The organism is Streptomyces sp. NPDC001816, assembly GCF_042892235.1.
In the GTDB taxonomy this organism is placed as follows: Bacteria; Actinomycetota; Actinomycetes; order Streptomycetales; family Streptomycetaceae; genus Streptomyces.
Genome location: NZ_JBIATY010000016.1, coordinates 168,723 through 223,507 on the forward strand (window position 1 = coordinate 168,723; position 54,785 = coordinate 223,507).

Sequence of the window (54,785 nt, forward strand, 5' to 3'; positions counted from 1 at the left end):
CTGCTGTGGTCGGTCCGGCTGGACCGGGAACTGGCCGAGACCGCGCTCGGCAAGATCGAGGCCGAGGTGGGGCAGGTCTACGCGGCCGTCGACCAGGACGGCGTGGACGGGCTCACCCTGATCGAACCCGGGTATCTGATGCCGCACCCGACCCTGCCCGCCGTGCGGGTCGGCCGCCGCGACGACCTGTGGTGCGAGCCCATCAGCAAGGTGCTGCTGCGCCACCACACGCTGTCCGACGACGAGTTGGCGGCGATCGCACGCTCGGCGGTGGGCTCGCTGGCGACGGTCACGATGTCGGGGCCCGGGACCGTGGAACTGCAGCCGTCCGGGGTCACGAAGGCGACGGGGCTGGCGCTGGCCGCCGAGTACCTGGGGATCGCCGCCGGCCGGGCCCTCGCGTTCGGCGACATGCCCAACGACATCCCCATGTTCGACTGGGCCGGACGCGGCGTCGCCATGGCCAACGCCCACCCCGAACTCAAGGCCGTCGCCGATGAGATCACCACGTCGAACGAGGACGACGGCATCGCCGTCGTCCTCGAAAGACTGTTCCCGACCGACTGACCGGGATATCAGTAGTGGCCCGCCGCGGGCGCCGGTCAGTAGGCGCCGAAGACGTTGTCGATCGACCCGTAGCGCTTGGCCGCGTAGTTGCAGGCGGCCGTGATGTTCGCGACCGGGTCGTAGATGTCGAAGGACGTTCCGGCCACGTGGTACGCGTTGAACGTCGGGTCGATGACCTGGAGCAGGCCCTTGGACGGGATGCCCTTGGCCGCGTTGGAGTCCCAGAGGTTGATGGCCGCCGGGTTGCCCGACGACTCACGGATGACATTGCGGTAGATGCCGTTGTACGTCCCCGGGATGCCCTTCTCGCGCATGATCGCGAGCGACTCGCGGATCCAGCCGTCGAGGTTGTTCGGGTACCCGGCGAGCGTGGTGGCCGGCGTGCTGGCCGTGGGGGTGGCCGCGGAGGCGCTGGTCGCGCCGATGACGGGAAGGGCGAGCACGGCGGCGCCGGTGCCGATGACGGCGAGCTTGCGGACGAGGCGGTTGGTGCGGGTGCGGCGGGGCTGAGCGGCAGCAAGCATGGGGACGTTCCTCTCCGTCGCCTACGAGGTGAGCTGTCGGGTTCGGGCGGGGAGGTGCCCGGCCGTACCTCTGGGGGGAGGCACGACTTCACCCCTAGCTGTCCCGGCGCGACGTGCGTCGTCCGGTCCGGCGGCTTACCTGGGTCCCCCGCTCCTGCCGTACGAATGAGTTCGTCGATGGGTGGTGTCAGACGCGGCAGGATTCGGCGTTCGTCTGACTGGCCCGGAAGCTATGCGACAGCACATGTCGGGAACAAGTACTGAATTCACCCAATGAGGCAGTTGACCTTGATCTATTCCAAATGGGGCACTTGATCCTTTGCGGTTGCCAACGCTCAACTGCCCGATGTGGAAAGGGGAGAACGAGGGTGGCGCCCCTTGGCCGATTCCCGGGCCCGCGTGACCCAACTCACGAAATGGCAAAGGGTACCAAATCAGACATGGGGGATTCGGGAGATTTGCTGGGTGTGGTGCAAAAGGAGTACTCCGCCCGCCGTGCGGTTCGCGACAAATCGGGCGAGATCCTGTTAAGTCGTTGTGTACCCACACTTATCAGATGATCAAAAACATACCGGCCCTGATCCGATACCGCCCGGGCTGGACCGGTGGGCGCTATCGGTGATCGAAACAGGACCGGATACGCTGACTTGAGTGATGGCAACGACCTATCGACAAACCGTGTAATCGCCAGCAGACACCAGCAGACAGGAGACCCCTCGTGACCGTCGTCGGGCCGTTCGGGCTGAGCGTGCGGGACCAGGCTCTGGAAGCCGATGTCCAGGCCGGATTGGCGGCTGTCGAGGAAGGCTTGCTCGAAGCCACCAAGAGCGAGGTCCCGTTCATCACGGAGGCCGCGCAGCACCTCGTACGGGCCGGTGGGAAGCGGTTCAGGCCGCTGCTCGTCATGCTCGCGGCGCAGTTCGGCGATCCGTACGCGCCGGGCGTCGTGCCGTCGGCCGTCGTCGTGGAGCTGACCCACCTGGCCACGCTGTACCACGACGACGTCATGGACGAGGCGTCCGTGCGGCGCGGCGTGGACAGCGCCAACACCCGCTGGGGCAACTCGGTCGCGGTCCTCACCGGCGACTTCCTCTTCGCCCGCGCCTCTCAGATCCTCGCCGACCTCGGCCCCGAGGCGGTCCGGGTCCAGGCCCTCGCGTTCGAGCGGCTGGTCACCGGGCAGATCCTGGAGACCGCGGGACCCTCGGACGGCCGCGACCCGGTCGACCACTACCTGGACGTGCTCGGCGGCAAGACGGGCTCCCTGGTGGCCGTGTCGTGCCGGTTCGGCGCCATGATGTCCGGCGCCGACGAGACGGTCGTCGACGTGCTCACGCAGTACGGCGAACGGCTCGGGGTCGCCTTCCAGCTCGCGGACGACGTCCTGGACATCGCCTCCGACTCGCACGAGTCCGGCAAGACCCCGGGCACCGACCTGCGCGAGGGCATCCCGACGCTGCCCGTGCTCCGGCTGCGCGAGCGGGCCGCCCGCCTCGGCCTGGCCGAGGACATCGCGCTGTGCGAGCTGCTCGACTCCGACCTCAGCGACGACGCCCGGCACGCCGAGGCGCTGACCGCGCTGCGCGCGCACCCCGCGCTGGAGCAGGCCCGCCGGGACACCGTCCGGTACGCGGAGGAGGCGCGGGCGGCGCTCGCCCCGCTGCCGGAGTGCGACGCCAAGGCGGCGCTGCTCGAACTGTGCGACGCGGTGGTGCACCGGGCCGGCTGACCCGTCCCGCACCTGTCCTGAGGGCGGTGTCTCCCGCACGACCCCTACGGGTCGGGGGAGGCGCCGCCCTCGCGTGTCATACCGCAGGCGTACACGGAGTTGGCTCCGTGGTCTGACGCTTCCTCACGGCTGATTTGGTCAGATGGAAACCACGGAAATCACCACTCCTCACCGATTCGGGTGAGAATGGCGGCTCAGGTGGACCAGTGTGGGGACAGCCGCCGCCGACGACGGAGGTAAGGCACAGATGGCACCGTACGAATCCGACGAGGCAACGGGCGCCGGGCAGGGCGAGGACCTGCCCACGGGGCGCCGCAAAGCCGCCCGGTACGTGGTTCCGGTCGCGGTGGTGGGGGTGGCGGCGGCCACGATCGGGCTGGTCCCGGCTCTCGCCGACTCCGGTTCCCCCGATCTGCCGAAGATCACCGCACAGCAGCTCATCGAGAAGATCGCCAAGTCCGACGTGCAGCAGCTGTCCGGCACGGTGAAGGTCAGCACCGACCTCGGCCTGCCGGACCTCGGCGGCCTGGAGAGCAGCCTGGCGTCCGGGGCGGCCCAGGGCGGCGACGGCTCCTCCGCCGACCCGACGTCCAAGCTCACCGAGCTGGTCTCCGGCACGCACACCCTGCGCGTGGCGACCGACGGCCCGGACCGGCAGAAGCTCTCGCTGCTGGAGAGCGGCTCCGAGTACAGCCTCATCCACGACGGCAAGGACGTCTGGGGCTACGACAGCAAGAGCAACGAGGTCTTCCACGGCACCGCCGCCTCGTCCGGCAAGGAGCACCGGGCCGAGGCGCCGGCCACGCCCAAGGACTTCGCCGACGAGGCCCTGAAGTCGGTCGACGACACCACGTCCGTGACCGTCGACGGCACCGCGCAGGTCGCCGGCCGCGACGCCTACAAGCTGCAGATCAAGCCCAAGCAGTCCGGCACCACGGTCGGCGCGATCAGCATCGCCGTCGACGCGAAGACGGGCATGCCGCTCAAGTTCACGCTCACCCCGAAGAGTGGCGGCGCCGCCGTGCTCGACGCGGGCTTCACCCAGGTCTCCTTCGCCAAGCCGGCCGACTCCACCTTCGACTTCACCCCGCCCAAGGGTGCGAAGGTCACCGAGGAGAAGAAAGAGTCCAAGGCGCCCGAGCACGCCCCGAAGTCCGGCGACGACTTCGCCCAGGGCCTGGAGGGGGCCAACGTGCTCGGCAAGGGCTGGACGTCCATCGCCACCTTCGACACCGGCGCCAAGGGCGGCATGCCGTCCGGCTCCGAGGGCGGCGCCTTCGGCGGCTTCCTCGGCTCGCTCGGCGACCACGTCTCCGGGAAGTTCGGCAAGGGCACGGTCTTCTCCACCCGCCTGGTCAACGCCCTGATCACCGACGACGGCAAGGTGTACGCCGGAGCGGTCACCAAGGACACGCTGGTCAAGGCGGCCAACGAAGGGAAGTAACCCTTCCGGGGTACGGCACACGACGAATCGAGGGAGCCGATGGACGAACCGTCCGCCACGGAGCAGGACTCGGGGGACGCGCCGGCGCACGTCATCGCCACGCGCGGCCTCACCAAGCGCTACCGCGGCGGACAGCTCGCCGTCGACGGTCTCGACCTGACCGTCCCGGCGGGCAGCGTCTTCGGCTTCCTCGGCCCCAACGGCTCGGGCAAGACCACCACCATCCGCATGCTGATGGGCCTGATCGAGCCGACCTCGGGCACGGCCCGCGTCCTGGGCCGCCCCATGCCGCGGGCCGGCCGCGCCGTCCTCCCGCAGGTCGGCGCGCTGATCGAGGGCCCCGCCCTGTACGGCTTCCTCTCCGGCCGGGACAACCTGCTGCGCTACGACGCCGCCGACCCGACCGCCGACCCGCGCACCCGGCGGACCCGGGTCGCGGCCGCCCTGGACCGGGTGGGCCTCACGGCCGCCGCGGGCAAGAAGGCCAGGGCGTACTCGCTCGGCATGAAGCAGCGCCTGGGCCTGGCCGCGGCCCTGCTCCAGCCGCGCAAGCTGCTCGTCCTGGACGAGCCCACCAACGGCCTCGACCCACAGGGCATGCGCGAAATCCGCGCCCTGATCCGGGAGTTGGCCTCCGACGGCACGACCGTCTTCCTCTCCTCCCATCTCCTCGACGAGATCGAGCAGGTCTGCACGCACGCGGCGGTGATGGCACAGGGCCGCCTGATCACGCAGGGCGCGGTGGCCGACCTGGCGGCCGGGGCGCGCGGCCGGCTGGTGGTGACGACACCGGACGCGGGCGAGGCGGCCCGGCTGCTGAAGGAGCAGGGCGTCGGGGACGTGACCGTGGACGGCGACCGGGTGACCGGCGAGCCGCCCGAGCGGGACCTCGCCGAGGTCAACGCCGCACTGGTCACGGCGGGCGTCCGGGTCCGGGGTTTCACACTCGAACGGGCCTCCCTGGAGGACGCGTTCGTGGCACTGACGGGAGAGGGATTCGATGTCGCGGGCTGAGGCCGAGGCACTCAAGGCACCGGCCACCGCGGCCGGCCCCGGCCGTCCGAACCCCCTGTGGACCTTCGGGCTGCTGCGCAGTGAGCTGGTCACCACCGTCCGCCGCTGGCGCACCCTCGCGCTGCTCGGGGTGCTGGCGGCGGTGCCGGTGCTGGTCGGGATCGCGGTGCGGATCGAGACGCGGGGCGGCTCGACGGCGGGCCCGAGCGGCGGCGAAGGGCCGGCGTTCATCGCACAGATCACCAACAACGGCCTGTTCCTGGTGTTCACGTCACTGGCCGCGACCCTGCCGTTCTTCCTGCCGATGGCGGTCGGCGTGGTCGCGGGCGACGCGATCGCCGGCGAGGCGGGCGGCGGCACCCTGCGCTATCTGCTGGTCGCCCCGGCCGGCCGCACCCGCCTGCTGCTCACCAAGTACACGACGGTCATGGCCTTCTGTGTGCTGGCCACCCTGGTCGTGGCCGTCTCCGCACTGATCGTCGGCGCGCTGCTGTTCCCGCTCGGCGACCTCACCACCATCTCCGGCACCCGGATCAGCTTCGCCGAGGGCCTCGGCCGGGCGCTGCTGATAGCCCTGGTCGTCGCCGCCTCACTGGTCGGCGTCGCGGCCCTCGGCCTGTTCGTGTCGACGCTGACCAACAGCGGCATCGCGGCGATGGCGACCACCGTGGGCCTGCTCATCACCGTCCAGATCCTCGACCAGATACCCCAGCTGCACGCGCTGCAGCCGTACTTCTTCTCCCACTACTGGCTGTCCTTCGCCGACCTGATGCGCGACCCCGTCTACTGGGACGACCTGGTCACAAACCTCGGCCTCCAGGCGCTGTACGCGGCCGTGTTCGGCTCGGCGGCCTGGGCGCGGTTCACGACGAAGGACATCAACACGTAGGGTGCGGCGAGCCGCGCGGGACGGCTCAGGCGTCCTGGTGCGGGAAGCGGGCGAGGGGCGCCTCCTGCGCGAAGAACGTCTTGGCGCGCGTCAGCGCGTCGGTGTCCTTCCGCACGTCCCCGGGCGCGCTGCCGTTGCCGAGCAGCACCCCGCCGAAGCGCATCTTCAGATACGCGGCCGAGTTGTTGAGGGTGCCGACGAGGGGTTCGGCGACCGACGGCTCCCGTTCGGCGAGCGCCGCGACACCCCACAGCGTGCGCCCGGCCATCGTCGCCCTGAAGTCGATGCCCGGGGTACGCAGCCAGCCCGCCCAGTAGTCCAGGTAGCGCTTGGTGAGGCCGGAGACCGAGTACCAGTACAGCGGCGAGGCGATCACGATGTCCGTGGCCGCGAGCGTGGCGTCCAGCAGCAGGCCGGTCTCGGTGTCCGAGGTCGGTCGTACGCGGTCGCTGTCGTGCCGCACGTCCACGAAGTCGGGCAGCGGGTGCTCGGCCAGGCGGATCCACCGCTGCTCGACCTCTCCGGGCAGTTGCGCGGCGGCCTCGCGGGCCAGCAGTTCGGTGTTGCCGTCGAGGCGGGCACTGCCCAGGACGAACAGGAAACGGCGGCTCATGGGTCCCCCAAAGCGATCGATGTCATTCCGCGAATACCGGCGCATGCATTTTATGCATACGCAAGCAGTGGGGTTCAAGAGGCGTCAGGGGTGCGGCTGGTGCGAGGCTGTGACGTCGCGGTGACGCGGGAACCGAGCCGAGCCGACAGACTGGTTGGTAGGACGCGTACGACCGGGGTGCGACGCCGGGGGAGTGAGGGAACCGATGTCTCGACTCAGCTTCGAGAAGAAGCGGGTGCAGCAGCCCGTGACACACCCTGCGGTGGTGCAGGTCCGGGTGTCCGGCGCGGGCAGTGCCTCGGTGGGCGGGACGTCGGTCGTCGCGGCTCCGGGCGAGGAGATCCAGCACGCCGTGCTGAACCACCTCCAGCGCCTGGCCATCAGCCTGGGCACCCCCATACGAGCCACGATCCACGACGACCGCGCCGGCTGCGTGGTCCCCCTCGAGGTCTCGGCGGACGGCTCCAGCAGGGTGGCGGGAGACCCCGTCCGGGTCGCTCCGCGCGGCCCGCAGCCGACTTCAGCGCGGCCGGCCTCCCCGGTCGCGTCGGGCACGGTCCAGGCACCCAACGGGCAGTTCGGCCCGCCACCGGTGATGGACGCGCCCTCGGTCCGCGTCACCGTGCCGGACGCCGTGGATGCGTCCCCCGCCCGGGCCGCCGTTCCTGACACTGTGGATGCGTCCCTCGCCCGGGCCGCCGTACCGGACACCGTGGACGCACCCCCCGCCTCCGCCGCCGTACCCGAGAGCGCCTCCGCTCCGAAGGCCGACCTCGTGTCCGCCCCCGCCCCGAACCCCGACCTCGTGTCCGCCTCCGCTCCGAAGGCCGACTTCGTGTCCGCCCCCGCCCTGAAGCCCGCCCCCGTGTCCGCGTCCGCCCCGGCCGCCGTCCCCCTGCTCGATCCCGAGCCCGCGCCGGTCGCGTCGCCGACCCCCACCCCCGCCCGTGGCTTCGACGCCGTGGCCGAAGAGGTGCTCGGGGACGAGCCCGTGACCGAGACCGCGGAGGGGGCCGAGTTGCTGACCGAGCCGATGGCGCGGATCAACGAGGCTGTCCGGAGCGGCCGTATCGAGGTCGCGGCCGAACTCGCCGACCGCACGGTCGTCGAGGCGTCCGGGGTGCTGGGCCCCCGCCACCCCGAGGTGCTGCACCTGCGCGAACTGACCGCCTACATCGCCTACCTGGCGGGTGACCCGGTCCGCTCCTTCGGCCTCTCCCTGGAGCTCGCCCGGATGCGCCGGCAGGCCGCGGACGCCGAGGGCGCCTACGGCAACGTCCGGAGCGCGGCCACCGCCTGGCGGGCCGTGCGCGACCCGGAGGAGGGCCTGCGGATGGGCCGCGACCTGATCGACCTGTGGACGGACCTCACGGCGGAGCCGGGACCCGCGGCCGAGGACCCGCAGCCCCTGGAGTCGGCCCGCGCCCGCATGGTCCGCCTGACCGACCGCGCGGCCAAGGCGGCGCAGGCGCAGGCGCAGGCGTAACCGGCCGGCAAGCCCCCGTTCGCAAGGCCCCGTTCGCACGCCCCGGGCTACTGCACGCAGAACTCGTTGCCCTCCGGGTCCGCCATCACCGTCCACGCGCCGGCGGGCTCCTTCACCTCGCGCAGGACCCGTGCGCCGAGGGCCGTCAGTCGCGCCACCTCGTCCGCGCGCCGCTCGGCGCCGGGGTGCAGGTCGAGGTGGAGCCGGTTCTTGCCGGACTTCGCCTCCGGGACCCGCTGGAACAGCAGCCGCCGCCCCAGCCCCGTGCCGGAGTCCGGGTCGTAGGGGTCGTCGGGGTGCCGTACGGCGATCAGGTCACGGAAGGCGGCGCGGCCGTGGTGCTCGACCGTGGCCTCCTCGGGCAGCGCGCCGAGCGACAGCAGCCGTGCGACGAGCGCGCTGTTGTCCTCGGTCGTGTAGTGCAGCGCGGCGGCCCAGAAGTCGGCCTGTGCGTGCGGGTCGGCCGAGTCGATGACGAGCTTCCAGTGCAGTGGTGCGGGTGTCTGCGTCGACATGGGAACCACGTATAGCGCCCGCCACTGACAGCCGGCCCCTGCGTCAGGCGTCCACCGCGGCTGAGCTGGGCGTCTCGGTGCGGGGCGGCACGACCATCGCCCGCGGCCTCCGTGCGGCACGCAGCGCGTCCGTGGTGAGCAGGATCAGCGCCAGCCAGACCAGCGCGAAGCCGGCCCAGCGCGCGGCGGGCATCTCCTCGTGGAAGTAGAGGACGCCGAGCAGGAACTGGAAGACGGGGGCCAGGTACTGCAGCAGCCCCAGCGTGGACAGGGGCACGCGGATCGCCGCCGCGCCGAAGCAGACCAGCGGCAGCGCGGTGACGATGCCGGTCGAGGCGAGCAGGGCCGTGTGCCCCGCGCCCTCGGTCGCGAAGGTGGACCGGCCGTGCGCGGTCAGCCAGAGCAGGAAGGCGAGCGCGGGCAGGAACTGGATCGCGGTTTCTGCGGCCAGCGACTCGATGCCGCCGAGGGCGACCTTCTTCTTCACCAGCCCGTAGGTGGCGAACGAGAAGGCGAGGCAGAGGGAGATCCACGGCGGACGGCCGTAGCCGACGGTCAGCACGACCACGGCGGCGACGCCCACCCCGACCGCGGCCCACTGCACGGGCCGCAGCCGTTCCTTGAGGATCAGCACGCCCATGGCTATGGTCACCAGCGGGTTGATGAAGTACCCGAGGGACGTCTCGACCACATGGCCGGCGTTCACGGCCCAGATGTAGACGCCCCAGTTCACGGTGATGACGGCTGCGGCGAGCGCGATGAGGCCGAGCCGCCGCGGCTGCCGCAGCAGTTCCCCGGCCCAGGCCCAGCGCCGCATGACGAGCAGGGCGACGGCGACGAAGACGAGGGACCACACCATCCGGTGGGCCAGGATCTCCAGGGCTCCGGCGGGCTTCATCAGCGGCCAGAACAGCGGGACCAGTCCCCACATGCCGTACGCGGCGAAGCCGTTCAGCAGGCCTGTCCTGTGTTCTCTTTTGGACGTCCCGGCCACGGGCCCCTCCTTCTCGCTTCACTCACGCACGCGAGAACGAAGGTAGCGCCGAGCACCCCCGCCTGTCATGCCCGTATCGCCATACGGTCATGACAGGCGGTCGTGGCAGGCGGGGGTGCAGGTCAACCCTTGGGCTGTCAGCCCTTCAGCGCGGCGGCGACCGCCTCGGCGAGCGGGGTGCTCGGGCGGCCGGCCAGGCGGGACAGGTCGCCGGTGGAGACGACGAGTTCGCCCTTCTCGATGGACGCGTCGACGCCGACGAGGATCTCGGCGAACGGCGCGGGCACGCCGGCGCCCGCCAGGATGCCCTTGAGGACCTCACCGGTGACGGCGTTGTAGGCGATCTCCTTGCCGGTCTGCCGGCTCAGCTCGGCCGCGTACTCGGCGAAGCTCCACGCCACGTCGCCGCCCAGCTCGTACGTCGTGTTCTCGTGACCCTCGCCGGTCAGCACGGCGACCGCGGCGGCCGCGTAGTCGGCGCGCGAGGCCGAGGAGACCCGGCCCTCGCCGGCCGCCGCGACGACCGCGTCGTGCTCCAGCACCGGGGCCAGGTTCTCGGTGTAGTTCTCGTGGTACCAGCCGTTGCGCAGCAGGCTGTAGGGCAGGCCGGAGGCGAGCAGCGCCGCCTCGGTGGCCCGGTGGTCGTCGGCGAGCGCGGCCTTGAGGCTGCCCGGGGCGCTGGTGTACGCGAGCAGCGCCACGCCGGCCGCCTTGGCGGCGTCGATGACGACCTGGTGCTGCTGGACCCGGCCCTTGTCGAACTCGTTGCCGGAGATCAGCAGGACCTTGTCACCGGCCGCGAACAGGCCGTCGAAGGTCTCGGGCGCGTTGTAGTCGGCGATCGCGAGCTTCACCCCGCGGGCCGTGAAGTCGGCGGCCTTCGCCTCGTCGCGGACGACGGCGGTGATCTGCTCCGCCGGAACCTTCTCCAGCAGCTGTTCCACGACGTGGCGGCCGAGGTGTCCGGTCGCTCCGGTGATGACGATGCTCATGGTTCGCAAACTCCTTGTGGGGTGGCTATGGCACTCACCCTAGGAGGTGCACTAACCATGCGAAAGTACCCACTTTGAAGTAAGGTACTGGCATGGCAGTAAGTAACGCGCGTGCGCGCACCGGAGCCGAGGCCGAGGCCATGTGCCCCTACCGGCTCGTCCTGGAGCACGTCACCAGCCGCTGGGGCGTGCTCGTCCTGATCGAGCTGATGGAGGGCTCGCGGCGGTTCAGCGAGCTGCGGCGGGCGATCGACCAGGTGGGCCGCATCAGCGAGAAGATGCTCACCCAGACCCTGCAGACCCTGGAGCGCGACGGCCTGGTCCACCGGGACGCCAAGCCGGTCATCCCGCCCCGCGTCGACTACTCGCTCACCGACCTCGGCCGGGAGGCGGCGGAGCAGGTGCGGTCCCTGGCGCAGTGGACGCGCGACCGCATGGGCGAGGTGGAGAAGTCCCGCCGGACGTACGACGAGGCCCGGGAACTCCGCTCCCGGGCCTCGTGATCGCAGAGCGGCGGGATCAGCCGACGACCGTCCAGGTGTCCCCGCCGGCCAGCAGCGCGGCCAGATCGCCCTTGCCGTGCTGCTCGATGGCCGTGTCCAGCTGCTCGGACATCTGGACGTCGTACACCGGCCGCTCGACGGAGCGGAACACACCGATCGGGGTGTGGTGCAGCGTGTCGGGGTCGGCCAGCCGGGAGAGGGCGAAGGCGGTGGTGGGGGATGCGGACTTCGCGTCGTGCACCAGGATGTCCGCCTCGTTCTCCGGGGTCACCGTCACCACCTTCAGGTCGCCGGTCTGCCGGTCCCGTACGACACCGTGCGCCCCGTCGGCGCCGAACCGGATCGGCTGCCCGTGCTCCAGCCGGATCAGCGTCTCCTCGGCCTGCTGCTTGTCCTTCAGGGCGTCGAAGGCGCCGTCGTTGAAGATGTTGCAGTTCTGGTAGATCTCGATCAGGGCCGTGCCCGGGTGGTCGGCGGCCGCGCGCAGCACCTCGGTCAGGTGCTTGCGGTCGGAGTCGATCGTGCGCGCGACGAAGGACGCCTCCGCGCCGATCGCCAGCGACACCGGGTTGAACGGCGCGTCCAGCGAGCCCATCGGGGTCGACTTGGTGATCTTGCCGACCTCGGAGGTCGGGCTGTACTGGCCCTTGGTCAGGCCGTAGATCCGGTTGTTGAACAGCAGGATCTTGAGGTTGACGTTGCGGCGCAGGGCATGGATCAGATGGTTGCCGCCGATGGACAGGGCGTCGCCGTCACCGGTGACCACCCACACGCTCAGGTCCCGGCGGGAGGAAGCCAGGCCCGTCGCGATGGCCGGGGCGCGGCCGTGGATGGAGTGCATCCCGTAGGTGTTCATGTAGTACGGGAAACGGGAGGAGCAGCCGATGCCGGAGACGAAGACGATGTTCTCCTTCGCCAGGCCCAGCTCCGGCATGAACCCCTGGACGGCGGCCAGGATCGCGTAGTCACCGCAGCCCGGGCACCAGCGCACCTCCTGGTCGGACTTGAAGTCCTTCATGGACTGCTTGGCCTCGGCCTTGGGAACCAGCTGCAGCAGCGAGTGGGTGGCGTCAGTCATCGATGGCCTCCTTCAGCGCGGCGGCGAGCTGTTCCGCCTTGAACGGCATGCCGTTGACCTGGTTGTACGAGTGGGCGTCGACCAGGTACTTCGCCCGGATCAGGGTGGCGAGCTGCCCGAGGTTCATCTCGGGGATCACCACCTTGTCGTACGAGGTGACCACCGCTCCGAGATTGCGCGGGAACGGGTTGAGGTGGCGCAGATGCGCCTGTGCGATCGACTCGCCGGCCTTGCGCAGCCGCCGTACCGCGGCCGTGATCGGCCCGTACGTCGAGCCCCAGCCCAGGACCAGCGTCTTCGCCCCGTGCGGGTCGTCGACCTCGATGTCCGGCACGTCGATGCCGTCGATCTTGGCCTGGCGGATGCGGACCATGAAGTCGTGGTTGGCCGGGTCGTAGGAGATGTTGCCCGTGCCGTCCTGCTTCTCGATGCCGCCGATGCGGTGCTCCAGGCCCGGCGTGCCCGGGATCGCCCACGGGCGGGCCAGGGTCTGCGAGTCCCGCTTGTACGGCCAGAAGACCTCGGTGCCGTCCTCCAGCGTGTGGTTCGGGCCGGACGCGAACTGCACGCGCAGGTCCGGCAGCTCGTCCGGGTCCGGGATCCGCCACGGCTCGGATCCGTTGGCCAGATAGCCGTCGGAGAGCAGGAACACCGGGGTGCGGTACGTCAGCGCGATCCGGGCGGCCTCCAGGGCCGCGTCGAAGCAGTCGCCCGGGGTCTTCGGGGCGATGACCGGGACCGGGGCCTCGCCGTTGCGGCCGTACATCGCCTGCAGCAGGTCAGCCTGCTCGGTCTTGGTGGGCAGACCGGTCGAGGGGCCACCGCGCTGGATGTCCAGGACGAGCAGCGGCAGCTCCAGGGAGACCGCCAGGCCGATCGTCTCGCTCTTGAGCGACACACCGGGCCCGCTCGTCGTCGTCACCGCGAGCGAGCCGCCGAAGGCCGCCCCCAGCGACGCGCCGATGCCGGCGATCTCGTCCTCCGCCTGGAAGGTCCGCACGCCGAAGTTCTTGTGCTTGCTCAGCTCGTGCAGGATGTCCGAGGCCGGCGTGATCGGGTACGAGCCCAGGAACAGCGGCAGATCCGCCTGCTGCGACGCGGTGATCAGGCCGTAGGCGAGGGCGAGATTGCCGGTGATGTTGCGGTAGGTGCCGACCGGGAAGGTCTCGGTGGCCGGGGCGACCTCGTAGGAGACCGCGAAGTCCTCGGTCGTCTCGCCGAAGTTCACGCCCGCCCGGAACGCGGCGATGTTCGCCGCCATGATCTCCGGCTTCTTCGCGAACTTCGACTTCAGGAACTTCTCGGTGCCCTCGGTCGGCCGGTGGTACATCCAGCTCAGCAGGCCCAGCGCGAACATGTTCTTGCTGCGCTCGGCCTCCTTGCGGGAGAGGTCGAACTCCTTCAGCGCCTCGACGGTGAGGGTGGTCAGCGGCACGGGGTGCAGGCTGTAGCCGTCGAGCGAGCCGTCCTCCAGCGGGGAGGCGGTGTAGCCGACCTTCTGCAGGGCACGCTTGGTGAACTCGTCCGTGTTGACGATGATCTCGGCGCCGCGCGGCAGGTCGCCGATGTTGGCCTTCAGGGCGGCCGGGTTCATCGCGACCAGCACGTTCGGCGCGTCGCCCGGGGTGAGGATGTCGTGGTCGGCGAAGTGGAGCTGGAACGAGGAGACGCCGGGCAGGGTGCCGGCGGGGGCGCGGATCTCGGCGGGGAAGTTCGGCAGGGTGGAGAGGTCGTTGCCGAAGGACGCGGTCTCCGAGGTGAACCGGTCACCGGTGAGCTGCATGCCGTCACCCGAGTCCCCCGCGAACCGGATGATCACCCGATCCAGGCGCCGCACATCCTTGGCTCCGCCCGGTTTGCGCTGCTCTCCCACGACGGTTCCGTCGGCCTGCTCCGCTGGGCTGCTGACCTGACTGGTCACTGAACTGGACCTCCTTCGAGGCGGCTGTCCGGAGATGGTCGTCCCAGAGACCATCCCGATATCAACCCTACGTCGGTTAGGGTCGCCTTCCCGTGGCCATCCGCGGACGGGTGGCTTTTCGGGACGGCTGGTCGCGCTGACTGCTCATGCTTTCCCGTATCGCTGGAGCATCGATCAAGGCGCTCCCCGCGTGTTTCCCGGTTGTCTCCTGCTGTCTCCTGCGGCCTCCCACCCGGACGTCCGGTCTCCACAGAAGCCGGACGGACTGACACACTGCTGACACAGTGTCAGCCCGTTACGAGTTCAGGTACGTGAGCACGGCCAGAACACGCCGATGATCGCCGTCGCTCTGGGAGAGCCCGAGCTTCAGGAAGATGTTGCTGACGTGCTTCTCCACGGCCCCGTCGCTGACCACCAGCTGCCGGGCGATCGCCGAGTTCGTCCGGCCCTCCGCCATCAGCCCCAGCACCTCGCGCTCACGCGGGGTGAGCCCCGCCAGCACGTCCTGCTTGCGGCTGCGCCCGAGCAGCTGCGCGACCACCTCGGGGTCCAGCGCCGTACCGCCCTCGGCCACCCGCACCACGGCGTCCACGAACTCCCGCACCTCGGCGACCCGGTCCTTGAGCAGATAGCCCACGCCCCGGCTGGAACCGGCCAGCAGCTCGGTGGCGTAGCGCTCCTCCACGTACTGCGACAGCACCAGCACCCCGAGCCCGGGGTGCGCCTTGCGCAGCCGTACGGCCGCCCGCACGCCCTCGTCGGTGTGCGTCGGCGGCATCCGTACGTCCGCCACCACCACGTCGGGCAGCGTGCCCTGCGCGTCCAGGTCGGCGATGGTCTTGATCAGCGCCTCCGCGTCCCCGACGCCCGCCACGACATCGTGCCCGCGGTCGGTCAGCAACCGGGTCAGGCCCTCCCTGAGCAGCACCGAGTCCTCGGCGATGACGACCCGCACCCTGTCCTCCACGATCTCCCGGCCCCCCACAGCCCGACCTTCCGACGGTGTCCTGTACGAAGGTCCAGCATTCCAGCATTCGGGCCGTCGTGCGCAGGAGCCGGGGAATCACAGGGGGATGTCGCAGGAGGCCGTACCGCGGTCGACGCACGCCCTCAGGCCCGCCAGGGCAGCTCGGCGATCACCCGGGTGGGGCCGCCGGCCGGTGAGTCCACCACCAGGACTCCGTCCACGGCGTCCAGACGGCCGGCCAGGCCCGCCAGGCCCGAGCCGCGGGTCGCGTCCGCGCCGCCCACGCCGTCGTCCATGACCTGGAGCATCAGCCGGTCCTCCGCATGCCACACGTCGACCGAGGCGGAGCGCGCCCGGCTGTGCTTGCTGATGTTCTGCAGCAGCTCGGAGACGGTGAAGTAGGCGATGCCCTCGATGGCCGGGGCCGGCCGGGCCGGCAGGTCGACCTCCACCCGCACCGGGACCGTGCAGCGGGAGGCGACCGAGGAGAGGGCCGCGTCCAGGCCCCGGTCGGTCAGCACGGCCGGATGGATCCCGCGCGCGAGGTCGCGCAGCTCCTGCAGGGCCGTCTTCACCTCGCCGTGGGCCTCCTCCACCATCCGGGCCGCCGCCTGCGGGTCCTCCCGCAGCTTCTCCTTGGCCAGGCCCAGATCCATGGCCAGGCTCACCAGCCGGGCCTGCGCCCCGTCGTGCAGGTCCCGCTCGATGCGGCGCAGATCGGCGGCCGCGGTGTCCACCACGATCCCGCGGTCCGACTCCAGCTCCACGACCCGCGCCGACAGGCGCGACGGCCCGAGCAGGCCGCGCACCAGCAGCCCGTCCACCGTGGTCAGGCCCCGCACGATCCAGGGCGTGGCCAGCGTGAACAGCAGGCCGACCAGCGCGGTCACGGTGATCTCGAACGGGTTGTCGAGATAGACGCTGTGCTGCGCGTCGCCGTACAGCTGCAGGCCGCCCTGGCCGCCGTACATCGGGAACACCCAGAACCACAGCGGGTACGTCAGCAGCGCCCAGCCGTACGCCCAGAAGTTCACCGCCACGACGAACGAGAACAGCGCCCAGGGGAACTGCAGCAGCGCGTACAGCAGGTGCCGCCACGACGTGCCGCTCTTCAGCACCGCGCCCATCCACCCGAACGCGCCCGCCCGGCGCGCCCGCAGCGGCTCCGGGTCGGCCACCTCCAGGCGCAGCAGCGCACGCGCGCGCGTGCGCTCCAGCGCGCCGAAGCCGCGGCAGCCCGCGAGCGCCGCCGCCAGCACGGGGATCCCGAGGAAGGTCACCAGCAGGCCCGCGCCGAGCGCCACCATGGTGACCGTCCAGCTGAACAGCACGACAGCGATCGGCAGACTCAGCAGCACATAGCCGAACTCGCGCCAACTGCGCGCCTCGAACGGCGCCCGCAGCGCGGCGGGCAGCAGCTGGCGCCGCTCCCCGTCGGGGGCGGGGAAGCCGGATCCGGCCGGGTGCCCGTGTCCCCGCCCGTACTCCTGTCCGTACTCCGTGGCCATCGGCGTCGTCCCGTTCTCCTCGTCCTGGCGGCGTGCTGCCGTGTCTCCCAGCCTGGTGCGCGGCGACTTCCCGGGCCATGGAGGCCGTCGGCCTCTTGGTCCGGGGGTTTTCCCCACCCTCCGAGGGCGTGCGGGGGTGCGCCGGGGGTGCGGCTACTCCTGGCGGTCCCGCCAGGGCAGCTCCGCCGTGACCACCGTCGGGCCGCCGACCGGCGAGTCGACCACGAACAGGCCGTCCACCGCGCCCAGCCGCTCAGCCAGCCCACGCATCCCGCTGCCGCCCTCCAGGCTGGCGCCGCCACGGCCGTCGTCCCGGACCTGGATGAGCAGCCGGTCGTCCGAGCGCCACACCTCCACCGAGGCCGAGCGCGCCTGGCTGTGCTTGCTGATGTTCTGCAGCAGCTCGGAGACGGTGAAGTAGGCGATGCCCTCGATGGCCGCGGCCGGCCGGGCCGGCAGGTCCGCCGTCACCTGCACCGGGACCGTGCAGCGGGAGGCGACCGAGGAGAGGGCTGCGTCCAGGCCCCGGTCGGTCAGCACGGCCGGATGGATGCCCCGGGCGAGATCCCGCAGCTCCTGCAGCGCGAGCTTCACCTCGCCGTGCGCCTCGGCCACCATCGTGGCGACGTGCTCGTCGGCCTGGCCCTCCCGCAGCTTCTCCTTGGCCAGGCCGAGGCCCATCGCCAGGTTCACCAGCCGGGCCTGCGCCCCGTCGTGCAGGTCCCGCTCGATGCGGCGCAGATCTGCGGCCGCCGTGTCGACCACGATCCCGCGGTCCGACTCCAGCTCGGCGATACGGCGTTCCAGCTCGTCGGAGGGCGACAGCAGCCCGCGCACCATCGCCCGGTCCACGTTGGCCAGTCCCCGCGTGATGAACGGCAGCACCGGCCACAGCACGAACAGCGAGGTCAGCACGAGGGTGAAGGTGAGGATCCCCCAGGGCAGCCGGATGAAGTCGTACAGCAGCGTCCGCCAGCCCACCGGGTCCTTCAGCGCCAGCCACAGCCGCTGCATCGGACCCCCGCCCCGGGCGATCGGCAGCGGCGTCGGTTCCTCGACCCGCACCCCGAGCAGCGCCCGGGACCGGATCCGCTCCAGCTTGCCCAGCTGCCGGGCGCCCAGCAGACAGACGGCCAGCAGCGGGAGCCCGATCACCGTGAGGGTGAGGATTCCGCTGACGAACACCACGGTGAACACGTAGGTGAAGCCGAGCAGCGCCACCGGCAGGTTCAGCAGGAGATGCGCGATCTCCTTCCAGGTGTGCACGTCGAGGGCGAACCGGGCCGGAGGCGGACGGTCGGAGCCGTCGGTCCGGCCGGCGGCGGAGGCGGGAGCGGTCATACCGGCCAGCCTGCCGTCCCCAACACCCCTTGCGCCATGCGGTCCACCGCCCCTGTTCCCTGGGGAAAACCCCACCCTCCGCACGCTCCCCACTTCTCACGGTGTGACGGGCTGCTTACCGTGTCTTTATCAGGGCCTAGACTCCCGTGCGTACAGATCCTCGAATCACGTTGCATCACAGGGTTCACCAAGTCACGAGGTCAGGGAGCGAGGGCGGACGGTGCGGGAGACGTTGGGACACTCGACGATCGCCGCGGCGGACGTCGCGGCCGGGTACTTCCAGTCCTACTCGGTCGTGGGACTGCTCGCCCTCATCGGCGTGCTCTTCGTCGCGGTCGCGTTCGGCGCGGGCCGGCTGCTGCGCCCGGTCGTGCCCACCCCCGAGAAACTCCTGACCTACGAGTGCGGCGTCGACCCCGTCGGCGAGGGCTGGGCCCACACCCAGGTCCGCTACTACGTCTACGCCTTCCTCTACGTGATCTTCGCGGTCGACTCGATCTTCCTGTTCCCCTGGGCGACGGTCTTCGCCGCCCCCGGCTACGGCGCGACGACCCTGGTGGAGATGTTCATCTTCCTCGGCTTCCTCGCCGTGGGCCTGCTGTACGCCTACAAGAAGGGGGTCCTGACATGGGCGTGAACCCGTCCGCCGACGCGAACCCGTCCGGTGCGGAGCCTCTCCTGCTTCCCGAGCCGAAGCGGCTGGGCGCCCTCGCCCGGCTCGCACCCGAGCCAATGAAGGTGGTCCTGAACTGGGGCCGCCGCTACTCGCTGTGGGTGTTCAACTTCGGCCTGGCCTGCTGCGCGATCGAGTTCATCGCCGCGTCGATGGCCCGCCACGACTTCATCCGCCTCGGCGTCATCCCCTTCGCGCCGGGCCCCCGTCAGGCCGACCTGATGGTCGTCTCCGGCACGGTCACGGACAAGATGGCCCCGGCCGTGAAGCGCCTGTACGAGCAGATGCCGGAACCCAAGTACGTCATCTCCTTCGGCGCCTGCTCCAACTGCGGCGGCCCGTACTGGGACTCCTACTCCGTCACCAAGGGCGTCGACCAGATCATCCCGGTCGACGTGTACGTCCCCGGCTGCCCGCCGCGGCCCGAGGCGCTGCTCCAGGGCATCCTCAAGCTCCAGGAGAAGATCGCCCGCGAGTCGCTGGAGGAGCGGTACGCCTCCCACCGGCCGTCCGCCGCCGCCCTGCAGAGCGGTCTGGTGAAGCCTCCAGTGCCTGCCTCGGCTTCGGCTTCGGCCTCGTCTGAGGAGGGCGCGCGATGAGCACGGCCGGCTGGCTGCCCGCCCCCGCCGAGGAACTCTTCGGTCCGCAGGCCACGGCCGAGGAGTCGTACGAGGTCCTGACGGTGGACGTCCCGCCGTCCTCCTGGCTCAGCGCCCTGGAGACGGCCCGTACCACCCTGTCCTGCACCTACTTCGACTGGCTGAGCGCCGTCGACGAACCGGGCACGGGCTTCCGCGTCACCGCCCACGTCGTCGCCCTCGCGCCGGTCCGCCGCCTGCTCCTGCGGACGACGGTCCCGCACGAGGCGCCGAAGCTGCCGTCCGCCGTCGGCGTCTACGCGGGCGCGGCCTGGCACGAGCGCGAGACCCACGAGATGTTCGGGGTCGACTTCGAGGGCCACCCGGGCCTGGATCACCTCCTCCTCCCGGAGACCTTCGAGGGCCACCCCCTGCGCAAGGACTTCGTCCTCGCCGCCCGCGTGGCCAAGGCCTGGCCCGGCGCCAAGGAGCCGGGCGAATCCGAGCACGGCGGCCCCAAGCGCCGCCAGATGCTCCCGCCGGGTGTCCCGGACCCGAACGAGTGGGGCCCGCTGAAGGGCCAGCTGCCGCCTGCCCCGGCCCGCCCGGCCCGTCCCGCCCGCGCGGCGGGGGAGCGGCCGACGCGTGCGGCCGGGGAGCGCGCCGCGACCGGCGAGCGTCCGGTACGGCGGACGCGTACGGCGGCGGAGGGCTCGGCCAGCCAGACGACCGGCCAGGCCGAAGCCGAAGAGACTGCGGCTGGAGCGGCTGGAGCGGCTGGAGCGGCCGGGACCGGCGGTGCTGCCGCGCGGCCGCGTCGGATGAGGAGCGCGAGCGAGGGCTCGGTGAGCCAGGCGGCAGCCGAGGGTGCGGCGGAGGCACCCGCAGGTCCGCGCCGCGCGCGCAGCGCCTCGGAAGGCTCGGCCTCCCAGCGCGCCCCGCGCAGCTCGGACGCCCCCTGGCACCACGCGCGCCCGGCATTCGAGGAGCAGCAGAAGCCGGAGCAGGCACCGGAGCGAGGGCAGGCACCCGAGGAGAACCGGGTGCCCGAGCCGCAACCCGAAGCACCTGAGGCACCCAAGGCGCCTGAAGCACCCCAGGCACCTGAAGCACCCCAGGCCCCCGAAGCCTCCAAGGCCCCTGAAGCTCCCAAGGCCCCCGAAGACCAGAGCACCTCCGGCAGCCCTGACACCCCCGAGACTCTCGAGACCCCTGACACCCCCGACGACCCCACAGGAGGCCCGCAGTGAACGACGCGCTGGACGTCGCCCTGCGACTCGTGGCCGTGTTCGTCGTCTTCCTGACCTTCCCCCTCATCGTCGGCCAGACCGAGCACAAGGTGATGGCCCACATGCAGGGCCGCCTCGGCCCGATGTACGCGGGCGGCTTCCACGGCTGGGCGCAGCTCATCGCCGATGGTGTGAAGTTCGCGCAGAAGGAGGACGTGGTCCCGGCTGGCGCCGACCGCCGCGTCTTCCAGCTGGCCCCCGCCGTGGCCCTGCTGCCATATCTGCTCGTGCTGCTCGCCATCCCGATCGGGCCGAGCGAGGGAGCGGTCGGCCAGGTCCTGGACGCGGGCGTCTTCTTCGTGCTCGCGGTGATGGGCGTGGGCGTCCTCGGCTCGCTCATGGCCGGCTGGGCCAGCGCGAACAAGTTCTCCCTGCTCGGCGGCCTGCGCACGGCTGCCCAGCTGCTCGCCTACGAACTCCCGATGCTGCTCGCCGCGGCCTCCGTGGCCATGGCGGCCGGCACCGTCTCCCTGCCGGGCATCCTGCACGCCTTCCACTGGTGGTGGCTGCCCTGGCAGATCGTGGGCGCCGTCGTGTTCTTCGTGGCCGGCCTCGCCGAACTGCAGCGCCCGCCCTTCGACATGCCCGTCGCCGACTCGGAGATCATCTTCGGCGCGTACACCGAGTACACCGGCCTGCGCTTCGCGCTGTTCCTGCTCGCCGAGTACGCCGGAATCATCGTCCTGTGCGGTCTGACCACCGTCCTCTTCCTGGGCGGCTGGCACGGCCCCTGGGGTGCCGACGGCCTGGGCTGGCTGTGGACCCTGCTGAAGACCGCGATCCTCGCCTTCGTCGTCATCTGGCTCCGCGTCACGTACCCCCGCCTGCGCGAGGACCAGCTCCAGAAGCTCTCCTGGACCCTCCTCGTCCCCCTCTCCCTCGCCCAGATCGCCCTCACCGGCATCGTCAAGGTGGTGATCTCCTAGTGGCCCCCTTCCCCGGCTCAGGCCTCGCCAAGGGCCTGGCCGTCACCCTGCGCACGATGACGAGGAAGCACGTCACCGAGCAGTACCCGGACGCCCAGCCCGAACTGCCGCCCCGCACCCGTGGTGTGATCGGCCTGTTCGAGGAGAACTGCACGGTCTGCATGCTGTGCGCCCGCGAGTGCCCGGACTGGTGCATCTACATCGACTCCCACAAGGAGACGGTCCCGCCGGCCGCCCCCGGTGGCCGCGAGCGCAGCCGCAACGTCCTCGACCGGTTCGCCATCGACTTCTCCCTGTGCATGTACTGCGGCATCTGCATCGAGGTCTGTCCTTTCGACGCGCTGTTCTGGTCCCCGGAGTTCGAGTACGCCGAGACCGACATCCGCGAACTCACCCACGAGCGCGACAAGCTCCGCGAGTGGATGTGGACCGTCCCGGCCCCGCCCGCCCTGGACGCCGGCGCGGAGGAGCCGAAGGAGATCGCCGCCGCCCGCAAGACCGCCGAGAAGCTGGCCGCCGCGCAGGCCGAACCGCAGGAGGGGGAGTCGTGAGCCTCGCCGCAGCCCAGCACGGCTTCCTGTCCCCGACCGGTGTCGAGATCGCCTTCCTGCTCGTCGGCCTGGTCACCTTCGGCGCGGCCCTCGTCACCGTCACCACCCGGCAGCTGGTGCACGCCGCCCTGTGGCTGGTGGTCACGCTCGGCGGCCTCGCCGTCGAGTACCTCCTGCTCACCGCCGAGTTCATCGCCTGGGTGCAGGTCCTCATCTACGTCGGCTCCGTCGTCGTCCTCCTCCTGTTCGGGCTGATGCTCACCAAGGCCCCCATCGGCCGCTCCCCGGACGCCGACTCCGGCAACCGCTGGATCGCCCTTGCCGTCGCGGTGGCCGCCGCCGGCGCCCTGGTGTGGGTGGTCGTCGATGCGTTCCGCACGACCTGGATGGACCTGACCGGCCCGGCCGCCGGCAGCACCCGGGTCACCGGCGAGAGCCTCTTCCAGAACTGGGTCCTGCCCTTCGAGGCTCTCTCCGTCCTCCTGCTCGCGGCCCTGGTCGGCGCGATCGTCCTGTCCCGCAAGGCGAAGGCGGACACGGCCTCCGGCACCCCGGACAAGGCCTCCGGTACCCCGGCCACCCCCGCGACCGTCCCCGGCGAGAAGGAAGGCGCCCGCTGATGCACCTCGCCTACCCCGCCGTCCTCTCCGCCCTCCTCTTCTGCACCGGCCTGTACGGCGTCCTCGCCCGCCGCAACGCGATCCTGGTCCTGATGTCGGTCGAGCTGATGCTCAACGCCGTCAACCTCAACCTGGTCGCCTTCGACGTCTGGCTCAGCCGGGCCGCCGAGGAGACCCTGCACTCCGGTCAGGCGCTGACCCTGTTCATCATCGCCATCGCCGCCGCCGAGATCGGCATCGGCCTGGCGATCGTGCTCGCCGTGTACCGCAACCGCGGCACCTCCGACATCGACAAGCTCCGCGACACCGCCGAGGGCCCCGAGACCGAAGGCCCTGACACTTCCGCGGCCGAGAAGGCTGAGGCCACCACGTGACCACGACCACCCTCGCCGTCCTCGTCCCCCTCCTGCCGTTCCTGGGCGCCGCTGCCGGCCTGCTGCTGGGCCGCACCGCCCCCGGTTTCGTCCGCCCGCTCGCCGTGCTGCCGGCCCTGGCCGCGCTCGTGCTGGCCGCGCTGGTCGCCGTACGCCAGGGCGGCGGCCGGCCCATCGTGGCCCACACCGAGCTGACCCCGACCGGTTCGGTGCCGATCGAGCTGTCCCTGGACATCGACGGCTTCGCCGCGCTCGTCGCCGTCCTGGTCGCCTTCGTCGCGACGTGCGTGCAGATCTACTCCACGGGCTACCTGCGCGACGACCCGCGCTACCCCTCGTACGCGGCCCTCGTCTCCCTGTTCACCTCCGCGATGCTCCTGGTCGTCTACTCCGGCGACCTGATCGTGCTGCTGGTCGGCTGGGAAGTCATGGGCATCTGCTCCTACTTCCTGGTCGGGCACTACTGGGAGACCCCCGAGGCCCGCGCCGCGTCCCTGAAGGCCTTCCTGGTCACCAAGCTCGGTGACGTGCCGTTCCTCATCGGCCTGTTCGCCCTGGGCACGGACGCCGGCTCGTTCCAGATCACCCGCGTCCTGGGGGCCGCGGCGAGCGGTGGCATCGACCACCCGACCCTGGTCGCCCTGCTGCTGCTCGCGGGCGTGGCCGGCAAGTCGGCCCAGTTCCCGCTGCACACCTGGCTTCCCGACGCGATGGCGGGCCCGACGCCCGTCTCGGCGCTGATCCACGCCGCGACGATGGTCGCCGCCGGTGTCTACTTCGTCGCCCGTCTCCTTCCGGTGTTCGAGGCGTCCCAGGCAGCGATGGTGGTCCTCGCCGTCATGGCCGCCGTCACGATGACCGGCTCCGGCCTCGCCGCGCTCGCCCAGGACGACATCAAGCGCGTCCTCGCCTACTCGACGATCGGCCAGCTCGGCTACATGACCGGCGCCCTCGCCGTCGGCGACCGCGGCGCCGCCGTCTTCCACCTCCTGTCGCACGGCGCCTTCAAGGCGCTGCTGTTCCTCGCGGCCGGCGTGATCATCCACGCCGCGGGCACCAACTCGCTGGCCGCCATGTCCCGCATGAGCCACCTGCGCGACCGCGTCCCGGACGCCTACTGGACGATGACCGTGGCGCTCCTCGCGCTGGCCGCCGTCCCTCCCTTCAGTGGCTTCTTCTCCAAGGAGTCCGTGCTGGGCGCCGCCGAGCACGTGGCCACCGGCCACACCGACCACGCCCCCGGCGCGGCGGGCTGGATCGTCCTCGCCGCCGGTCTGCTCACGGCCCTGCTCACCGCCGCCTACGCCACGCGCCTGTGGCTGCTGGCCTTCCGCGGCAAGGGCGCCGAAGCTCCCGACCACGGCCGCCAGCCGCTCACGATGACTGTCGTGCTGTGGGTTCTCGCCGTGCCGTCCCTGGCCTTCGGCGGGCTCGCCTACCGCTCGCTGCCCGCCTGGTTCGACAGCCGCGACCTGACCCCGACGCTCCTCACCTCCGTCCTCGGCACCGGCCTCGCGCTGGTCGGCGGGCTCCTCACCTACGGCACCTGGCAGCGCACCCGCGCGCTCGCCGCCCGCGTCCCGGCAGCGCCGGCACCCTCCTTCGAGTGGGAGAGCCTCCAGGGCGAGGCCGCCGCCCACCCGGAGGGCGACGCAAGCCTGGTCGAGGCCCATGCCCTCGCCGACCACGGGCCGGCCTACGGCGACCTCGCCCACGCGCCCGACCCCGGGCGGCTGCTGCTCGGCCCGCTGTACCGGCACGCGGCCGTCGGCTTCCACCTGGACGCCGTCTACTCGGCGCTGTTCGTCCGCCCCGTGCAGGCCGGAGCGAGCCTCGTGCGGTTCCTCGACAGCGCGGTCGTCGAGACCTACGTCAGCGGCGCGGCCGCGCTGCCCCGGCTGCTCGGGGCCGCGGTGCGGCGCGCGCAGACCGGCAATGTGCAGACCTATGTGAGCGCGCTGCTCGCCGGTGCCGTCGTCCTGACGGTGACCGTCGTCCTCGTCGCCACGGGAGCGTGAGCAGGCGTGATCGATATCAACGAGTCCGTGATGCAGTTCCTTCTGGCATTCGTCGTCGTCGGCCCGCTCCTCGGCGCGGTCGCCGCTCTCCTGCCGGCGCCGCCCGGGCTGAAGGGGAAATCACCCGAGCAGGCCGTGCTGCGGCACGGTGTGACCGTGACCGGCGCGATCCTCATCGCGGCGATCGTCCTCGCGCTCGGCTTCGACCACGACCAGCCGTCGAAGATGCAGGCCACGACCGACATCAGCTGGATCCCCGCACTCGACGTGCGGATCCACCTCGGCATCGACGGCATCTCCCTCCCCCTTCTGGTCCTGACCGCGCTGCTGACCTTCCTCTGCGCGCTCTACTCGTACTTCAAGCCGCCGGCGGGCCCGTCCCCGAAGGCGTTCGTCGCGCTGGTGCTCCTGCTCGAGTCCGGCACCCTCGCGACCTTCGCCGTCCTCGACCTGCTGCTGTTCTTCCTCGCGTTCGAGATGGTGCTCATCCCGATGTACTTCCTCATCGCCCGCTGGGGCGGCGAGGGCCGGACCCGGGCCGCGTGGAAGTTCATCCTGTTCACGCTGCTCGGCTCCGTCGTCATGCTGCTCGGCCTGCTCCTGATCGGAATCAAGGCGGGCACGTTCGACATGGTGGCACTCGCCACTGACAACGGCCGGTCGCTGACCACATCCGTGCAGGTCATCGCCGTTCTGACGATCGGGCTCGGGCTCGCGGTCAAGACGCCGATGTGGCCGCTGCACAGCTGGCTGCCCGACGCCCACACCGCCGCCCCGACCGTCGGCTCGGTCCTGCTGGCCGGCGTGCTGCTGAAGATGGGTACGTACGGGTTCGTCCGGATCCTGCTGCCGATCGCGCCGGACGGCTTCCGCACCTTCGCGCCCTACCTCGCGGCGTTCGCGGTCGTCGGCATCATCTACGGGTCCCTGGCCTGCCTGGCCCTCGCCAAGCAGGGCGCGAAGGGCGACCTGAAGCGGCTGATCGCCTACTCCTCCGTCGGCCACATGGGCTTCGTCCTGCTGGGCATCGCCACCATGACCCCGACCGGCGTGAACGGCGCCCTCTTCGCCAACATCGCCCACGGCCTCATCACCGGCCTCCTGTTCTTCCTGGTCGGCGCGCTGAAGGACCGCACCGGCAGCACCGACCTCGACACCCTTGCCGAGGAGACGGGGGCAGCCCTGTACGGCAAGGCCCCGCGCCTCGGCGGACTGCTCGCCTTCGGCGCCGTGGCCTCGCTCGGCCTGCCCGGACTCGCCGGGTTCTGGGGCGAGATGCTGGCCCTGTTCGGCTCGTTCAACCCCGCCGCCGACCTCAGCCGGCCCGCGTTTCTCACCTTCATGGCGATCGGCGCGTTCGGCACCCTGCTGACGGCCGCGTACCTGCTCATCGTGGTCCGCCGGGTCTGCATGGGCGCCGTACCGCAGGACATGCCGAAGCTCGCGGACGTCCACGGCTACGAGTTCGCGGCCTGGACCCCGCTCGTCGCCCTCACCGTCGTCGCCGGACTGTGGCCGAGGGTCCTGCTCGGCCTGACCGACCCGGCCGTGCAGCAGCTCCTGGCAGGAGGCACCCGATGAGCGCCCTGGCCCAGCCGCTGGCCCAGTCCGTGGTCCAGTCCGTCGACTGGCTCGCGATCGCGCCGCCCACCATCGCCGCGGTGGTCGGGCTCGCCGTCCTCGTCGCAGACCTGTTCGTCCCCGAGGCGCGCAAGCCCCTCCTCGGCTGGATCTCCGTCGCGGGCCTCGCCGCCGCCACGCTGATGCTGCTGCCGCTGCTGGACGGCGACCGCAGCACCTTCTGCCTGCCCGGCGACGCGAGCGTGTGCAGCTACACCGCCGACCACTTCACCCTCGTCATCCAGTTCCTCGCCCTCGGCGGCGCCCTGCTGGCCGCCCTGATGTCGGTGACGAACCTCAGGGACGGTCACCAGCGTGTCCCGGCCGGGGAGTTCTGGTTCCTGCTGCTGTCCTCCGCGGCCGGCGCCGCCCTGTTGCCCGCCTCCCGTGATCTGGCCACGCTGATCGTCGCCCTGGAGGTCGCCTCCCTGCCCGCCTTCGCCCTCGTCGGCATCCGGCACGGTGACAAGCGGTCCTCCGAGGCGGCCCTGAAGTTCTTCCTGTCCTCGGTCACCGCCACCGCGGTCAGCCTGATGGGCATCAGCTTCGTCTACGCCTCCACCGGCACCCTCTACCTCACCCAGATCGCCCAGCGGATCCAGCACGTCGACGGCCGGCTCGACACCCTCGCCCAGACCGGCGTCGTCCTCACCCTCGTCGGCTTCGCCTTCAAGACGGCCGCCGTCCCGTTCCACTTCTGGGTGCCCGACACCTACGTGGGCGCGCCGCTGCCCGTCGCCGCCTATCTGTCGGTCGTCGGCAAGGCCGTCGGCTTCTCCGGCCTGATCCTCGTCACCGTCGTCGCCCTCCCGTCCTACGCCGACGTCTGGGGGCCCGCGCTCGCCGCGCTGGCCGCCCTCACCATGACCGTCGGCAACGTCGGCGCCCTGTGCCAGCAGGCCACGCGCGCGTACAGCGCCGTACGACTGCTCGCCTGGTCCTCGGTCGGCCAGGCCGGCTACCTCCTGGTGCCGATCGCCGCCGCCGCGTACGTCAAGGACGGCCAGAAGGCGATCGGTTCCACGGTCGCGTACGCCCTCATGTACGGCGCCGTGAACCTCGGCGCCTTCGCGGTGGCCGCCCTGGTGGGCCGTACGAAGTCCCTGAACCGGATCAGCGACTACCGGGGCCTGTACGCGTCCAACCCGGCCGCCGCCCTTCTCCTGGCGTTCTTCCTGCTCTGCCTCGCCGGGCTGCCGCCCGGCGTCATCGGCCTGTTCGCGAAGGTCACCGTGTTCGCGTCGGCCGTCGACGCGGGCCTGGGCTGGCTCGCCGTGGTCATGGCCGTCAACGTGGTGATTGCCCTCTTCTACTACCTCCAGTGGACGGCCCTGCTGTTCCGCGCCCCCGAGGGTGCCCCCGCGCGGCACCGGGTCCCGGCCCCCCTCACCGCCGCGCTCGCCCTCACCGGAGTCCTCGGCGTGGTCCTCTCCGGCGCACCCCAGCTGGTCCTGCGCTTCGCGGCCACCGGACTGTTCTGAGGGCACGCCGGCGCCCGCGTGGGGCACCCGTGATCCCACGCGCGCGGCGAGGCGCAAGAGGCGCGCGGAAGGACGTAAGAGCACGTCACCCGTACGGCCGACGTGCGCCGACGCCTGCTCAAGGGAACTTGCCGCCGCCGCCTGGCGTTGACCAGAGCGGGAGGGTCCACTGGACCAAAGGGTTCCCCTGCTGCACGACTTGGAGGGCGTACCGTGCACCGCCGGCACAACGGGCTCAGGACCGCCGTACTCCTCGGGGGGCTGTCCGCACTCATCATCGTCATCGGCAGCTTCTTCGGCCGTACGGGACTGATCGTGGCGGTCCTGGTCGCGCTGGGCACGAACGCCTACGCGTACTGGAACAGCGACAAGCTGGCGCTCCGCGCGATGCGTGCCCGCCCGGTGAGCGAATTCGAGGCCCCCGCGCTGTACCGAATGGTCCGCGAGCTGTCCACGCAGGCCCGCCAGCCCATGCCCCGCCTGTACATCTCCCCGACGGAGGCACCCAACGCCTTCGCGACCGGCCGCAACCCGCGCAACGCGGCCGTGTGCTGCACCGAGGGCATCCTGCGCCTGCTCGACGAACGAGAGCTGCGTGGGGTCATCGGCCACGAGCTGAGCCACGTCTACAACCGCGACATCCTGATCTCCTCCGTGGCCGGCGCCCTCGCCTCGGTGATCATGTTCCTGGTCAACTTCGCCTGGCTGATCCCGGTCGGCCGCTCGGACGACGACGACGGCCCGGGCCTGCTCGGCCTGCTGCTGATCATGATCCTGGGCCCCATCGCCGCCTCCCTCATCCAGCTGGCCATCAGCCGCTCCAGGGAGTACGAGGCGGACGCCTCGGGCGCCCAGATCACCGGCGACCCGCTGGCCCTCGCCAGCGCCCTGCGCAAGCTGGAGGTCGGCACGCAGCAGCTCCCGCTGCCCCCTGAGCCCCGCATCGAGACCGCGAGCCACATGATGATCGCGAACCCCTTCCGGGCGGGCCAGGGACTGTCCAAGATGTTCTCCACGCACCCGCCGATGGCGGAACGCATCGCCCGGCTCGAGAAGATGGCAGGTCGCTACCAGTGAAGACCATCCTGAACGTCATTTGGCTCGTCCTGAGCGGCTTCTGGCTGTTCCTCGCCTACCTGCTCGCCGGCGTGCTGCTGTGCATCACGATCATCGGCATCCCGTTCGGCGTCGCCGCGTTCCGCATCGGCGTCTACGCCCTGTGGCCCTTCGGGTACACCACGGTCGAGCGCCGGGACGCGGGCGCGCCCTCGTGCATCGGCAACGTGCTGTGGCTGATCCTGGCCGGCTGGTGGCTGGCCCTCGCCCACATCACCACCGGCATCGCCCTGTGCCTGACGATCATCGGCATCCCGTTCGGCATCGCCAACTTCAAGATGATCCCGGTCTCCCTGCTGCCGCTGGGCCGCGAGATCGTCCCGACGGACCAGCCGTTCGCGACCCGCTGACCTACCGCCCCGAAGCCTCGTCCGCCACATCGGCCGTATCGGCCGTGCCTGAATGGCGCCCCGCCCACCACCGCCGTACGCCGTAGGCCACCACGCCCACGGCCAGCACGCCCGCCCCGACGGCGACCGAGGTCGCCGGGAGGGCGAACGCCAGCGTCGCGCAGCCCAGCAGCCCCACGGCCGGCAGGAGACGTGCCGACAGGGCCGGACTCAGCGTCCAGGCAGAGGCGTTGGCCACGGCGTAGTAGGCCAGCACGCCGAACGAGGAGAAGCCGATCGCGCCGCGCACGTCCACCGTCGCGGCCAGCACGGCGACCACCGCGCCCACGGCCAGCTCCGCCCGGTGCGGGACCTGGAACCGCGGATGTACGGCGGCCAGCGCCCGGGGCAGATGGCGGTCGCGGGCCATGGCGAGCGTGGTCCGGGACACCCCGAGGATCAGCGCGAGCAGCGACCCCAGCGCGGCCACCGCGGCCCCCACCCGGACCACGGGTGCGAGCCCCGGCGCCCCGGCCGCCCGCACCGCTTCGGCCAGCGGCGCCGCCGCGTGCCCCAGCCGGTCCGCGCCTAGGACGGCGAGCACCGCCACCGCCACGGCCACGTACACGACCAGCGCGATCCCGAGCGCCAGCGGGATGGCGCGCGGAATGGTGCGCGCGGGATCCCGCACCTCCTCGCCCAGGGTCGCGATGCGCGCGTACCCGGCGAACGCGAAGAACAGCAGTCCGGCCGCCTGCAGCACCCCGCCCACACCCGACGACACCCCGAGACCGAGGCGCCCGGCATCGGCCTGTGCGGAGGTCAGGCACACGACCACCACACACGCGAGGACGGCCAGCACCACGGCCACGATCACCCGCGTCAGCCACGCCGACTTCTGGATGCCCCCGTAGTTCACCGCGGTCAGAGCCACCACGGCGGCCACCGCCACCGCGTGCGCCTGTCCCGGCCACACGTACGCCCCCACGGTGAGCGCCATGGCCGCGCAGGAGGCCGTCTTGCCGACCACGAACGCCCAGCCGGCGAGATACCCCCAGAACGCGCCCAGCCGCTCCCTGCCGTACACGTACGTGCCACCGGAGGCCGGATAGAGAGCGGCCAGGCGGGCCGAGGACATGGCGTTGCAGTAGGCCACCACGGCCGCGACGGCCAGCCCGACCAGCAGCCCCGGCCCGGCGGCGCGCGCGGCCGGGCCCAGGGCGGAGAAGATGCCGGCCCCGACCATCGAGCCGAGGCCGACGATCACGGCGTCCCGCACGCCCAGGGTGCGGCGCAGGCCGGTGTCGGAGGGTGCCATGAGCCGCACCCTACTGATCGCCGCAACCGCGTGGTGGACCGGTGACGTCCTCTTCATCGACACGGCACGAACACGCGCGCGACGGACAGCCGATCCTCACCGGATTCTCAAGGGCCGGGCAGTGCGGACACAGCGCGGGAGGGCAGGTTCACGGCATGAGCATCATCGGTTGGATCATCCTGGGGCTTCTGGCCGGAGCCATCGCCAAGGTCCTGCTGCCGGGCCGCGACCCGGGCGGCTTCATCGGCACGACCGTCATCGGCGTTGCGGGCGCGTTCATCGGCGGCTGGATATCGGCGCGCTGGCTGGACCACCCGATCAGCAAGCACTTCTACGACGGCGCGACCTGGGCCGCAGCGATCGGCGGCTCGCTCGTGCTCCTGATCCTCTACCGCATCCTGTTCGGCAACTCGCGCGACTGACGGACGCACACCGCGTGCGAGGAAGGGTGGGCACCGCATGGTGCCCACCCTTCCTGCTCGTCTCCCGCCGGTGTCCTACCGGTAGTTCACGAACTGCAGCGCGAAGTCGAAGTCCTTGCCCTTGAGCAGCGCGATCACGGCCTGCAGGTCGTCGCGGCTCTTGGAGGTGACCCGCAGCTCGTCGCCCTGGACCTGGGCCTTGATGCCCTTCGGGCCCTCGTCGCGGATGATCTTCGCCACCTTCTTCGCGTTCTCCTGGGAGATGCCCTCCTGGATGGACGCGAAGATCTTGTATTCCTTGCCGGAGAGCTGGGGCTCGCCCGCGTCCAGCGCCTTGAGCGAGATGCCGCGCTTGATCAGCTTGGACTGGAAGACGTCGAGGACAGCGTTGACCCGGTCCTCGGAGTTCGCCTCCATGAGGATCTTGTCACCGGACCACGAGATCGAGGCACCCACGCCCTTGAAGTCGTAGCGCTGCGAGATCTCCTTGGCGGCCTGGTTGAGGGCGTTGTCGACCTCCTGCCGCTCGACCTTCGAGACGATGTCGAAACTGGAGTCGGCCATGTCCTGTGGCTCCTTGTATCGGGTGCGAATCGGGTGCGTGGCGGCGGCCGCCTAGCCCGGTGTGACACCGGGCCGCATCCGCACCAGCCTAGCCACCCCGCGACCTCAGGGGCGCAGATGAATCGAGTGGCGAAGCACCCCTCGGCATCGGGTATTGTTTACGTCGTTGCCAGGGAGCACCGCCGAAAAGCGGTTCGAACGGCAGCAACCCCGGCGGTGTGCCCGAGCGGCCAAAGGGAGCAGACTGTAAATCTGCCGGCTCAGCCTTCCCAGGTTCGAATCCTGGCGCCGCCACACTGGGGATGACCCCCTCCACTCTGCGGAAACGCAAAGCGGAGGGGGTCTCTTCGTTGTGTGACGGGCACACTGGCGGCATGGCCTCCCGTCGTAGAACCTGTCCTGTGTGCCGTCGCGAGATCGCCGTCGTCGCCGGGCGCTTCGCGCGGCACGACCCGCCCGGGGCGCGGGAGGGCGGGGAACTCGTCTCGTGTTCCGGATCCCGGCGGCAGGCCCAACTCGGGGCGGTCCAGCCGGCGTTGGACGGGTACGCCGTGCCGGACTTTCCCGGGCAGCTACCTCTCTTCTGATGGTCTGACGGTCTGACGGGTGAACGGCCGGCGGCCGCCTCATTCCCCCGCGACCGACTTCACCGCGACCGACACCGGCGTCGACCCGCCGATCAGCTCCAGCGTCAGGCCGGCCGTCGCCGAGGTGTCCACCAGCTCCGCCAGCACGGCTGCCACGTCGTCCCGGGGGATCGCGCCGCGCCCGGTGTGGGCCTCCAGGCGGACCTGGCCGGTGCCCGCGTCGTTCGTCAGCGCACCAGGGCGCAGGATCGTCCAGTCGAGGGCGTCCTGACGGGTGACGTACGCGTCGGCCATGCCCTTGGCGCGCAGGTACACGTCGAACACGTCGTCGCCCTCGTGCGCGGGGTCCGCGCCCATCGAGGAGACCACCACGAAACGGCGTACGCCCGCGCGTACCGCCGCGTCCGCGAACAGCACCGCCGCACCCTTGTCCACCGTGTCCTTGCGGGCCGTACCGCTGCCCGGGCCCGCGCCCGCCGCGAACACCGCCGCGTCCGCGCCCTGCAGATGCGCCGCGACCTCCTCGACCGAGGCGGACTCCAGGTCGAGCAGGACCGGTTCGGCGCCGGCCGCCCGCAGATCGTCGCCCTGCTCCGCGTTGCGGATGATCCCCGCGACCTCATCCCCGCGCGCGGAGAGCACTCGCTCCAGCCGCAGCGCGATCTGACCATGACCACCAGCGATGACAATGCGCATGATTCAGACCGTACGCCCGAAGAAGCGCGTCCGCCGCACGGGTTCACACCAGGGCGCGCTGTGGCTCGGGGGCGCGCCGGAGCATGGTCAGGGGCGTACGGCGGCTTGAGAGCGCCTGGGGGCGCGATTCGGGCGTGCAGCCCGGAATGCGCGCCCCCTCGATGCGAACATGCGCCCCCGAGTCGTACGGACGACCCGGACGCCGACGAGTGCACCGCCGCAATCAGTGCCACCTCACGACAACTCCTTGCGCCCCTGCCGTGGCAACCCGAGTTCCGCCGCAGCCGCCGAGTTGCAGTACTCGCGCACCGCGCTCGTGCGCGCCACCACCCGCCCCCGGTGCACCACGATCCGGCTGTAGGCGAGGGAGAGGGCACCGGACAGGCGGTCGCCGCGCACGGCGAGGAGTTCGGCGGGGAAGCCGGCCTCCACGCGGACCTCGGGCAGGCCCAGGACCGCGCGCGCCGAGGTGCTCACCGCGTCGTAGGCGTCCTTGGGGCGCAGGCCGTGGGCGGAGGCGAGGAGGTAGGCGGCCTCCAGGGGGTCGCCGCGGCCGACGGGGTTCGAGACGTCCCGCAGGGCGCCGCTGCCGGCCGCCACCCGCACCCCGGCCGCGCGCAACAGCCGTACCGGGGCCGTGCCCCGCCGGTCCACGCCCCCGCAACCGCCCTGGGGCAGGCACACCACCGTCACACCGGCCGCCGCGAGCTGGTCCGCGAGCCGGGAGGCGGCCTCGGTGTTCAGGCGCGCGAGACCGGCGCACGGGCCGATCGTCACGCCGGGGCGCAGCCCACCCGCCATGGCCGCGAGCCGGGACAGCCGGGCCGGGTCCGCCGCGTCCGTGTGCAGATCCACCGGGCAGCCGTGCTCCGAGGCCACCTCCAGCACGGCCTCCACGTAGCCCGTGGGATCCGGGTCCAGGTCCGGGCAGCCGCCCACCACGGAGGCGCCCATCTTCAGTGCGTCCCGCAGCATCGCGAGCCCGTCGGCCCCGGCCGCCCCGGTCAGCAGGCGCGGCATCGCCACCGTGGTCAGTTCCGCGAGCCCCCGCAGCGAGCGCCGTGCCTGCAGTACGGCGCCGAGCGAGCCCAGGCCCTGGACGTCGCCCACGCGCACGTGTGCGCGCAACGCGGTCGCTCCGTGGCCGAGTTGGAGCAAGGCCGCCTCCGTGGCCCGGCGCTGGACGTCCTCGGGGGCGTACGAGACCGGTCCCGGCTGCTCGGCGGAGAGCGCGGTGTCGCCGTGGGCGTGCGGTTCGGCCGGGGCCGCGAGGAGCAGGTAGCCGCCGAGGTCCACGCGCGCGGCGCCCTTCCGGGCCGGCCCCAGGGTCAGGCTGCCGGCCGTGCCGACCGCCTCGATGCGCCCGCCACCCAGCCGCACGTCCACGGTCCGGCCGTCGGTGAGCCGAGCCCCGCACAGCAGCAGGGCGGCCGGGTCGGGCTGCCCGGAGGACCCGGACGGGTTCGACGACGACGAGGGTGGCTGCGGCTGACTGTCGGGCATCGGACTCCAGGGGTCGGGCCGGGGGCTCGGGGCAGGGCCGCGACGGACCCAAGATCACGCAGAGTGAGTCGAGCCTAGGGTGGCGAACGGTGCGCGGCGCGGAGGAGCGCAATAGTCGTACCGGCGTGGTCCGCCGCTGGCGGTACGTGCTTCGCCCGCCGGTGTGACCAGCGCTCATGCATGCGCGCGCCGCGCTTCGCGGCCGTTCGTGACCTGTGTTTCACGCGCGCGTGCCCGCGCCGCCAGGGGACTCGCGAGGTTTCCGGGAGGCCCGGGAACGGCACGCGAACGAGCCTGTGGCGGACGGCCGGATACGGATTTGGGTGAACGGCGGCGGACCGTGTAATGTCTTCATCGCTCGCCCCAATAGCTCAGTCGGCAGAGCGTCTCCATGGTAAGGAGAAGGTCAACGGTTCGATTCCGTTTTGGGGCTCTGGTGTGAGAGGTTCCCGTCGCAAGGCGGGGCTGATCTCATCAAAGCGGTGTAGCTCAGTCGGTAGAGCAAGCGGCTCATAATCGCTGTGTCACCGGTTCAAGTCCGGTCACCGCTACTGACAGTAGCCGATTGCGGGGTCGGTCCTTCGATCGGCTACTCTTTATGCGTTAGTTCAGTCCATCCGTTCGTCAAGGAGCACTCACGTGGCTGCCACCGACGTCCGCCCGAAGATCACGCTGGCCTGCGTGGAGTGCAAGGAGCGGAACTACATCACCAAGAAGAACCGGCGTAACAACCCGGACCGTCTTGAGATGAAGAAGCACTGCCCGCGTTGCAACGCGCACACCGCGCACCGCGAGACGCGATAAATCAGGCTCGTACGTAAGGCCGCCCCCGCAAGCATGGGGGGCGGCCTTACGTCGTTTCACACGCTGCCGAGACCAGGAGGTGCCGGGCCATGGCGCTCGACCAGTCCTTCGTGGGGCGGACCTATCCGCCCACCGAGCCCTACGAGGTGGGCCGGGAGAAGATCCGCGAGTTCGCCGAGGCGGTCGGGGAGGCCAACCCCGTGTACACGGACCAGGAGGCCGCCAAGGCGTTCGGGCACCCCGATGTGATCGCGCCGCCGACGTTCGTGTTCGCCATCACCTACCGGGCGGCCGGGTCGGTCATCCAGGACCCGCAGCTCGGACTCGACTACAGCCGCGTGGTGCACGGCAGCCAGAAGTTCGCCTACACCCGCCCGGTGCGCGTCGGCGACCGGCTCACGGTCACCTCCACCATCGAGGCGATCAAGTCCCTCGCGGGCAACGACGTGCTGGACATCCGCGGTGAGGTGCACGACGAGGCAGGCGAGCACGTGGTGACCGCCTGGACCAAGCTCGTGGCCCGTGCGGCCGAGGAGGCGTGAGACAGCGATGACGGCGAAGATCGCGTACGACGACGTCGAGGTCGGCACCGAACTGCCGGCGCAGACCTTCTCCGTGGACCGGGCCACGCTGGTGCGGTACGCGGGTGCCTCCGGGGACTTCAACCCCATCCACTGGAACGAGAAGTTCGCCAAGGAGGTGGGCCTGCCGGACGTCATCGCGCACGGCATGTTCACCATGGCCGAGGCAATCCGCGTGGTCACCGACTGGACCGGCGACCCGGGCGCGGTCGTGGAGTACGGTGTCCGCTTCACCAAGCCGGTCGTCGTTCCGAACGACGACAAGGGCGCGGTGATCGAGGTCAGCGGCAAGGTCGCGGCCAAGCTGGACGACAACACGGTCCGCGTGGACCTGACCGCGACCAGCGGGGGCGAGAAGGTGCTGGGCATGTCCCGGGCGGTCGTACGACTGGCCTGACGGCAGATCCGGGTAAGGGGCGCTGACCATGGGTGGGCGCCCCTTACGCATGGGCCTGGGCAGCCCGCTTGACTAGTTAGTGATTGAGTACTAACTTTCTCGCATGGTCAGGATGAGCGCAGAAGAGCGACGCGAGAGCGTCATCCGCGCGGCGATCGCGGAGTTCGCGCAGAGGGGCTACTTCGGCACCTCCACCGAGGCGATCGCCCAGCGGGTCGGCGTCTCGCAGCCGTACCTCTTCCGGCTCTTCCCGGGCAAGAAGGCGATCTTCGCCGCCGCATCCCTCCGCTGCATCGAGGACACCTGCCGGATCCTTGAGGATGCCGCCGAGGGGCTGGAGGGTGACGAAGCCCGGCATGCCATGGCGAACGCCTATGTGCGCCTGCTCACGGAGCACCCCGAGACGCTCCAGATGCAGATGCAGACGTACATCACGGTGGCAGCCGCCGAGGCGGAGGGCGACCACGCGTTCGGCGAGGCCGTGCGGGCGGGCTGGATGAAGCTCTGGGGCACCGTGCATCTGCCGCTCGGGGCGGACGTGAGTGACACCACGACCTTCCTGGCGTACGGAATGCTCATCAACACCCTTACCGCCATGGGCTTTCCGGCGGAACATCAGGTCTGGCAGGGGATGTACCCGTCGGCCCGGATCACCGGGCGGCTGGAGAAGTAGCGCAACGGAGAGCGAAGTCCGGCCCGTTCTTCATGGGCTCCAAAGTTAGTCAGCAATAACTAATCAACGGCAGTGATCACCCGCTGGGGGAGAGATGTCACAGCAGACCGCACGTCGCGGGGGCGCCGTCTGGGCCCTCGTCATCACCAGCGTCGCCGGGTTCATGGCGGCCCTCGACAACCTCGTCGTCACCACCGCCCTGCCCTCCATCCGCAAGGACCTCGGCGGCGCGCTGGACGATCTGGAATGGACGGTGAGCGCCTACACGCTCACCTTCGCCGTCCTGCTGATGTTCGGAGCCGCGCTCGGCGACCGCTTCGGGCGCCGCCGGCTCTTCCTCGCCGGACTCACCGTCTTCACCGGCGCCTCCGCCGCCGCGGCCATGGCCCCCGGCATCGGCTCCCTCATCGCCGCCCGCGCGGTCCAGGGCGTCGGCGCGGCCGTGATGATGCCGCTCACACTGACCCTGCTGACCGCGGCCGTGCCCGTCGCCAAGCGCGGTATGGCGTACGGCATCTGGGGGGCCGTCAACGGACTCGCCGTCGCCTCCGGGCCGCTCATCGGGGGCAGCCTCACCGAGCACATCTCCTGGCACTGGATCTTCTGGCTGAACGTCCCGCTCGGCGTGGCCCTGCTGCCGCTCGCCCGCCTGCGCCTCGCCGAGTCCTACGGCGCCGGCGCCCGGCTCGACCTCCCCGGCACCCTGCTGGTCAGCGGCGGGCTCTTCGGGATCGTGTACGGACTGGTCCGCGGCCCGGTCGACGGCTGGACCGGCTCCCTCGTGCTGACCGGCCTGATCGCGGGCGCCGCGCTGCTCGCCGGCTTCGTGTACCACGGCAGCCACAACAAGCACCCCATGCTGCCGATGCGGCTGTTCCGCTCCCGCGCCTTCTCCGGGATCAACGCCGCGAGCCTGCTGATGTTCCTCGGGATGTTCGGCTCGATCTTCCTGCTCAGCCAGTACATGCAGGGCGTGCTCGGCTACTCGCCCACCGAGGCGGGCCTCAGGATGCTGCCGTGGACCGGCATGCCGATGCTCGTGGCACCGATCGCCGGCATCCTCTCCGACCGCATCGGCGGCCGCCCGGTCGTCGCCACCGGCCTGTTCCTGCAGGCCGCAGGGCTCGGCTACCTGGCCTCCGTGGCCACCGCGGACGTCTCCTACGCCGCCCAGCTGCCCGGCCTGATCATCAGCGGCATCGGCATGGCCCTGTTCTTCGCGCCCGCCTCCAACCTGGTCATGTCCAGCGTCCTGCCCGCGGAGCAGGGCATCGCCTCCGGCGCCAACAACGCCCTGCGCGAGGTGGGCGGCGCGCTCGGCATCGCGGTCATGTCGTCGATCTTCTCGGCCCAGGGCGGCTACGAGAGCGCCCAGGCCTTCGTCGACGGACTGCGGCCCGCGCTGGTCGTCGGTGCCGCCGTGGTCGCCCTCGCCGGGGTCGCGGCCCTGCTGATCCCCACCCGGCGCCGCACGGTCCTCGCCACCGGCACGACCGAGCCCGCGTCGGTCCTGGAGACCACCGCCCACTGAGCGCACGCCGCCCGGCGCCGGCAGCCCGGCTCGGTGCACGAACACCGCCCGGCACGCGCCCGCCGCCCGGCACGCGCCCGGTGTCCGGCACGCGCCCGGTGTCCGGCACGCGCCTCCGCTGTCCGGCACGCGCACGGCCCCGTCCTCGCCGACGGGGCCGTACGCGTGCGCGTGCGCGTGCCGGGCCGGAGGGACGGTCCCGGTCGGGCCGAGTCCGTGCCGCCTCGCGGCGCTGTCCGTGCCGTCTCGTAGTCTTGGGCGCGTGCAGGAACTCCACGACGCCCCCCTCGCCCCGCTGACCACCTTCCGGCTGGGCGGCCCCGCCACCCGACTGGTCACCGCGACGACCGACGCCGAGGTGATCGCCGCCGTCCGCGAGGCCGACGACACCGGGACGCCACTGCTGGTCATCGGCGGCGGATCCAACCTGGTCATCGGCGACAAGGGCTTCGACGGCACCGCCCTGCGCATCGCCACGACCGGCTTCGAACTGCGCGGCACCACGCTGGAGCTGGCGGCCGGCGAGATCTGGACCGACGCCGTCGCCCGCGCCGTCGAGGCCGGGCTCGCCGGCATCGAGTGCCTGGCCGGGATCCCGGGCTCCGCGGGCGCCACCCCGATCCAGAACGTGGGCGCCTACGGCCAGGAGGTCTCCTCGACGATCACCGAGGTGATCGCGTACGACCGCCGGGCCGGCCGGACCGTCACGCTGACGAACGAGGAGTGCGCCTTCTCGTACCGGCACAGCCGCTTCAAGGCCGACCCCGAGCGCTATGTAGTGCTGCGCGTCCGCTTCGAGCTGGAGGACGCGGACGGGCTGTCGGCGCCCCTCAGGTACGCCGAGACGGCCCGGGCACTCGGTGTGGAGCCGGGGGAGCGGGTGCCGCTCGCCGCGGCCCGCGAGACCGTGCTGAAGCTGCGCGCCGGCAAGGGCATGGTCCTCGACCCCGAGGACCACGACACCTGGTCCGCCGGGTCCTTCTTCACCAACCCGATCCTCACCGACGAGCAGTTCGCCGCGTTCCACGCGCGCGTGCGGGAGCGGCTGGGCGAGGGCGTCGAGCCGCCCGCCTACCCGTCGGGTGAGGGCCGTACCAAGACCTCGGCCGCCTGGCTGATCGACAAGGCGGGCTTCACCAAGGGCTACGGCAGCGGACCGGCCCGTATCTCCACCAAGCACACGCTCGCCCTCACCAACCGTGGCGCCGCCACCACCGAGGACCTGCTGGCCCTGGCCCGCGAGGTCGTCGCCGGGGTCCACGAGGCCTTCGGGATCACACTGGTCAACGAGCCGGTGACCGTCGGCGTGAGCCTGTAGCCGGGTTCAGTATGCGACCCCCACCCCCTGCTTCACCGTCCCCATGTCGTCGATCATCGACAGCATCGCGTGGGCGACGTCCGCGCGCGCGATGAAGCGGCCCCTGGGCGGGAAGCCGCCGACGACCGTGCGGTAGCGGCCGCTGCGCGGCTTGTCCTGCAGGCGCGGCGGCCGCACGGACGTCCAGTCCGTGCCGCTGCGCGCCAGCTCGGCCTCCATCTCGCGCAGGTCGGCGTAGACGTCCTTCAGGATCGCCGAGACCAGTCCCCGCATCCCGCGGTCGAGGAAGCCGTCGTTCTCCGGCGCCGGTCCGACCGGGCCGGCGCTGACCACCAGCAGCCGCCGTACCCCCTCGGCCTCCATGGCCCCGAGCACCGTACGGGTGAGCCGGGCGGCCACCCCCGCGTCCTTGCGGCTGCGTGCGCCCAGGCCCGACAGGACCGCGTCCCGGCCGGCGACAGCAGCGCGCAGCTCCTGCGGGTCGGTGAGGTCCGCGCGGAACACCTCCAGGGCGTCCCCGGTGACGTCCAGCCGGGCCGGATCGCGGACGACGGCGGTCACCTGGTGACCTGCGCCCAGCGCCTGACGGACGATCTCCCGGCCGATGCCGCCGGTGGCGCCGAAAACGGTGAGTTTCATGGGGACTCAAGCCCTCCCGAGAGGTGGGTGAGCGTTCACTCACCCTGGTTTCTCCTAGGGTGGGTAAGCACTCACCCACCCGTCAACCCCGATTGGACGTCCCATGGAGACGAAGCCGGCGCGTGTCCGCATCCTCGACGCCGCTCACGAGCTGATGCTCACCGTCGGACTCGCCCGCGCCACCACCAAGGAGATCGCCAGGGCGGCCGGCTGCTCCGAGGCGGCGCTCTACAAGTACTTCGACAGCAAGGAGGAGCTGTTCGTCCGGGTGCTCGCCGAGCGCCTGCCACGGCTCACCCCGCTGCTGAGCAGTCTCGCGGCCGAGCCGGGCCGGGGCACCCTGGAGGAGAACCTCACCGAGATCGCCCGCCAGGCGGCCCTCTTCTACGAGCAGAGCTTCCCGATCGCCGCCTCCCTGTACGCCGAGACGCAGCTCAAGCGGCGGCACTACGAGGCGCTGCGGAAGATCGGCTCCGGCCCGCACACGCCGATCGAGAGCCTGGACGCCTATCTGCGCGCCGAGCAGGCCGCCGGCCGCGTCCGCGCCGACGCCGACACCTTCTCGGCCGCCTCGCTCCTCCTCGGCGCCTGCGCCCAGCGCGCGTTCGCCTACGACGCCACGGAGAGCGGCGAAGGACCGCCCGTGGACGCGTTCGCCGCAGGGCTGGCCCGGACCCTGCTGGGCGGCGTGGCCGCGTAAAACCCCGTTGCGCGGGACGGCGGCCGGTCGCCACGCTGATGCCATGAGGCATCGCACATGCGGCTGAGGCTGCGAGAGTTCCGGTTCAGGACGGGGCCGCACGAGCATCGTGTCGTCCAGCCCCGGTGGCCCCTGCGCCATACCTCACTGACCGCTCCTGACCCCATCGGCATGCTGCGCGGCGACCACGACGGCCTGAACCGGCTGGCGGGTCTGTTCTCCTTCGCCGCGTATTCCCGGCACACGATCGTCCACATTCCGCTGCGCGACGGGGTCCCGCCCGACGAGGGCTGGGGCGAGCGCGTCGACCTCGTCCTGGCCCACCACACGCTCGGCCTGCGCCCCAGCCAGTGGCCCGAACTGCGCCGGAAACTGCGCAACAGCAGCCCGCTGACCGTCCGCACCGACGAGGCGCGCACCGCGCGGGACGCCGTCTCCTGGCGCGGGCGCAGGGAACGGGCGGACGTACGGGACGAGCTGCGCCACATCACGCATGCCCGCACGTTCTTCCTGTTCGGCAACCGGGACGTGTTCGCCGAGACCGCCACCGACTTCGCCCACGCGGCAGGCTGGGGGCCGCGTCAGAAGGGCGTCGTCAAGGGGCACTCGGTGCTGATGGCGGGGCTGCCGCTGGTCCAGCCGCCCGGCGGTGGGCACCCCGTCGAGGTGCTGATCTGCTTCAAGCCCTATCCGCCCTACGCCCACTTCAGACGGCCGGGCGAGTCAGCCACTCGTCCACGCCGGCCAGCAGCCGCGCCCTGACGTCCTCCGGCGCCGCCGAACCCCGCACCGACTGCCGGGCCAGCTCCGCCAGCTCCGCGTCCGTGAAGCCGTGGTGCTGGCGGGCGATCTCGTACTGGGCGGCCAGCCGGGAGCCGAAGAGCAGCGGGTCGTCGGCGCCCAGGGCGAGTGGGACGCCCGCCTCGAAGAGCGTGCGCAGCGGCACGTCCTCCGGCTTCTCGTAGACACCGAGCGCCACGTTCGACGCCGGGCAGACCTCGCAGGTCACGCCACGGTCGGCGAGCCGCTTCAGCAGCCGCGGGTCCTCCGCCGCGCGCACGCCGTGCCCGATCCGCGAGGCGTGCAGGTCGTCCAGACAGTCGCGCACCGACGCCGGGCCGGTCAGCTCGCCGCCGTGCGGGGCCGACAGCAGGCCGCCGTCGCGTGCGATGGCGAAGGCGCGGTCGAAGTCCCGCGCCATGCCCCGCCGTTCGTCGTTCGACAGCCCGAAGCCGACCACGCCCCGGTCGGCGTACCGCACCGCGAGCCGGGCCAGCGTGCGCGCGTCCAGCGGGTGCTTCATGCGGTTCGCCGCCACCAGGACCCGCATCCCGAGCCCGGTCTCCCGCACCGTCGTGTCCACCGCGTCCAGGATGATCTCCAGGGCCGGGATCAGACCGCCCAGCCGGGGCGCGTACGACGTCGGGTCCACCTGGATCTCCAGCCAGCCCGAGCCGTCCTTCAGGTCCTCCTCGGCGGCCTCCCGGACCAGCCGCTGGATGTCCTCCGGCTCCCGGAGGCAGGAGCGCGCCGCGTCGTACAGCCGCTGGAAGCGGAACCAGCCGCGCTCGTCGGTCGCGCGCAGCTTCGGGGGCTCGCCGCTGGTCAGTGCCTCGGTCAGGGCCTCGGGCAGGCGCACGCCGTACTTGTCGGCCAGCTCCAGGACGGTCCCCGGCCGCATCGAGCCGGTGAAGTGCAGGTGCAGATGGGCTTTCGGCAGCTCAGAGAGATCACGTACACGCTCCATCCCAGGATCCTGCCGCACGTCCCGGTCACGCGGGTAGCTCTTTCCCCGAACGTGGTCTTGCTCGCACATGCGAACGGGGGCTGCTCCCGAAAAAGGGAAGCAGCCCCCGTGTGCGGAGCGGACCTCAGTCCCGCGCCTCCGCGAGCAGCTTCTGCATCCGGCTCACGCCCTCGACGAGGTCCTCGTCACCGAGCGCGTACGACAGCCGCAGGTAGCCCGGCGTGCCGAAGGCCTCACCCGGGACGACCGCGACCTCGGCCTCCTCCAGGATCAGCGCGGCCAGCTCGACGGTGTCCTGCGGGCGCTTGCCGCGGATCTCCTTGCCGAGCAGGCCCTTGACCGACGGGTAGGCGTAGAACGCGCCCTCGGGCTCGGGGCACAGCACGCCGTCGATCTCGTTGAGCATCCGCACGATGGTCTTGCGGCGCCGGTCGAAGGCCTCACGCATCTTCGCCACGGCCTCCAGGTCGCCGGAGACGGCGGCCAGGGCGGCCACCTGGGCCACGTTGGAGACGTTCGAGGTGGCGTGCGACTGCAGGTTCGTCGCGGCCTTGACGACGTCCTTCGGACCGATGACCCAGCCCACGCGCCAGCCGGTCATGGCGTACGTCTTCGCCACACCGTTGACCACGATGCACTTGTCGCGCAGCTCGGGCAGGAGCGCCGGCAGGGACACGGAGGCCGCGTCGCCGTAGACGAGGTGCTCGTAGATCTCGTCGGTGAGCACCCACAGGCCGTGCTCGGCGGCCCAGCGGCCGATGGCCTCGGTCTCGGCCTCGGAGTACACCGCGCCGGTCGGGTTGGACGGGGAGACGAAGAGCACGACCTTCGTCTTCTCCGTGCGCGCCGCCTCCAGCTGCTCGACGGAGACGCGGTAGCCGGTCGTCTCGTCGGCGACGACCTCCACCGGGACACCGCCGGCCAGGCGGATCGACTCCGGGTACGTCGTCCAGTACGGCGCCGGGACGATGACCTCGTCGCCCGGGTCGAGGATCGCGGCGAAGGCCTCGTAGATGGCCTGCTTGCCGCCGTTGGTGACGAGGATCTGGGAGACGTCGGGCTCCCAGCCGGAGTCGCGCAGCGTCTTCGCGGCGATCGCGGCCTTCAGCTCGGGCAGGCCGCCGGCCGGCGTGTAGCGGTGGTACTTCGGGTTCTTGCAGGCCTCGACGGCCGCCTCGACGATGTAGTCCGGCGTCGGGAAGTCGGGCTCACCGGCGCCGAAGCCGATCACCGGACGCCCGGCGGCCTTCAGGGCCTTGGCCTTGGCGTCCACGGCGAGGGTGGCGGACTCGGAGATCGCGCCGACTCGGGCGGAGACCCGGCGCTCGGTGGGAGGGGTTGCAGCGCTCATGGGCCCCATCGTTTCAGACCGGAAACGCCCCCGGCACGCGGGTTTCACGGACTGAACAGCAAGGGGTCGAGACGTGAACAGGGATCCGAATCCGGCCCCCGGCCAGGACGATCTTCGGTCCGGTGACTCCGTACAGGCACTTTCTGTTCGACGCCGGGCCGCGGACCACGTACACTCTCACCTCGTTGGCCTTCAGCAGCCGCTCCACAACCGGTGCACACCGAGCACCCGTCCGGATGCGGTACGTTGGGGGACACGCAAAGGGTCGTAGCTCAATTGGTAGAGCACCGGTCTCCAAAACCGGCGGTTGGGGGTTCAAGTCCCTCCGGCCCTGCTACACACACCGCAAAGATGTGTGCACATGTACGTACAGCGATGCACCGCCGTGCGGCTCAGACCGGGCGCGGCACGGCCACGACCCGGAATCAGGTGAGGACGAATGACGGACGCCGTGGGCTCCATCGACACGCCTGATGCCCAGGATGAGGCGCTGGAGACCAAGAAGAAGGCCCGCAAGGGTGGTAAGCGCGCCAAGAAGGGCCCGCTGAAGCGCCTCGCCATCTTCTACCGACAGGTCATCGCGGAACTCCGCAAGGTCGTCTGGCCGACGCGCAATCAGCTGACGTCGTACACCACCGTGGTGATCTTCTTCGTCACCATCATGATCGCCCTGGTGACCGTGATTGACTATGGGCTCAACCACGCGGCCAAGTACGTCTTCGGCTGAGCCAAGAGCGAAGGGCGCCGTGGTACCGGCGCCCGTTTTCGCATGTTCTACCCCTATGTATCCAGGAAGAAGCAGCCATCGTGTCTGACCCGAACCTGAACGACGCCATCGAGCCGGACGAGACGGTGGACGACGAGCTCGACATCGTCGAGGGCGCGGACGAGCAGGACGAGTTCGAGGCTGCCGAGGCCGAGGCGGGCGAGCCGGCCGAGGAGGCCGCCGTGCACGTCGAGGACGAGGACGAGGCCGAGGAAACGGTCGAGACCGAGGAAGAGGTCGAGGCGGAGGCCGCCGCCCCGGTCGACCCGGTCGAGGCTCTGCGCGCGGAGCTGCGGTCCCTGCCCGGCGAGTGGTACGTCATCCACACGTACGCCGGCTACGAGAACCGCGTGAAGACGAACCTGGAGCAGCGTGCCGTCTCGCTGAACGTCGAGGACTACATCTTCCAGGCCGAGGTGCCGCAGGAAGAGGTCGTCCAGATCAAGAACGGCGACCGCAAGACGATCAAGCAGAACAAGCTGCCGGGTTACGTCCTGGTCCGCATGGACCTGACCAACGAGTCCTGGGGCGTCGTCCGCAACACCCCCGGCGTCACCGGCTTCGTGGGCAACGCCTACGACCCCTACCCGCTGACCCTGGACGAGATCGTCAAGATGCTCGCCCCGGAGGCGGAGGAGAAGGCCGCCCGCGAGGCCGCCGAGGCCGAGGGCAAGCCCGCCCCGCAGCGCAAGGTCGAGGTCCAGGTGCTGGACTTCGAGGTCGGCGACTCGGTCACCGTCACCGACGGCCCGTTCGCCACGCTCCAGGCGACCATCAACGAGATCAACCCCGACTCGAAGAAGGTCAAGGGCCTGGTGGAGATCTTCGGCCGCGAGACGCCGGTCGAGCTCTCCTTCGACCAGATCCAGAAGAACTAGCTCCTTCTGGAGCAATTGCTTCCGCGCAGGTCAGGCAGGCTCTCGCTGGGGGTACCCCCGCTTGCGGGGGACAGTCTGACCTGCACGGTTTTTGGCCGCACATCCATACCCGTTATCGTTGTGCGGTATGCCTGCGTCCGGGTGGCCCCCGGATGCCGGCAGGACCCGAATCGAAAGGACCCGGAGAGCTATGCCTCCCAAGAAGAAGAAGGTCACGGGGCTCATCAAGCTCCAGATCAACGCCGGTGCGGCGAACCCGGCCCCGCCGGTCGGCCCCGCGCTCGGCCAGCACGGCGTCAACATCATGGAGTTCTGCAAGGCCTACAACGCCGCGACCGAGTCGCAGCGTGGCTGGGTGATCCCGGTGGAGATCACGGTCTACGAGGACCGCTCCTTCACCTTCGTCACCAAGACTCCGCCGGCCGCGAAGATGATCCTCAAGGCCGCTGGTGTCGAGAAGGGCTCCGGCGAGCCGCACAAGACCAAGGTCGCCAAGATCACCGAGGCGCAGGTCCGCGAGATCGCCCAGACCAAGCTTCCCGACCTGAACGCCAACGACCTGGACGCCGCGTCCAAGATCATCGCCGGCACCGCCCGCTCCATGGGCATCACGGTCGAGGGCTGAAGCCCACCTTCGTAGAACCACCGTGGTAGGGCCTGCTCGGCCCGTACACCACGACTCCTCTCAGAACACACAGGAGCAGTTGTGAGCAAGCGCAGCAAGGCTCTCCGCGCTGCGGACGCCAAGGTCGACCGGGAGAAGCTGTACGCCCCGCTCGAGGCCGTCCGTCTCGCCAAGGAGACCTCCACGACCAAGTTCGACGGCACCGTCGAGGTCGCCTTCCGTCTGGGTGTCGACCCGCGTAAGGCCGACCAGATGGTCCGTGGCACCGTGAACCTCCCGCACGGCACCGGTAAGACCGCCCGGGTCCTGGTCTTCGCGACCGGTGACCGTGCCGAGGCCGCGCGTGCCGCGGGCGCCGACATCGTCGGCGCCGACGAGCTGATCGACGAGGTCTCGAAGGGCCGCCTGGACTTCGACTCCGTCGTCGCCACCCCGGACCTCATGGGCAAGGTCGGCCGCCTCGGCCGCGTGCTCGGTCCGCGTGGTCTGATGCCGAACCCGAAGACCGGCACCGTCACCCCCGACGTGGCCAAGGCCGTCACCGAGATCAAGGGCGGCAAGATCGAGTTCCGCGTCGACAAGCACTCGAACCTGCACTTCATCATCGGCAAGACGTCCTTCGAGGACACCCAGCTGGTGGAGAACTACGCCGCGGCGCTCGAGGAGATCACCCGTCTCAAGCCGTCCGCCGCCAAGGGTCGCTACATCAAGAAGGCCGCCATCAGCACCACGATGGGCCCCGGCATTCCGGTCGACTCGAACCGCACCCGTAACCTCCTCGTCGAGGAGGACCCGGCCGCCGTCTGAGCCCCGCGCTCACCCCGGTAGCCGCGTCAGGTACGCGTAAGCAGAGGGCGGGCCCTGGAACCTGAAAGGTTCGGGGCCCGTCCTTTCTTTGTGCGACTTTTCGTACGACTGTCAGTGGCCTGGGTTACGTTGCAGGCACAGGACTCGCATAGGGGTGGGACTACATGAAGAGCACGACCGTACGCCGGGTGACCCTTTCCGTCGCAGTGGTGACCGCGCTGACCGGTGTGGCCGCCTGCGGCTCGCAATCCGGGAGCGACAAGACGGTCGGCAAGAGCGTCACGCATGTCAGCCCCCTCGCCGCCCTGCTCTCCGCCGAGAAGTCCACGGACAAGGCCGAGTCGGCCAAGGTGCGCTCCAGCACGACCCTCGGCGACACCATGTCGATGACGGCCGACGGCGCCCTCGCCTGGGACGACGGCCTCAAGGGCAACCTCACCATCACGTACACCGGCGGCAAGATGGCCGAAGCGATGCGCAAGGCCGGCACCACGTCGATGCAGGCCCGCTATCTGCCCGACGCCTACTACGCGAAGATGAGCGAGAAGTTCGCCGCGCAGTTCGGCGGCAAGCACTGGATCAAGTACGCGTACGACGACCTCGCCAAGCTCGGCGGCGGCTCCGGCGCGTACCTCAAGGACCAGATGCAGAACACCACGCCGAACCAGTCGGTGAAGCTGCTGCTGGCCTCCGGTGACGTGAAGAAGGTCGGCCAGGAGAAGGTCTCCGGCGTCGACGCCACGCACTACTCGGGCACGGTCGACGTCGCCGACCTCGCCGGCAAGAACAGCCACCTCACCGCCGACCAGCTGGCCGGCCTGAAGAAGCAGCTCAGCCAGGCGGGCGTCACCACCGAGAAGATCGACATCTGGGTCAACGGCCAGGACCTGCTGGTCAAGAAGATCGAGAAGGCGGACATGGCGACCGGCACCATGACCAGCACGGCCTACTACACCGACTACGGCGTGAAGGTCGCCGCCGAGGCGCCCCCGGCCGCCGACACCAAGGACTTCACGGAGCTGATGAAGGCCGGCGGCCCCGGGACCGTGTCGGGCAGCAGCACCAGCACCGCCTCCTGAGGCCTGCACACAGAAGGACCGGGGCGGCCCCGTAGGGCCCGATTTGCTCGACACCGCCCCGGTCCCGTACTCTCCTACCGAAGCCAAAGACCGCTGGTCGTTGCCGCGCGCTCTCACGAGGGTGCGGTGGCCGAAGGATCCGCTGCAAAGCGGGCGACCCGCGCAGGTGACGTGGAAGAACTCCCGGAGCATACGCGCTCATGCGTGTGCGGCCGGTCGAGTCCGCCCCGAGCGCCTGCGCCGGGGCGTTTGTTTTACCCAGTCCTCCTTCGGGTCCGCGCGGTCCGAATCACCCGGAAGGAGGCCGAGGCTCTATGGCGAGGCCCGACAAGGCTGCCGCGGTTGCCGAGCTGACGGACAAGTTCCGCAGCTCCAACGCCGCCGTGCTGACCGAGTACCGCGGTCTCACCGTGGCGCAGCTCAAGACGCTGCGCCGGTCGCTCGGTGAGAACGCCCAGTACGCCGTGGTGAAGAACACGCTGACCAAGATTGCGGCCAACGAGGCCGGGATCACGCTGGACGACCAGCTCTTCGCTGGTCCGACGGCCGTCGCCTTCGTCACCGGTGACCCGGTGGAGTCGGCGAAGGGTCTGCGTGACTTCGCCAAGGACAACCCGAATCTCATCATCAAGGGCGGTGTCCTTGAGGGTAAGGCGCTGTCCGCCGATGAGATCAAGAAGCTTGCGGACCTCGAGTCCCGCGAGGTTCTGCTCTCCAAGCTGGCGGGTGCCTTCAAGGGCAAGCAGTCGCAGGCTGCTCAGCTCTTCCAGGCGCTTCCCTCGAAGCTCGTCCGCACCGTGGACGCTCTTCGTGCCAAGCAGGACGAGCAGGGCGGTGCCGAGTAACTCGGCTCGCTTTCTGACCCTGGCCGTCTAGGCGGCACGGGTCGCAGCGGGCCGACGTACGCCCGCCTCACCCAGTACATCCGGCACCTGCCGAATCAGTGGAAGGATCGCCCATCATGGCGAAGCTCAGCCAGGAAGACCTGCTCGCCCAGTTCGAGGAGATGACCCTCATCGAGCTCTCCGAGTTCGTGAAGGCCTTCGAGGAGAAGTTCGACGTCACCGCCGCCGCCGCGGTCGCCGTTGCGGGCCCCGCCGTCCCCGGCGCCCCGGTCGAGGCCGCTGAGGAGAAGGACGAGTTCGACGTCATCCTCACCGGCGCCGGCGACAAGAAGATCCAGGTCATCAAGGTCGTGCGTGAGCTGACCTCGCTGGGTCTGAAGGAGGCCAAGGACCTCGTCGACGGTGCCCCGAAGCCCGTCCTCGAGAAGGTCGCCAAGGACGCCGCCGAGAAGGCCGCCGAGTCCCTCAAGGGCGCCGGCGCCTCCGTCGAGGTCAAGTAAGACCTCTCGGAGTCTTCGTGACTCTCTCCGCGCGCTGAGTACGGCCTCCTAGGGCTGTAACGCGAACGCACCGAAGAGCGATCATCCATCCGGGTGGTCGCTCTTCGGCGTATCCGGGGGGTCCGGCCTCGGTTGCCTTGCACCCGTGGTGGCGGCGGGTATGGTGATCTTCGTCGTGTCTCCGGACGGTTCCGTTTGGGCTGGGGGGCCTTGACGAACCGCACGCAGCGCGCAATTCTCAGGACGCGTCGTCACAAGGATCCGAATCCGAGGCATGGATCGACGACGAAGAGGGCAGTATCAACGTGCGTTGAGGGCAGCATGCCGAGGGCGTTGACAAGGGTGTTGAGCACAACGAGGGTCTCGAAAAACCCGCACTGGACATCAGTGTGCCAAGTGGCTACACTGACCCTTTGCGCTGCCTGTTAGCTGTCCCCTGCCCGTCACCAGGGGTCTGCCCTCACTCCAGCATCGATGACCGAAGCTCCCTTGACCTGGGGTTTCTGTCTCTGTGTACGGAGAGGGACCGGCACGCGCGTAGTGAGTCCGAGCCCTCGGAAGGACCCCCTCTTGGCCGCCTCGCGCAACGCCTCGACCGCGAATACGAACAACGGCGCCAGCACCGCCCCGCTGCGCATCTCCTTTGCAAAGATCAAGGAGCCTCTCGAGGTTCCGAACCTGCTCGCGCTGCAGACCGAGAGCTTCGACTGGCTGCTCGGCAACACCGCCTGGCAGAGTCGGGTCGAGGAGGCTCTTGAGAACGGTCAGGACGTCCCCACCAAGTCCGGTCTGGAGGAGATCTTCGAGGAGATCTCCCCGATCGAGGACTTCTCCGGGTCGATGTCCCTGACGTTCCGGGACCACCGCTTCGAGCCGCCGAAGAACTCCATCGACGAGTGCAAGGAGCGCGACTTCACGTACGCGGCTCCGCTCTTCGTCACTGCCGAGTTCACCAACAACGAGACCGGCGAGATCAAGTCCCAGACCGTCTTCATGGGCGACTTCCCGCTCATGACGAACAAGGGCACCTTCGTCATCAACGGCACCGAGCGTGTCGTGGTGTCGCAGCTGGTCCGTTCCCCCGGTGTCTACTTCGACTCCAGCATCGACAAGACGTCCGACAAGGACATCTTCTCCGCCAAGATCATCCCGTCCCGGGGTGCCTGGCTGGAGATGGAGATCGACAAGCGCGACATGGTCGGTGTCCGCATCGACCGCAAGCGCAAGCAGTCGGTCACCGTGCTGCTCAAGGCGCTCGGCTGGACGACCGAGCAGATCCTCGAGGAGTTCGGCGACTACGAGTCGATGCGCGCCACCCTGGAGAAGGACCACACCCAGGGCCAGGACGACGCGCTGCTCGACATCTACCGCAAGCTGCGTCCGGGCGAGCCCCCCACGCGTGAGGCCGCGCAGACGCTGCTCGAGAACCTCTACTTCAACCCGAAGCGCTACGACCTCGCCAAGGTCGGCCGCTACAAGGTCAACAAGAAGCTGGGCGCGGACGCTCCGCTCGACGCGGGCATCCTGACCGTCGAGGACATCATCTCGACGATCAAGTACCTGGTGCAGCTGCACGCCGGCGAGACCGAGACCACCGGTGACAACGGCGACACGATCGTCGTCGAGACGGACGACATCGACCACTTCGGCAACCGTCGCCTGCGCAGCGTCGGCGAGCTGATCCAGAACCAGGTCCGTACGGGTCTCGCCCGTATGGAGCGTGTCGTGCGCGAGCGCATGACCACCCAGGACGTCGAGGCGATCACGCCGCAGACCCTGATCAACATCCGGCCGGTCGTCGCCTCCATCAAGGAGTTCTTCGGCACCAGCCAGCTGTCCCAGTTCATGGACCAGAACAACCCGCTGTCGGGTCTCACCCACAAGCGCCGTCTGTCGGCTCTTGGCCCGGGTGGTCTCTCCCGTGAGCGGGCCGGCTTCGAGGTCCGTGACGTGCACCCGTCGCACTACGGCCGCATGTGCCCGATCGAGACCCCTGAAGGCCCGAACATCGGTCTGATCGGCTCGCTCGCCTCCTACGGCCGGGTCAACGCGTTCGGTTTCGTCGAGACCCCGTACCGCAAGGTGAACAACGGCCAGGTCACCGACGAGGTCGACTACCTGACCGCCGACGAGGAGGACCGCTTCGTCATCGCGCAGGCCAACGCCACGCTGAACGACGAGCTCCGGTTCGTCGAGGCGCGTGTCCTGGTCCGCCGCCGTGGCGGTGAGGTCGACTACGTCAGCCCCGAGGACGTCGACTACATGGACGTCTCGCCGCGCCAGATGGTGTCGGTCGCGACCGCCATGATCCCCTTCCTCGAGCACGACGACGCCAACCGTGCCCTCATGGGCGCGAACATGATGCGTCAGGCCGTTCCGCTCATTAAGTCGGAGGCCCCGCTCGTCGGTACCGGCATGGAGTACCGCTCCGCCGTCGACGCCGGTGACGTGGTCAAGGCCGAGAAGGCGGGTGTGGTCCAGGAGGTCTCCGCGGACTACATCACCACGGCCAACGACGACGGCACGTACATCACGTACCGCCTGCACAAGTTCGCCCGCTCCAACCAGGGCACCTCGGTCAACCAGAAGGTCGTCGTCAACGAGGGCGACCGGATCATCGAGGGCCAGGTCCTCGCCGACGGTCCGGCCACCGAGAACGGTGAGATGGCCCTCGGCAAGAACCTGCTCGTGGCGTTCATGCCGTGGGAGGGTCACAACTACGAGGACGCGATCATCCTGTCGCAGCGCCTCGTGCAGGACGACGTCCTCTCCTCGATCCACATCGAGGAGCACGAGGTCGACGCCCGTGACACCAAGCTCGGCCCCGAGGAGATCACCCGGGACATCCCGAACGTCTCCGAGGAGGTCCTCGCCGACCTCGACGAGCGCGGCATCATCCGCATCGGTGCCGAGGTCATCGCCGGCGACATCCTCGTCGGCAAGGTGACCCCGAAGGGTGAGACCGAGCTGACCCCCGAGGAGCGCCTGCTGCGCGCGATCTTCGGTGAGAAGGCCCGTGAGGTCCGTGACACCTCGCTGAAGGTGCCGCACGGTGAGACCGGCAAGGTCATCGGCGTGCGCGTCTTCGACCGCGAGGAGGGCGACGAGCTGCCGCCGGGCGTGAACCAGCTGGTCCGCGTCTACGTCGCGCAGAAGCGCAAGATCACCGACGGTGACAAGCTCGCCGGCCGCCACGGCAACAAGGGTGTCATCTCCAAGATCAACCCGATCGAGGACATGCCGTTCCTGGAGGACGGCACCCCGGTCGACATCATCCTCAACCCGCTGGGTGTCCCGTCCCGAATGAACCCGGGACAGGTCCTGGAGATCCACCTCGGCTGGCTCGCCAGCCGCGGCTGGGACGTCTCCGGCCTCGCGGACGAGTGGGCGCAGCGTCTGCAGGCCATCGGCGCCGACCAGGTCGCCCCCGGCACCAACGTCGCCACCCCGGTGTTCGACGGTGCCCGTGAGGACGAGCTGGCGGGTCTGCTGCAGCACACCATCCCGAACCGCGACGGCGAGCGCATGGTGCTCCCGTCCGGCAAGGCGCGGCTGTTCGACGGCCGTAGCGGTGAGCCGTTCCCGGACCCGATCTCGGTCGGCTACATGTACATCCTGAAGCTGCACCACCTGGTCGACGACAAGCTGCACGCCCGTTCGACCGGCCCGTACTCGATGATCACCCAGCAGCCGCTGGGTGGTAAGGCCCAGTTCGGTGGCCAGCGCTTCGGCGAGATGGAGGTGTGGGCCCTCGAGGCCTACGGCGCCGCATACGCCCTCCAGGAGCTGCTGACCATCAAGTCCGACGACGTCACCGGCCGCGTGAAGGTCTACGAGGCCATCGTCAAGGGCGAGAACATCCCCGAGCCCGGCATCCCCGAGTCCTTCAAGGTGCTCATCAAGGAGATGCAGTCGCTCTGCCTGAACGTGGAGGTGCTGTCCAGCGACGGTATGTCCATCGAGATGCGTGACACCGACGAGGACGTCTTCCGCGCTGCGGAGGAGCTCGGTATCGACCTGTCCCGGCGCGAGCCGAGCAGCGTCGAAGAGGTCTGACGGGAGTTAGGCGGGGCCCTCACCCACAGGGCCCCGCCGACCCCCAGGCCCCCGTTTCAGACCACAGACTTACGACCCTGAGAGGGATTGACGCATAGTGCTCGACGTCAACTTCTTCGACGAGCTCCGGATCGGCCTGGCCACCGCGGACGACATCCGTCAGTGGAGCCACGGCGAGGTCAAGAAGCCCGAGACCATCAACTACCGCACCCTCAAGCCCGAGAAGGACGGACTCTTCTGCGAGAAGATCTTCGGTCCGACCCGGGACTGGGAGTGCTACTGCGGCAAGTACAAGCGCGTCCGCTTCAAGGGCATCATCTGCGAGCGCTGTGGCGTCGAGGTCACGCGCGCCAAGGTGCGCCGTGAGCGGATGGGCCACATCGAGCTGGCTGCGCCCGTCACGCACATCTGGTACTTCAAGGGTGTTCCTTCGCGCCTCGGCTACCTGCTGGACCTGGCGCCCAAGGACCTCGAGAAGGTCATCTACTTCGCGGCGTACATGATCACGTACGTCGACGAGGAGCGCCGCACCCGCGACCTGCCCTCCCTGGAGGCGCACGTCTCGGTCGAGCGCCAGCAGATCGAGAACCGTCGCGACTCCGACCTGGAGGCCCGCGCCAAGAAGCTCGAGGCCGACCTGGCCGAGCTGGAGGCCGAGGGTGCCAAGGCCGACGTGCGCCGCAAGGTGCGCGAGGGTGCCGAGCGCGAGATGAAGCAGCTGCGCGACCGTGCGCAGCG

At 70.4% G+C, this 54,785-nt stretch carries 55 protein-coding genes, 4 tRNA genes and 1 riboswitch (2 of these 60 cut by a window edge); of the genes, 42 read left to right on the plus strand and 17 right to left on the minus strand.

Annotated elements, in window-relative coordinates; all coding sequences use genetic code 11:
- Positions 1-567: the 3' portion of an HAD family hydrolase gene (locus ACFYZZ_RS40155; RefSeq protein WP_389187445.1), read on the plus strand. Its footprint begins 246 nt before the window's first position; only the last 567 of its 813 coding nucleotides appear in the window; its start codon lies beyond the left edge, outside the window; its stop codon occupies positions 565-567.
- A 35-nt stretch (positions 568-602) separates the two neighbouring features.
- Here the strand turns inward: ACFYZZ_RS40155 and ACFYZZ_RS40160 are convergent, their stop codons facing one another.
- Positions 603-1,091, minus strand: a complete 489-nt coding sequence (locus ACFYZZ_RS40160) for a transglycosylase SLT domain-containing protein (protein WP_389187448.1) — start codon at positions 1,089-1,091, stop codon at positions 603-605.
- A gap of 5 nt (positions 1,092-1,096) precedes the next feature.
- A riboswitch (cyclic di-AMP (ydaO/yuaA leader) is annotated at positions 1,097-1,310 on the minus strand.
- A 499-nt stretch (positions 1,311-1,809) separates the two neighbouring features.
- Between ACFYZZ_RS40160 and ACFYZZ_RS40165 the strand changes: the two genes are divergently transcribed.
- From ACFYZZ_RS40165 to ACFYZZ_RS40180, 4 genes are all read left to right on the plus strand, one after another.
- The gene (locus ACFYZZ_RS40165) at positions 1,810-2,820 is read left to right on the plus strand and encodes a polyprenyl synthetase family protein (protein ID WP_386577132.1); all 1,011 of its coding nucleotides are present in this window, start codon (positions 1,810-1,812) and stop codon (positions 2,818-2,820) included.
- Between the two features lie 247 nt (positions 2,821-3,067).
- Positions 3,068-4,264 (plus strand): outer membrane lipoprotein carrier protein LolA, encoded by a 1,197-nt coding sequence (locus ACFYZZ_RS40170; protein WP_389187452.1) that lies wholly within the window; start codon positions 3,068-3,070, stop codon positions 4,262-4,264.
- Positions 4,265-4,303: 39 nt separating this feature from the next.
- Entirely contained in the window at positions 4,304-5,278 is a 975-nt protein-coding gene (locus tag ACFYZZ_RS40175) for an ABC transporter ATP-binding protein (RefSeq protein WP_389187455.1), read from the plus strand.
- On the plus strand, positions 5,265-6,167 hold the full coding sequence (locus ACFYZZ_RS40180; protein WP_389187458.1) for an ABC transporter permease: 903 nt from the start codon (positions 5,265-5,267) through the stop codon (positions 6,165-6,167). Before ACFYZZ_RS40175 ends, ACFYZZ_RS40180 begins: the two co-directional genes overlap by 14 nt.
- A 25-nt stretch (positions 6,168-6,192) precedes the next feature.
- Here the strand turns inward: ACFYZZ_RS40180 and ACFYZZ_RS40185 are convergent, their stop codons facing one another.
- Complete coding sequence (locus ACFYZZ_RS40185) at positions 6,193-6,780, minus strand: flavodoxin family protein (protein WP_389187460.1); 588 nt, start codon at positions 6,778-6,780, stop codon at positions 6,193-6,195.
- 205 nt (positions 6,781-6,985) lie between these two features.
- Between ACFYZZ_RS40185 and ACFYZZ_RS40190 the strand changes: the two genes are divergently transcribed.
- Positions 6,986-8,266 (plus strand): tetratricopeptide repeat protein, encoded by a 1,281-nt coding sequence (locus ACFYZZ_RS40190; RefSeq protein ID WP_389187463.1) that lies wholly within the window; start codon positions 6,986-6,988, stop codon positions 8,264-8,266.
- A gap of 47 nt (positions 8,267-8,313) precedes the next feature.
- On the opposite strand, the gene ACFYZZ_RS40195 is transcribed toward ACFYZZ_RS40190, so the two are convergent.
- The 3 genes from ACFYZZ_RS40195 to ACFYZZ_RS40205 form a co-directional block, all read right to left on the minus strand.
- Complete coding sequence (locus ACFYZZ_RS40195) at positions 8,314-8,781, minus strand: VOC family protein (protein WP_389187466.1); 468 nt, start codon at positions 8,779-8,781, stop codon at positions 8,314-8,316.
- Positions 8,782-8,824: 43 nt separating this feature from the next.
- Positions 8,825-9,775: an EamA family transporter RarD gene (rarD, locus tag ACFYZZ_RS40200; protein ID WP_389187469.1), complete on the minus strand. Its 951-nt coding sequence runs from the start codon at positions 9,773-9,775 to the stop codon at positions 8,825-8,827.
- 137 nt (positions 9,776-9,912) lie between these two features.
- Positions 9,913-10,767 (minus strand): SDR family oxidoreductase, encoded by an 855-nt coding sequence (locus ACFYZZ_RS40205; RefSeq protein WP_389187472.1) that lies wholly within the window; start codon positions 10,765-10,767, stop codon positions 9,913-9,915.
- Between the two features lie 92 nt (positions 10,768-10,859).
- Between ACFYZZ_RS40205 and ACFYZZ_RS40210 the strand changes: the two genes are divergently transcribed.
- A complete protein-coding gene (locus ACFYZZ_RS40210; protein WP_389187475.1) occupies positions 10,860-11,270 on the plus strand; it encodes a winged helix-turn-helix transcriptional regulator in 411 nt (136 codons plus the stop codon).
- 16 nt (positions 11,271-11,286) lie between these two features.
- Here ACFYZZ_RS40210 and ACFYZZ_RS40215 read toward each other — a convergent pair whose 3' ends face one another.
- From ACFYZZ_RS40215 to ACFYZZ_RS40235, 5 genes are all read right to left on the minus strand, one after another.
- Positions 11,287-12,348: a 2-oxoacid:ferredoxin oxidoreductase subunit beta gene (locus ACFYZZ_RS40215; protein ID WP_389187478.1), complete on the minus strand. Its 1,062-nt coding sequence runs from the start codon at positions 12,346-12,348 to the stop codon at positions 11,287-11,289.
- Complete coding sequence (locus ACFYZZ_RS40220; RefSeq protein ID WP_389187480.1) at positions 12,341-14,269, minus strand: 2-oxoacid:acceptor oxidoreductase subunit alpha; 1,929 nt, start codon at positions 14,267-14,269, stop codon at positions 12,341-12,343. Before ACFYZZ_RS40220 ends, ACFYZZ_RS40215 begins: the two co-directional genes overlap by 8 nt.
- Before the next feature lie 295 nt (positions 14,270-14,564).
- Positions 14,565-15,224, minus strand: coding sequence for a response regulator transcription factor (locus tag ACFYZZ_RS40225; RefSeq protein ID WP_315903872.1), 660 nt, complete (start codon positions 15,222-15,224; stop codon positions 14,565-14,567).
- 155 nt (positions 15,225-15,379) lie between these two features.
- Positions 15,380-16,744 (minus strand): sensor histidine kinase, encoded by a 1,365-nt coding sequence (locus ACFYZZ_RS40230; RefSeq protein ID WP_389187483.1) that lies wholly within the window; start codon positions 16,742-16,744, stop codon positions 15,380-15,382.
- 153 nt (positions 16,745-16,897) lie between these two features.
- Positions 16,898-18,085, minus strand: a complete 1,188-nt coding sequence (locus tag ACFYZZ_RS40235) for a sensor histidine kinase (RefSeq protein ID WP_389187485.1) — start codon at positions 18,083-18,085, stop codon at positions 16,898-16,900.
- Between the two features lie 220 nt (positions 18,086-18,305).
- Here ACFYZZ_RS40235 and ACFYZZ_RS40240 point away from each other — a divergent pair, with 220 nt between their 5' ends.
- The 12 genes from ACFYZZ_RS40240 to ACFYZZ_RS40295 all read left to right on the plus strand — a co-directional run bounded on the left by ACFYZZ_RS40240 (position 18,306) and on the right by ACFYZZ_RS40295 (position 29,681).
- Positions 18,306-18,722: an NADH-quinone oxidoreductase subunit A gene (locus ACFYZZ_RS40240; RefSeq protein ID WP_389187488.1), complete on the plus strand. Its 417-nt coding sequence runs from the start codon at positions 18,306-18,308 to the stop codon at positions 18,720-18,722.
- On the plus strand, positions 18,713-19,357 hold the full coding sequence (locus ACFYZZ_RS40245; RefSeq protein WP_389187491.1) for an NADH-quinone oxidoreductase subunit B: 645 nt from the start codon (positions 18,713-18,715) through the stop codon (positions 19,355-19,357). The genes ACFYZZ_RS40240 and ACFYZZ_RS40245 overlap by 10 nt, the downstream gene beginning before the upstream one ends.
- Complete coding sequence (locus ACFYZZ_RS40250) at positions 19,354-20,586, plus strand: NADH-quinone oxidoreductase subunit C (RefSeq protein ID WP_389187494.1); 1,233 nt, start codon at positions 19,354-19,356, stop codon at positions 20,584-20,586. The genes ACFYZZ_RS40245 and ACFYZZ_RS40250 overlap by 4 nt, the downstream gene beginning before the upstream one ends.
- Positions 20,583-21,551: an NADH-quinone oxidoreductase subunit H gene (locus tag ACFYZZ_RS40255; RefSeq protein WP_381655411.1), complete on the plus strand. Its 969-nt coding sequence runs from the start codon at positions 20,583-20,585 to the stop codon at positions 21,549-21,551. Before ACFYZZ_RS40250 ends, ACFYZZ_RS40255 begins: the two co-directional genes overlap by 4 nt.
- The gene (locus tag ACFYZZ_RS40260) at positions 21,551-22,102 is read left to right on the plus strand and encodes a NuoI/complex I 23 kDa subunit family protein (RefSeq protein WP_386577149.1); all 552 of its coding nucleotides are present in this window, start codon (positions 21,551-21,553) and stop codon (positions 22,100-22,102) included. Before ACFYZZ_RS40255 ends, ACFYZZ_RS40260 begins: the two co-directional genes overlap by 1 nt.
- Positions 22,099-22,722, plus strand: coding sequence for an NADH-quinone oxidoreductase subunit J (locus ACFYZZ_RS40265; protein WP_389187498.1), 624 nt, complete (start codon positions 22,099-22,101; stop codon positions 22,720-22,722). Before ACFYZZ_RS40260 ends, ACFYZZ_RS40265 begins: the two co-directional genes overlap by 4 nt.
- Positions 22,722-23,096: an NADH-quinone oxidoreductase subunit NuoK gene (gene nuoK, locus ACFYZZ_RS40270; RefSeq protein WP_389187500.1), complete on the plus strand. Its 375-nt coding sequence runs from the start codon at positions 22,722-22,724 to the stop codon at positions 23,094-23,096. The genes ACFYZZ_RS40265 and nuoK overlap by 1 nt, the downstream gene beginning before the upstream one ends.
- Complete coding sequence (locus ACFYZZ_RS40275) at positions 23,093-25,114, plus strand: NADH-quinone oxidoreductase subunit L (RefSeq protein WP_389187502.1); 2,022 nt, start codon at positions 23,093-23,095, stop codon at positions 25,112-25,114. Before nuoK ends, ACFYZZ_RS40275 begins: the two co-directional genes overlap by 4 nt.
- Positions 25,115-25,120: 6 nt before the next feature.
- Positions 25,121-26,695 (plus strand): NADH-quinone oxidoreductase subunit M, encoded by a 1,575-nt coding sequence (locus tag ACFYZZ_RS40280; RefSeq protein WP_389187505.1) that lies wholly within the window; start codon positions 25,121-25,123, stop codon positions 26,693-26,695.
- Complete coding sequence (locus ACFYZZ_RS40285) at positions 26,692-28,215, plus strand: NADH-quinone oxidoreductase subunit N (RefSeq protein ID WP_389187508.1); 1,524 nt, start codon at positions 26,692-26,694, stop codon at positions 28,213-28,215. Before ACFYZZ_RS40280 ends, ACFYZZ_RS40285 begins: the two co-directional genes overlap by 4 nt.
- A gap of 213 nt (positions 28,216-28,428) precedes the next feature.
- Complete coding sequence (htpX, locus tag ACFYZZ_RS40290; RefSeq protein WP_389187511.1) at positions 28,429-29,292, plus strand: zinc metalloprotease HtpX; 864 nt, start codon at positions 28,429-28,431, stop codon at positions 29,290-29,292.
- Positions 29,289-29,681 (plus strand): YccF domain-containing protein, encoded by a 393-nt coding sequence (locus ACFYZZ_RS40295; protein ID WP_386577156.1) that lies wholly within the window; start codon positions 29,289-29,291, stop codon positions 29,679-29,681. The genes htpX and ACFYZZ_RS40295 overlap by 4 nt, the downstream gene beginning before the upstream one ends.
- Before the next feature lies 1 nt (position 29,682).
- On the opposite strand, the gene ACFYZZ_RS40300 is transcribed toward ACFYZZ_RS40295, so the two are convergent.
- Positions 29,683-30,978, minus strand: a complete 1,296-nt coding sequence (locus ACFYZZ_RS40300) for an APC family permease (protein WP_389187514.1) — start codon at positions 30,976-30,978, stop codon at positions 29,683-29,685.
- 155 nt (positions 30,979-31,133) lie between these two features.
- Here ACFYZZ_RS40300 and ACFYZZ_RS40305 point away from each other — a divergent pair, with 155 nt between their 5' ends.
- Positions 31,134-31,400 (plus strand): GlsB/YeaQ/YmgE family stress response membrane protein, encoded by a 267-nt coding sequence (locus ACFYZZ_RS40305; RefSeq protein WP_389187517.1) that lies wholly within the window; start codon positions 31,134-31,136, stop codon positions 31,398-31,400.
- A 75-nt stretch (positions 31,401-31,475) separates the two neighbouring features.
- Here the strand turns inward: ACFYZZ_RS40305 and ACFYZZ_RS40310 are convergent, their stop codons facing one another.
- Entirely contained in the window at positions 31,476-31,964 is a 489-nt protein-coding gene (locus tag ACFYZZ_RS40310) for a YajQ family cyclic di-GMP-binding protein (RefSeq protein WP_389187520.1), read from the minus strand.
- 212 nt (positions 31,965-32,176) lie between these two features.
- Here ACFYZZ_RS40310 and ACFYZZ_RS40315 point away from each other — a divergent pair.
- A tRNA-Tyr gene (locus ACFYZZ_RS40315) sits at positions 32,177-32,258 on the plus strand.
- 80 nt (positions 32,259-32,338) lie between these two features.
- Positions 32,339-32,551: a hypothetical protein gene (locus tag ACFYZZ_RS40320; protein WP_386577160.1), complete on the plus strand. Its 213-nt coding sequence runs from the start codon at positions 32,339-32,341 to the stop codon at positions 32,549-32,551.
- Positions 32,552-32,590: 39 nt separating this feature from the next.
- On the opposite strand, the gene ACFYZZ_RS40325 is transcribed toward ACFYZZ_RS40320, so the two are convergent.
- Together ACFYZZ_RS40325 and ACFYZZ_RS40330 are read right to left on the minus strand one after the other, a co-directional pair.
- Entirely contained in the window at positions 32,591-33,247 is a 657-nt protein-coding gene (locus ACFYZZ_RS40325; RefSeq protein ID WP_389187524.1) for an SDR family oxidoreductase, read from the minus strand.
- Positions 33,248-33,481: 234 nt separating this feature from the next.
- Positions 33,482-34,750, minus strand: a complete 1,269-nt coding sequence (locus ACFYZZ_RS40330; RefSeq protein WP_389187527.1) for an amidohydrolase family protein — start codon at positions 34,748-34,750, stop codon at positions 33,482-33,484.
- A 360-nt stretch (positions 34,751-35,110) separates the two neighbouring features.
- Here ACFYZZ_RS40330 and ACFYZZ_RS40335 point away from each other — a divergent pair.
- From ACFYZZ_RS40335 to ACFYZZ_RS40370, 8 genes are all read left to right on the plus strand, one after another.
- Positions 35,111-35,183 (plus strand) — tRNA-Thr (locus ACFYZZ_RS40335).
- 45 nt (positions 35,184-35,228) lie between these two features.
- Positions 35,229-35,301: transfer RNA gene (locus ACFYZZ_RS40340), tRNA-Met, on the plus strand.
- An 88-nt stretch (positions 35,302-35,389) separates the two neighbouring features.
- The gene (gene rpmG, locus ACFYZZ_RS40345; RefSeq protein WP_003948671.1) at positions 35,390-35,554 is read left to right on the plus strand and encodes a 50S ribosomal protein L33; all 165 of its coding nucleotides are present in this window, start codon (positions 35,390-35,392) and stop codon (positions 35,552-35,554) included.
- An 89-nt stretch (positions 35,555-35,643) separates the two neighbouring features.
- Positions 35,644-36,096, plus strand: a complete 453-nt coding sequence (locus ACFYZZ_RS40350) for a MaoC family dehydratase N-terminal domain-containing protein (RefSeq protein WP_386577163.1) — start codon at positions 35,644-35,646, stop codon at positions 36,094-36,096.
- 7 nt (positions 36,097-36,103) lie between these two features.
- Complete coding sequence (locus ACFYZZ_RS40355) at positions 36,104-36,532, plus strand: MaoC family dehydratase (RefSeq protein WP_386577164.1); 429 nt, start codon at positions 36,104-36,106, stop codon at positions 36,530-36,532.
- A 103-nt stretch (positions 36,533-36,635) separates the two neighbouring features.
- Entirely contained in the window at positions 36,636-37,205 is a 570-nt protein-coding gene (locus ACFYZZ_RS40360) for a TetR/AcrR family transcriptional regulator (protein WP_389187530.1), read from the plus strand.
- Between the two features lie 94 nt (positions 37,206-37,299).
- A complete protein-coding gene (locus ACFYZZ_RS40365; RefSeq protein WP_389187533.1) occupies positions 37,300-38,736 on the plus strand; it encodes a DHA2 family efflux MFS transporter permease subunit in 1,437 nt (478 codons plus the stop codon).
- A gap of 262 nt (positions 38,737-38,998) precedes the next feature.
- The gene (locus ACFYZZ_RS40370; protein ID WP_389187536.1) at positions 38,999-40,054 is read left to right on the plus strand and encodes a UDP-N-acetylmuramate dehydrogenase; all 1,056 of its coding nucleotides are present in this window, start codon (positions 38,999-39,001) and stop codon (positions 40,052-40,054) included.
- Positions 40,055-40,060: 6 nt separating this feature from the next.
- Here the strand turns inward: ACFYZZ_RS40370 and ACFYZZ_RS40375 are convergent, their stop codons facing one another.
- The gene (locus tag ACFYZZ_RS40375) at positions 40,061-40,693 is read right to left on the minus strand and encodes an NAD(P)-dependent oxidoreductase (RefSeq protein ID WP_389187539.1); all 633 of its coding nucleotides are present in this window, start codon (positions 40,691-40,693) and stop codon (positions 40,061-40,063) included.
- A gap of 103 nt (positions 40,694-40,796) precedes the next feature.
- On the opposite strand from ACFYZZ_RS40375, the gene ACFYZZ_RS40380 reads away from it, so the two are divergent.
- Together ACFYZZ_RS40380 and ACFYZZ_RS40385 are read left to right on the plus strand one after the other, a co-directional pair.
- Positions 40,797-41,393 (plus strand): TetR/AcrR family transcriptional regulator, encoded by a 597-nt coding sequence (locus ACFYZZ_RS40380; RefSeq protein WP_389187542.1) that lies wholly within the window; start codon positions 40,797-40,799, stop codon positions 41,391-41,393.
- 57 nt (positions 41,394-41,450) lie between these two features.
- Positions 41,451-42,155, plus strand: coding sequence for a hypothetical protein (locus ACFYZZ_RS40385; RefSeq protein ID WP_389187545.1), 705 nt, complete (start codon positions 41,451-41,453; stop codon positions 42,153-42,155).
- Here the strand turns inward: ACFYZZ_RS40385 and ACFYZZ_RS40390 are convergent.
- Complete coding sequence (locus ACFYZZ_RS40390; RefSeq protein ID WP_389187548.1) at positions 42,100-43,140, minus strand: adenosine deaminase; 1,041 nt, start codon at positions 43,138-43,140, stop codon at positions 42,100-42,102. The genes ACFYZZ_RS40385 and ACFYZZ_RS40390 overlap by 56 nt on opposite strands.
- A 124-nt stretch (positions 43,141-43,264) precedes the next feature.
- Complete coding sequence (locus tag ACFYZZ_RS40395) at positions 43,265-44,491, minus strand: pyridoxal phosphate-dependent aminotransferase (RefSeq protein WP_389187551.1); 1,227 nt, start codon at positions 44,489-44,491, stop codon at positions 43,265-43,267.
- Positions 44,492-44,752: 261 nt separating this feature from the next.
- On the opposite strand from ACFYZZ_RS40395, the gene ACFYZZ_RS40400 reads away from it, so the two are divergent.
- The 10 genes from ACFYZZ_RS40400 to ACFYZZ_RS40445 all read left to right on the plus strand — a co-directional run.
- Positions 44,753-44,825, plus strand: a tRNA-Trp gene (locus tag ACFYZZ_RS40400).
- Between the two features lie 105 nt (positions 44,826-44,930).
- A complete protein-coding gene (secE, locus tag ACFYZZ_RS40405) occupies positions 44,931-45,218 on the plus strand; it encodes a preprotein translocase subunit SecE (RefSeq protein ID WP_386577173.1) in 288 nt (95 codons plus the stop codon).
- 80 nt (positions 45,219-45,298) lie between these two features.
- Positions 45,299-46,135 carry a transcription termination/antitermination protein NusG gene (gene nusG, locus ACFYZZ_RS40410; protein WP_386577174.1) on the plus strand — a complete coding sequence of 279 codons (837 nt, stop codon included), beginning with the start codon at positions 45,299-45,301 and terminating at the stop codon, positions 46,133-46,135.
- A gap of 190 nt (positions 46,136-46,325) precedes the next feature.
- Positions 46,326-46,760 carry a 50S ribosomal protein L11 gene (gene rplK / locus ACFYZZ_RS40415; RefSeq protein ID WP_037858373.1) on the plus strand — a complete coding sequence of 145 codons (435 nt, stop codon included), beginning with the start codon at positions 46,326-46,328 and terminating at the stop codon, positions 46,758-46,760.
- A gap of 81 nt (positions 46,761-46,841) precedes the next feature.
- Positions 46,842-47,567 carry a 50S ribosomal protein L1 gene (gene rplA, locus ACFYZZ_RS40420; RefSeq protein WP_145886696.1) on the plus strand — a complete coding sequence of 242 codons (726 nt, stop codon included), beginning with the start codon at positions 46,842-46,844 and terminating at the stop codon, positions 47,565-47,567.
- Between the two features lie 164 nt (positions 47,568-47,731).
- The gene (locus ACFYZZ_RS40425; protein ID WP_389187556.1) at positions 47,732-48,646 is read left to right on the plus strand and encodes a hypothetical protein; all 915 of its coding nucleotides are present in this window, start codon (positions 47,732-47,734) and stop codon (positions 48,644-48,646) included.
- Positions 48,647-48,960: 314 nt separating this feature from the next.
- A complete protein-coding gene (rplJ, locus tag ACFYZZ_RS40430) occupies positions 48,961-49,491 on the plus strand; it encodes a 50S ribosomal protein L10 (RefSeq protein WP_389187559.1) in 531 nt (176 codons plus the stop codon).
- A gap of 116 nt (positions 49,492-49,607) precedes the next feature.
- Positions 49,608-49,991 carry a 50S ribosomal protein L7/L12 gene (gene rplL / locus ACFYZZ_RS40435; RefSeq protein WP_389187562.1) on the plus strand — a complete coding sequence of 128 codons (384 nt, stop codon included), beginning with the start codon at positions 49,608-49,610 and terminating at the stop codon, positions 49,989-49,991.
- 570 nt (positions 49,992-50,561) lie between these two features.
- On the plus strand, positions 50,562-54,047 hold the full coding sequence (rpoB, locus tag ACFYZZ_RS40440) for a DNA-directed RNA polymerase subunit beta (RefSeq protein WP_389187565.1): 3,486 nt from the start codon (positions 50,562-50,564) through the stop codon (positions 54,045-54,047).
- 97 nt (positions 54,048-54,144) lie between these two features.
- Positions 54,145-54,785, plus strand: the start of a protein-coding gene (locus ACFYZZ_RS40445) for a DNA-directed RNA polymerase subunit beta' (protein ID WP_389187568.1). Its footprint extends 3,259 nt past the window's final position; the window shows 641 of its 3,900 coding nt (coding positions 1-641); it begins with the start codon at positions 54,145-54,147; its stop codon lies beyond the right edge, outside the window.

Bases quoted from the DNA above. Each gene is read 5' to 3' on its own strand.
- ACFYZZ_RS40160 (WP_389187448.1), bottom strand. From the start codon at position 1,091: ATGCTTGCTGCCGCTCAGCCCCGCCGCACCCGCACCAACCGCCTCGTC.
- ACFYZZ_RS40170 (WP_389187452.1), top strand. From the start codon at position 3,068: ATGGCACCGTACGAATCCGACGAGGCAACGGGCGCCGGGCAGGGCGAG.
- ACFYZZ_RS40175 (WP_389187455.1), top strand. From the start codon at position 4,304: ATGGACGAACCGTCCGCCACGGAGCAGGACTCGGGGGACGCGCCGGCG.
- ACFYZZ_RS40180 (WP_389187458.1), top strand. From the start codon at position 5,265: ATGTCGCGGGCTGAGGCCGAGGCACTCAAGGCACCGGCCACCGCGGCC.
- ACFYZZ_RS40185 (WP_389187460.1), bottom strand. From the start codon at position 6,780: ATGAGCCGCCGTTTCCTGTTCGTCCTGGGCAGTGCCCGCCTCGACGGC.
- ACFYZZ_RS40190 (WP_389187463.1), top strand. From the start codon at position 6,986: ATGTCTCGACTCAGCTTCGAGAAGAAGCGGGTGCAGCAGCCCGTGACA.
- ACFYZZ_RS40195 (WP_389187466.1), bottom strand. From the start codon at position 8,781: ATGTCGACGCAGACACCCGCACCACTGCACTGGAAGCTCGTCATCGAC.
- ACFYZZ_RS40205 (WP_389187472.1), bottom strand. From the start codon at position 10,767: ATGAGCATCGTCATCACCGGAGCGACCGGACACCTCGGCCGCCACGTC.
- ACFYZZ_RS40210 (WP_389187475.1), top strand. From the start codon at position 10,860: ATGGCAGTAAGTAACGCGCGTGCGCGCACCGGAGCCGAGGCCGAGGCC.
- ACFYZZ_RS40215 (WP_389187478.1), bottom strand. From the start codon at position 12,348: ATGACTGACGCCACCCACTCGCTGCTGCAGCTGGTTCCCAAGGCCGAG.
- ACFYZZ_RS40230 (WP_389187483.1), bottom strand. From the start codon at position 16,744: ATGGCCACGGAGTACGGACAGGAGTACGGGCGGGGACACGGGCACCCG.
- ACFYZZ_RS40235 (WP_389187485.1), bottom strand. From the start codon at position 18,085: ATGACCGCTCCCGCCTCCGCCGCCGGCCGGACCGACGGCTCCGACCGT.
- ACFYZZ_RS40245 (WP_389187491.1), top strand. From the start codon at position 18,713: ATGGGCGTGAACCCGTCCGCCGACGCGAACCCGTCCGGTGCGGAGCCT.
- ACFYZZ_RS40250 (WP_389187494.1), top strand. From the start codon at position 19,354: ATGAGCACGGCCGGCTGGCTGCCCGCCCCCGCCGAGGAACTCTTCGGT.
- nuoK (WP_389187500.1), top strand. From the start codon at position 22,722: ATGCACCTCGCCTACCCCGCCGTCCTCTCCGCCCTCCTCTTCTGCACC.
- ACFYZZ_RS40285 (WP_389187508.1), top strand. From the start codon at position 26,692: ATGAGCGCCCTGGCCCAGCCGCTGGCCCAGTCCGTGGTCCAGTCCGTC.
- ACFYZZ_RS40300 (WP_389187514.1), bottom strand. From the start codon at position 30,978: ATGGCACCCTCCGACACCGGCCTGCGCCGCACCCTGGGCGTGCGGGAC.
- ACFYZZ_RS40305 (WP_389187517.1), top strand. From the start codon at position 31,134: ATGAGCATCATCGGTTGGATCATCCTGGGGCTTCTGGCCGGAGCCATC.
- ACFYZZ_RS40310 (WP_389187520.1), bottom strand. From the start codon at position 31,964: ATGGCCGACTCCAGTTTCGACATCGTCTCGAAGGTCGAGCGGCAGGAG.
- ACFYZZ_RS40320 (WP_386577160.1), top strand. From the start codon at position 32,339: ATGGCCTCCCGTCGTAGAACCTGTCCTGTGTGCCGTCGCGAGATCGCC.
- ACFYZZ_RS40325 (WP_389187524.1), bottom strand. From the start codon at position 33,247: ATGCGCATTGTCATCGCTGGTGGTCATGGTCAGATCGCGCTGCGGCTG.
- ACFYZZ_RS40330 (WP_389187527.1), bottom strand. From the start codon at position 34,750: ATGCCCGACAGTCAGCCGCAGCCACCCTCGTCGTCGTCGAACCCGTCC.
- ACFYZZ_RS40350 (WP_386577163.1), top strand. From the start codon at position 35,644: ATGGCGCTCGACCAGTCCTTCGTGGGGCGGACCTATCCGCCCACCGAG.
- ACFYZZ_RS40355 (WP_386577164.1), top strand. From the start codon at position 36,104: ATGACGGCGAAGATCGCGTACGACGACGTCGAGGTCGGCACCGAACTG.
- ACFYZZ_RS40360 (WP_389187530.1), top strand. From the start codon at position 36,636: ATGGTCAGGATGAGCGCAGAAGAGCGACGCGAGAGCGTCATCCGCGCG.
- ACFYZZ_RS40365 (WP_389187533.1), top strand. From the start codon at position 37,300: ATGTCACAGCAGACCGCACGTCGCGGGGGCGCCGTCTGGGCCCTCGTC.
- ACFYZZ_RS40375 (WP_389187539.1), bottom strand. From the start codon at position 40,693: ATGAAACTCACCGTTTTCGGCGCCACCGGCGGCATCGGCCGGGAGATC.
- ACFYZZ_RS40380 (WP_389187542.1), top strand. From the start codon at position 40,797: ATGGAGACGAAGCCGGCGCGTGTCCGCATCCTCGACGCCGCTCACGAG.
- ACFYZZ_RS40385 (WP_389187545.1), top strand. From the start codon at position 41,451: ATGCGGCTGAGGCTGCGAGAGTTCCGGTTCAGGACGGGGCCGCACGAG.
- ACFYZZ_RS40390 (WP_389187548.1), bottom strand. From the start codon at position 43,140: ATGGAGCGTGTACGTGATCTCTCTGAGCTGCCGAAAGCCCATCTGCAC.
- ACFYZZ_RS40395 (WP_389187551.1), bottom strand. From the start codon at position 44,491: ATGAGCGCTGCAACCCCTCCCACCGAGCGCCGGGTCTCCGCCCGAGTC.
- secE (WP_386577173.1), top strand. From the start codon at position 44,931: ATGACGGACGCCGTGGGCTCCATCGACACGCCTGATGCCCAGGATGAG.
- rplK (WP_037858373.1), top strand. From the start codon at position 46,326: ATGCCTCCCAAGAAGAAGAAGGTCACGGGGCTCATCAAGCTCCAGATC.
- ACFYZZ_RS40425 (WP_389187556.1), top strand. From the start codon at position 47,732: ATGAAGAGCACGACCGTACGCCGGGTGACCCTTTCCGTCGCAGTGGTG.
- rplJ (WP_389187559.1), top strand. From the start codon at position 48,961: ATGGCGAGGCCCGACAAGGCTGCCGCGGTTGCCGAGCTGACGGACAAG.
- rplL (WP_389187562.1), top strand. From the start codon at position 49,608: ATGGCGAAGCTCAGCCAGGAAGACCTGCTCGCCCAGTTCGAGGAGATG.